Origin of the sequence: Arthrobacter sp. B2a2-09 (assembly GCF_027587375.1) — a bacterium.
Taxonomy (GTDB): Bacteria; Actinomycetota; Actinomycetes; order Actinomycetales; family Micrococcaceae; genus Arthrobacter.
Window position 1 is genome coordinate 1 of record NZ_JAMXIC010000034.1, and the last position, 42,554, is coordinate 42,554.

General features: G+C 61.4%; 42 protein-coding genes and 1 pseudogene. 28 read left to right on the forward strand and 15 right to left on the reverse strand.

Going from position 1 to position 42,554, the window contains the following annotated elements; genetic code table 11:
* The first annotated feature begins 143 nt into the window (after window positions 1-143).
* On the forward strand, window positions 144-269 hold the full coding sequence (locus tag NFJ07_RS23345) for a hypothetical protein (protein WP_269998257.1): 126 nt from the start codon (window positions 144-146) through the stop codon (window positions 267-269).
* A gap of 37 nt (window positions 270-306) precedes the next feature.
* Here the strand turns inward: NFJ07_RS23345 and NFJ07_RS23350 are convergent.
* From NFJ07_RS23350 to NFJ07_RS23370, 5 genes and pseudogenes are all read right to left on the reverse strand, one after another.
* Window positions 307-593: pseudogene (locus NFJ07_RS23350) on the reverse strand (glucose-6-phosphate dehydrogenase); the annotation flags it as partial.
* A gap of 142 nt (window positions 594-735) precedes the next feature.
* Complete coding sequence (locus NFJ07_RS23355; RefSeq protein ID WP_269998259.1) at window positions 736-981, reverse strand: hypothetical protein; 246 nt, start codon at window positions 979-981, stop codon at window positions 736-738.
* 137 nt (window positions 982-1,118) lie between these two features.
* Window positions 1,119-1,886 (reverse strand): SDR family NAD(P)-dependent oxidoreductase, encoded by a 768-nt coding sequence (locus tag NFJ07_RS23360; protein WP_269998261.1) that lies wholly within the window; start codon window positions 1,884-1,886, stop codon window positions 1,119-1,121.
* Complete coding sequence (locus NFJ07_RS23365) at window positions 1,883-3,670, reverse strand: oxidoreductase (protein ID WP_269998264.1); 1,788 nt, start codon at window positions 3,668-3,670, stop codon at window positions 1,883-1,885. Before NFJ07_RS23365 ends, NFJ07_RS23360 begins: the two co-directional genes overlap by 4 nt.
* Window positions 3,663-4,601 (reverse strand): dihydrodipicolinate synthase family protein, encoded by a 939-nt coding sequence (locus NFJ07_RS23370; RefSeq protein ID WP_269998266.1) that lies wholly within the window; start codon window positions 4,599-4,601, stop codon window positions 3,663-3,665. The genes NFJ07_RS23365 and NFJ07_RS23370 overlap by 8 nt, the downstream gene beginning before the upstream one ends.
* A gap of 109 nt (window positions 4,602-4,710) precedes the next feature.
* On the opposite strand from NFJ07_RS23370, the gene NFJ07_RS23375 reads away from it, so the two are divergent.
* A complete protein-coding gene (locus NFJ07_RS23375) occupies window positions 4,711-5,589 on the forward strand; it encodes a LysR family transcriptional regulator (protein WP_269998268.1) in 879 nt (292 codons plus the stop codon).
* Between the two features lie 33 nt (window positions 5,590-5,622).
* On the opposite strand, the gene NFJ07_RS23380 is transcribed toward NFJ07_RS23375, so the two are convergent.
* Window positions 5,623-5,922 (reverse strand): YciI family protein, encoded by a 300-nt coding sequence (locus tag NFJ07_RS23380; protein ID WP_269998270.1) that lies wholly within the window; start codon window positions 5,920-5,922, stop codon window positions 5,623-5,625.
* A 47-nt stretch (window positions 5,923-5,969) separates the two neighbouring features.
* Entirely contained in the window at window positions 5,970-7,640 is a 1,671-nt protein-coding gene (locus tag NFJ07_RS23385) for a sigma-54-dependent Fis family transcriptional regulator (protein ID WP_269998272.1), read from the reverse strand.
* 269 nt (window positions 7,641-7,909) lie between these two features.
* Here NFJ07_RS23385 and NFJ07_RS23390 point away from each other — a divergent pair, with 269 nt between their 5' ends.
* From NFJ07_RS23390 to NFJ07_RS23440, 11 genes are all read left to right on the forward strand, one after another.
* The gene (locus NFJ07_RS23390; RefSeq protein WP_269998275.1) at window positions 7,910-9,373 is read left to right on the forward strand and encodes an aldehyde dehydrogenase family protein; all 1,464 of its coding nucleotides are present in this window, start codon (window positions 7,910-7,912) and stop codon (window positions 9,371-9,373) included.
* A gap of 89 nt (window positions 9,374-9,462) precedes the next feature.
* Complete coding sequence (locus tag NFJ07_RS23395; protein WP_269998277.1) at window positions 9,463-9,810, forward strand: cupin domain-containing protein; 348 nt, start codon at window positions 9,463-9,465, stop codon at window positions 9,808-9,810.
* 16 nt (window positions 9,811-9,826) lie between these two features.
* The gene (locus tag NFJ07_RS23400) at window positions 9,827-11,206 is read left to right on the forward strand and encodes a flavin monoamine oxidase family protein (protein WP_269998279.1); all 1,380 of its coding nucleotides are present in this window, start codon (window positions 9,827-9,829) and stop codon (window positions 11,204-11,206) included.
* Window positions 11,203-12,720, forward strand: a complete 1,518-nt coding sequence (locus tag NFJ07_RS23405; RefSeq protein WP_269998281.1) for an APC family permease — start codon at window positions 11,203-11,205, stop codon at window positions 12,718-12,720. The genes NFJ07_RS23400 and NFJ07_RS23405 overlap by 4 nt, the downstream gene beginning before the upstream one ends.
* Window positions 12,721-13,363: 643 nt before the next feature.
* Window positions 13,364-14,134, forward strand: coding sequence for an SDR family NAD(P)-dependent oxidoreductase (locus NFJ07_RS23410; protein WP_269998284.1), 771 nt, complete (start codon window positions 13,364-13,366; stop codon window positions 14,132-14,134).
* 481 nt (window positions 14,135-14,615) lie between these two features.
* Window positions 14,616-15,770 (forward strand): PucR family transcriptional regulator, encoded by a 1,155-nt coding sequence (locus tag NFJ07_RS23415; RefSeq protein WP_269998286.1) that lies wholly within the window; start codon window positions 14,616-14,618, stop codon window positions 15,768-15,770.
* A gap of 304 nt (window positions 15,771-16,074) precedes the next feature.
* Window positions 16,075-16,518 carry a VOC family protein gene (locus NFJ07_RS23420; RefSeq protein WP_269998288.1) on the forward strand — a complete coding sequence of 148 codons (444 nt, stop codon included), beginning with the start codon at window positions 16,075-16,077 and terminating at the stop codon, window positions 16,516-16,518.
* Between the two features lie 647 nt (window positions 16,519-17,165).
* On the forward strand, window positions 17,166-18,983 hold the full coding sequence (locus NFJ07_RS23425) for a glycoside hydrolase family 15 protein (protein WP_269998290.1): 1,818 nt from the start codon (window positions 17,166-17,168) through the stop codon (window positions 18,981-18,983).
* Between the two features lie 141 nt (window positions 18,984-19,124).
* Window positions 19,125-19,325: a hypothetical protein gene (locus NFJ07_RS23430; protein WP_269998291.1), complete on the forward strand. Its 201-nt coding sequence runs from the start codon at window positions 19,125-19,127 to the stop codon at window positions 19,323-19,325.
* Between the two features lie 115 nt (window positions 19,326-19,440).
* Window positions 19,441-20,643 (forward strand): aromatic ring-hydroxylating oxygenase subunit alpha, encoded by a 1,203-nt coding sequence (locus NFJ07_RS23435; protein ID WP_269998294.1) that lies wholly within the window; start codon window positions 19,441-19,443, stop codon window positions 20,641-20,643.
* On the forward strand, window positions 20,633-21,595 hold the full coding sequence (locus NFJ07_RS23440) for a PDR/VanB family oxidoreductase (RefSeq protein ID WP_269998296.1): 963 nt from the start codon (window positions 20,633-20,635) through the stop codon (window positions 21,593-21,595). Before NFJ07_RS23435 ends, NFJ07_RS23440 begins: the two co-directional genes overlap by 11 nt.
* A gap of 43 nt (window positions 21,596-21,638) precedes the next feature.
* On the opposite strand, the gene NFJ07_RS23445 is transcribed toward NFJ07_RS23440, so the two are convergent.
* On the reverse strand, window positions 21,639-23,249 hold the full coding sequence (locus NFJ07_RS23445) for a phospholipase D family protein (protein WP_269998298.1): 1,611 nt from the start codon (window positions 23,247-23,249) through the stop codon (window positions 21,639-21,641).
* 92 nt (window positions 23,250-23,341) lie between these two features.
* Between NFJ07_RS23445 and NFJ07_RS23450 the strand changes: the two genes are divergently transcribed.
* The 3 genes from NFJ07_RS23450 (at window position 23,342) to NFJ07_RS23460 (ending at window position 24,716) form a co-directional block, all read left to right on the forward strand.
* The gene (locus NFJ07_RS23450) at window positions 23,342-23,683 is read left to right on the forward strand and encodes a hypothetical protein (RefSeq protein ID WP_269998300.1); all 342 of its coding nucleotides are present in this window, start codon (window positions 23,342-23,344) and stop codon (window positions 23,681-23,683) included.
* Between the two features lie 135 nt (window positions 23,684-23,818).
* On the forward strand, window positions 23,819-24,307 hold the full coding sequence (locus tag NFJ07_RS23455) for a hypothetical protein (protein ID WP_269998302.1): 489 nt from the start codon (window positions 23,819-23,821) through the stop codon (window positions 24,305-24,307).
* A gap of 280 nt (window positions 24,308-24,587) precedes the next feature.
* Window positions 24,588-24,716 (forward strand): hypothetical protein, encoded by a 129-nt coding sequence (locus tag NFJ07_RS23460; protein WP_269998304.1) that lies wholly within the window; start codon window positions 24,588-24,590, stop codon window positions 24,714-24,716.
* Window positions 24,717-24,980: 264 nt separating this feature from the next.
* Here NFJ07_RS23460 and NFJ07_RS23465 read toward each other — a convergent pair whose 3' ends face one another.
* On the reverse strand, window positions 24,981-25,652 hold the full coding sequence (locus NFJ07_RS23465) for a hypothetical protein (RefSeq protein ID WP_269998306.1): 672 nt from the start codon (window positions 25,650-25,652) through the stop codon (window positions 24,981-24,983).
* A gap of 582 nt (window positions 25,653-26,234) precedes the next feature.
* Between NFJ07_RS23465 and NFJ07_RS23470 the strand changes: the two genes are divergently transcribed.
* A complete protein-coding gene (locus NFJ07_RS23470) occupies window positions 26,235-26,453 on the forward strand; it encodes a DUF4192 family protein (RefSeq protein ID WP_269998334.1) in 219 nt (72 codons plus the stop codon).
* Between the two features lie 300 nt (window positions 26,454-26,753).
* Here the strand turns inward: NFJ07_RS23470 and NFJ07_RS23475 are convergent, their stop codons facing one another.
* Complete coding sequence (locus NFJ07_RS23475; protein WP_269998308.1) at window positions 26,754-27,143, reverse strand: hypothetical protein; 390 nt, start codon at window positions 27,141-27,143, stop codon at window positions 26,754-26,756.
* A gap of 41 nt (window positions 27,144-27,184) precedes the next feature.
* Between NFJ07_RS23475 and NFJ07_RS23480 the strand changes: the two genes are divergently transcribed.
* The gene (locus NFJ07_RS23480; protein ID WP_269998310.1) at window positions 27,185-27,529 is read left to right on the forward strand and encodes a hypothetical protein; all 345 of its coding nucleotides are present in this window, start codon (window positions 27,185-27,187) and stop codon (window positions 27,527-27,529) included.
* 22 nt (window positions 27,530-27,551) lie between these two features.
* Here NFJ07_RS23480 and NFJ07_RS23485 read toward each other — a convergent pair whose 3' ends face one another.
* Complete coding sequence (locus NFJ07_RS23485; protein ID WP_269998312.1) at window positions 27,552-27,995, reverse strand: hypothetical protein; 444 nt, start codon at window positions 27,993-27,995, stop codon at window positions 27,552-27,554.
* A 579-nt stretch (window positions 27,996-28,574) separates the two neighbouring features.
* Between NFJ07_RS23485 and NFJ07_RS23490 the strand changes: the two genes are divergently transcribed.
* The 6 genes from NFJ07_RS23490 to NFJ07_RS23515 all read left to right on the forward strand — a co-directional run bounded on the left by NFJ07_RS23490 (window position 28,575) and on the right by NFJ07_RS23515 (window position 34,392).
* Window positions 28,575-30,176, forward strand: coding sequence for a Mu transposase C-terminal domain-containing protein (locus NFJ07_RS23490; protein ID WP_269998313.1), 1,602 nt, complete (start codon window positions 28,575-28,577; stop codon window positions 30,174-30,176).
* Window positions 30,170-31,087 (forward strand): TniB family NTP-binding protein, encoded by a 918-nt coding sequence (locus tag NFJ07_RS23495; RefSeq protein ID WP_442865388.1) that lies wholly within the window; start codon window positions 30,170-30,172, stop codon window positions 31,085-31,087. The genes NFJ07_RS23490 and NFJ07_RS23495 overlap by 7 nt, the downstream gene beginning before the upstream one ends.
* Entirely contained in the window at window positions 31,084-32,277 is a 1,194-nt protein-coding gene (locus NFJ07_RS23500) for a TniQ family protein (protein ID WP_269998315.1), read from the forward strand. Before NFJ07_RS23495 ends, NFJ07_RS23500 begins: the two co-directional genes overlap by 4 nt.
* A gap of 101 nt (window positions 32,278-32,378) precedes the next feature.
* Complete coding sequence (locus NFJ07_RS23505; RefSeq protein WP_269998316.1) at window positions 32,379-32,993, forward strand: recombinase family protein; 615 nt, start codon at window positions 32,379-32,381, stop codon at window positions 32,991-32,993.
* A 186-nt stretch (window positions 32,994-33,179) separates the two neighbouring features.
* Window positions 33,180-33,590 carry a hypothetical protein gene (locus tag NFJ07_RS23510; RefSeq protein ID WP_269998317.1) on the forward strand — a complete coding sequence of 137 codons (411 nt, stop codon included), beginning with the start codon at window positions 33,180-33,182 and terminating at the stop codon, window positions 33,588-33,590.
* Between the two features lie 205 nt (window positions 33,591-33,795).
* Window positions 33,796-34,392 carry a recombinase family protein gene (locus NFJ07_RS23515; protein WP_269998319.1) on the forward strand — a complete coding sequence of 199 codons (597 nt, stop codon included), beginning with the start codon at window positions 33,796-33,798 and terminating at the stop codon, window positions 34,390-34,392.
* Between the two features lie 403 nt (window positions 34,393-34,795).
* Here NFJ07_RS23515 and NFJ07_RS23520 read toward each other — a convergent pair whose 3' ends face one another.
* The gene (locus NFJ07_RS23520; RefSeq protein WP_269998321.1) at window positions 34,796-35,608 is read right to left on the reverse strand and encodes a helix-turn-helix transcriptional regulator; all 813 of its coding nucleotides are present in this window, start codon (window positions 35,606-35,608) and stop codon (window positions 34,796-34,798) included.
* A 73-nt stretch (window positions 35,609-35,681) separates the two neighbouring features.
* On the opposite strand from NFJ07_RS23520, the gene NFJ07_RS23525 reads away from it, so the two are divergent.
* On the forward strand, window positions 35,682-36,194 hold the full coding sequence (locus tag NFJ07_RS23525) for a VOC family protein (protein ID WP_269998323.1): 513 nt from the start codon (window positions 35,682-35,684) through the stop codon (window positions 36,192-36,194).
* Window positions 36,195-36,723: 529 nt separating this feature from the next.
* Here NFJ07_RS23525 and NFJ07_RS23530 read toward each other — a convergent pair.
* On the reverse strand, window positions 36,724-37,269 hold the full coding sequence (locus tag NFJ07_RS23530) for a hypothetical protein (protein WP_269998324.1): 546 nt from the start codon (window positions 37,267-37,269) through the stop codon (window positions 36,724-36,726).
* Between the two features lie 641 nt (window positions 37,270-37,910).
* Between NFJ07_RS23530 and mauJ the strand changes: the two genes are divergently transcribed.
* The 3 genes from mauJ (at window position 37,911) to NFJ07_RS23545 (ending at window position 40,541) form a co-directional block, all read left to right on the forward strand.
* On the forward strand, window positions 37,911-38,780 hold the full coding sequence (mauJ, locus tag NFJ07_RS23535; protein WP_269998325.1) for a methylamine utilization protein MauJ: 870 nt from the start codon (window positions 37,911-37,913) through the stop codon (window positions 38,778-38,780).
* An 18-nt stretch (window positions 38,781-38,798) separates the two neighbouring features.
* Window positions 38,799-38,969, forward strand: a complete 171-nt coding sequence (locus NFJ07_RS23540; protein ID WP_269998328.1) for a hypothetical protein — start codon at window positions 38,799-38,801, stop codon at window positions 38,967-38,969.
* Window positions 38,970-39,146: 177 nt separating this feature from the next.
* Window positions 39,147-40,541 carry a GIY-YIG nuclease family protein gene (locus tag NFJ07_RS23545; protein ID WP_269998330.1) on the forward strand — a complete coding sequence of 465 codons (1,395 nt, stop codon included), beginning with the start codon at window positions 39,147-39,149 and terminating at the stop codon, window positions 40,539-40,541.
* A 461-nt stretch (window positions 40,542-41,002) separates the two neighbouring features.
* Here NFJ07_RS23545 and NFJ07_RS23550 read toward each other — a convergent pair whose 3' ends face one another.
* Together NFJ07_RS23550 and NFJ07_RS23555 are read right to left on the reverse strand one after the other, a co-directional pair.
* On the reverse strand, window positions 41,003-41,578 hold the full coding sequence (locus NFJ07_RS23550) for a helix-turn-helix domain-containing protein (RefSeq protein WP_269998331.1): 576 nt from the start codon (window positions 41,576-41,578) through the stop codon (window positions 41,003-41,005).
* Window positions 41,579-41,970: 392 nt separating this feature from the next.
* Entirely contained in the window at window positions 41,971-42,198 is a 228-nt protein-coding gene (locus tag NFJ07_RS23555) for a hypothetical protein (RefSeq protein ID WP_269998332.1), read from the reverse strand.
* Window positions 42,199-42,554: the final 356 nt, after the last annotated feature.

Consider the following 42,554-nt stretch of genomic DNA (forward strand, 5'->3'; position numbering starts at 1 on the left):
CATCCGCGCTGAACACGGACTCGAAGCCCTCGGCGCAGCCGTCATGGCCCTGATGTTCGCCACCATGTCCACATAACCCCTACCACACACCCGCATCCCGAGGACTAATCAAACTCCCGGCAAAGCCGGGAAAGGCCTGGTCTGTGGCCGAAGCAGGCGTCCTGCCGCTGCTCGGCTGGAGCCTGCTGGCCTTCCTCGTCCTGGACACTGGCATTGGAGGCTTCAAACGACGCAGCCACCGTCCCGCTGTCCACCAGAAGGCTGAATGATGGCATCCTGAGCTGATAGACATCACGACCGTCAGCGATAGAAGACGGAGCCGCGGGTGCCGCGCTGCTCGTCCAGCTCTTCCAGCCTGGCGGCAAGACGCCCAAACGCGGCGTCGTCGTCGAACTCGCCCTGCACGAAGCAGTTTGCCCCCGGAAAGCTGCTCCCACACCGCCCATCAAAAGGCGTCCGCGAATACGCCTTGACGGCCTCTCTAATTCCGGCGGCGAAATCCTCGTTATCCCACTCGCACTGGCGAAGCCCACCAATGCAAAGCTCGGCGGCAGGAGTCCCCCGTTCGCGAGGTCATAGACCTCCGGCATGAGTGGATGGGCTCAGACCGACGGATGCTTTCCTCCGCACCGGAACCCGCTCAAGTGTCCGGTGCCTCGTCACTACGTAGGTTGGATCTTAAGCGGTTCCAAAGCAGATGAGCCGACCGGAGGAAGGCTGCGCCCACGCGTTCTTCTACAGGGTCGAGAGACTTACCGGAGATTTTTCGGGCTTTTCCCATTTGTAGTCGATCCAGATCTCATAGCCATCCCACCTTTGCACCATGGTGCGCGGATTCACGCCATCCACGGCAAGCCACAGAATCGAATTGTCGTTGGTGACGGCATCGACAATGCCGTGCCGGACGACCTCGTTATGCAGGCGCACTTCGACGACTTCACCTACTAAAGGCAGCCAATCAGGCTGGATATGAAAGCTCACATGTCTCCCTCGGGCGCATTTGCTGTTTAATGTACGGCGGCAGGGCAGCCCTGCGGGCCACCCTGCCGGCTGGCTCACGCCAATGGTGTGCAGCGCTAAATAGCGATCTCCGCGCCGCGATCGCACGTAACTTCGGATTAGATAGTTTGGCCGCCGTCGATGTACCAAGACTGGCCAGTCACGAAGCTGGTTGCGTCGGACGCCAGGAAAGCCACGGTATTGGCGATGTCCTGCGGTTGGGCAAGCCTGCCCAACGGAATCCCGGTGCGGAAGGCGCTGAGATCCCCCTCGATCTGGCGTTCGGGTCCTACTCCCAGCCGTGCCCACTGTTCGCGCTGCATTTCAGTTTCGCAGGATCCGGGGTTCACCGTGTTCACTCTGACGCCGTGTCCCGCTACTTCCAACGCTAGACACTGGGCCATCATCTGTGTGGCCGCTTTGGACGCGCAGTAGGCGGCAAGATCCAATCTAGGTTTGCTTGCGCAGTTAGACGTGATGATCACGATCGAGCCACGGTTTTCGTGGGCGATCATTTTTCGGGCAGCAGCGACGCTACAGAGGTAGGCAGCTCGTGTGTTCACGGCGAACTGCTTGTCCCAGAGGTCAATATCTCCGGACAGAAGTTCACCAGGGTTGCAGACTCCGGCGTTGTTGACGAAGATGTCCAGTCCTCCCAGTTGGTGTGAAGCATCGTCGATAGCCTGTTGCACAGAGGCGGGATCCGTGAGGTCAGCGGCGACACTGTATCCTCCCAGTTCAGCGGCAGTGTCAGCCGCCGTCGCAGAGTCGATGTCGATGATTGCGACTTTCGCGCCCTGGGCAACGAGATGGGCGGCGATTGCCTTGCCAATGCCGCGACCGGCACCTGTGATGATGGCAGTTTTTCCTTTAAGCGAGGTACTCATTTTTGCACTCCGATGTTTCGTTCGAACTGTAGAGAATCAATATTTGCGGCCGGGACCGGCCTTAGTGCTGCGTCGAACGCGCTGGTAATCGCCTCGCGCGCCTTACCTGCTTTGGCAGCGTCACCGATGATTACGAGTCTGTCGCTCGGGAGACCCTCCAGGCCGAGTGCACGGACGAGGGAATTTCCCCTCCCGACGCGAAGCCTGTAGTAAAAGAAATCGCGAACTTTCTGGTTGCTGAACACCTTCTTCACGGCTCCTGACTTCATGAACGCCGTGTTCAGGATTTTCTCCACCAAAGGACCAAGTCCGGCCCGGTATCGAGCTCCGGCCGCGATGACGACGAGATCGGCTTCCTGCAGAAGTTCGAGTCTGGCTTGGGCAGCTTTACCAAGATGGAACCTGACGCCGGCCCGTCTGCATTCGTTTTCCAGATTGGAGATGTAGGCGGCGAAACTCGGCTCCGCGGCCTTAACGTCATTGAAGATGGGCGCTTTCCCAGTCAGTAGAAAATTGCCTCCCACCTGGTCTCGCTTGTCGATAACGCTGACCGTGTTACCAGGGGCGGTTAGAGATGCGTATGACAGGCCAGCCGGTCCGGCACCGATTACGACGATTTTCTTGCCGGTCGCTGGCCCACCGGCCGCGAACTCCAGCTCCCGGCCAGTGGTCGGGTTGACGACGCAGGACAGGTTGTTCCCACCGCGCATGTTGTTCACACAGTGATTGCACGACAGGCAGCTCCGCACAGATTTACCGGCCATGGTTTTGTTGACCCATTCCGCGTCTGCCAGAAGCGGACGGCCGATGGCCGTCATGTCCAGCTTCCCTTCGGTTATCGCCCTGCCGGCCACCTCTGGGTCGCCCAGTCTTCCGACGCCGATGACAGGGACCTTGACCCGTGCCTTGACCGCGGCCGCCAGATCCAGGAAGATCCCTTCCTTGTACGCCATCGGAGGGATCATCACTTCAGCGCCCGGCTGAGACCTGTAGTGTCCCGCCGTGACACTGATTGCGTCGGCTCCGGATTCGACCGCCCATTCTGCGACAGCATAGGCGTCTTCAGCGTGCAAGCCTTCGGCGTAGAAGTCTTCGGCACCAAGCCGATAAATTACCGGCAGCCCTGGAACTGCGGCCTTGATGCCTTCGATGATTCGAAGGCCGAAACGCGCCCGGTTTCGCAGCGATCCGCCGAATTCATCCGTGCGAACATTCTCCGAGGGAGAGAGGAACTGGGAGATCAGGTAACCGTGCGCTCCGTGAAGCTCCACCATGTCGAAGCCCGCCCTTTTGGCGCGTGCAGCGGCGGAGACGAACGCTCCGATTGTTTCCTCGATTCGTTCCTTTGTCATCGCTTCGGGATGGGCTAATTCCTGTTCGATTTCAAAGACGGGAGTCGGTATGGCGGAGGGTGCGATGGGCTGCACCTGCGAGACCGCACGGCGAGCCCTGCTGCCACCGTGACCTAGCTGGATCGACGCACGGGCACCTTCATCGTGGATTGCCTTTACTATCGTTTCCAATCCCGGCAGAAACTTGTCATCATAGATGCCCAGCTCATGGTACCGGTGACGTCCGGCAACCTCGGGTGCTGCCATTTCGACGGTGATCAGCCCTACGCCTCCGCGGGCGCGCGCTTGATAATAGGCAACGGTGGCAGAGGTAGCAAAGCCAGCATTCGTGGAGTATCTGGTCGTCATGGGGGGCATAACCACCCTGTTCCTGATCTCGACGCCGCCGATAAAGATCGGGGCAAACAATGCCGAAGTCTGCACGTCAGGCATGGAGGAGTCCGGACTCCGCAATAGCCGCGCGCAAGCCCGCCCGTTCTTCGTCGCTGAGCGGCTGCAACGGAGAGCGCACGTAAGCCTCATCGATGCCGCCCGTCAATGCCAGGATGTTCTTCATTCGGTTGTGTCCGTCCAGAAGAGGTTCCTTGTAGCATTCTTCGGCGAGCGGCCAGATCTGGTCCCATACCCTCCGGGCTTCGGCAAGGTCCAGCTTGTTGACAGCTTCCCAAAGCCGGACGTGAAGGCTGGCCACTATGCTGCCATGACCTGAGAGAATGCCATCGGCCCCAACGCACAGGGAACTGAACAGGGAACGGCTGAAACTAGACAAGACCGCAACGTCCCTGTCGAGTGATTTCAGCGCCCTCCACGTCCGCTCGTAGATGACAATGTCATTGGACCATTCCTTCACGGCAGCGATTGTGTCGATTTCCGCACAAAGCTGCGTTATGCCGTCCACGGTGAACCGCAAGGCCGAAAAGTTGGGATAGATGAAGGCAATCAGCGGCAGATCCGTTACTGAGGCGATTTCGCTAAAGTGCCCGCGCGCCATGTCCGGGCGCTGATAGCCGCCGCCGTCCAGTACCGCGGACGGGAAGACCAGCAGGCCATCAGCACCGGCCTGCTGTGCCCGAGCCGCGGCTGCTGCGGCTTTGGCTGATCCGTCTTCATAGATGCCGGCGATGACAGGCACACGCCCGTTCGTTTCTTCGAGCACGATATCCAGCTGACGGGCGCGTTCATCCTGTGTCAGCGTTGCCGTCTCCGAAGCATGGGCGTTGGTTGTTATCCCAGAGATCCCGGGAACATCCAAGAGCGCACGTAGGTGCTTCCTCAGGTTTGCCTCGTCCAAGCGGCCATCGGCCGTGAACGGCTGCAAATGGGCAGGTATGACGCCTGAAATCGAAAGGGGTGAACGTGTCATGGAAGTACTCCTCTGCATCGGATGAGTTCTGAGGTGACTCACGTTACGGTTCGATCAATTTGCTGTGAAATGCCGATTTCACATCCCTTATGCGTGGTACGTATAAGGGATGGATCTCGAAAATCGGCTTCTCAACATTGAGTTCCGTCATCTCCGGGCTTTGGTCGCGGTCGCAGAAGACCTGAACTTCACCCGTGCGGCAGAACGGCTTCGGACCACCCAGCCGTCCCTGAGCCGGACCATTGCCAGCCTCGAACAGATTCTGGGAACCGTTCTAGTGCGCCGTGACCGCCGTTCCGTTAGCCTCACCCCGGCAGGGACGCGCCTCCTCGCCTATGCTCAGCTCTCCCTAAAAGCCCTGCAAGAAGGAGCGGAAGCGGCTACTGGCAGCCCCTTGGTTTTGCGCATTTGTTTCGCTGGTCCTCTTGCCGAGATAACAGGACCGGCCGTCAGGACTTTTGAAAACATGCATCCGGGCATTCAGGTGGACATTCGCCGGTACGACGATCCGATGGCGAGGCTATCCGAGGGACGCTGCCATCTGGCTTTTCTCCTCGGCGCCCCAAACAACCCGGCGCTGGAAACACTTGTGCTGACTGAGGAAGCCAGGATGGTGGCACTTCCGGCTGGTCATCGACTCACTGGACAAAGCGCCATCGGCCTCAAGGATCTGTCACGCGAGACGTTGGTGATGAACGTCCTCGCGGGTACCACCAGTGTCACTCTGTGGGATGAGGCAGACATGCCCACCAAGATCGTGCGCGTCCGCAACATTGACGAGTGGATGGAAGCGATTGCGCTGGGTCGGGGTATCGGTATCACTCCAGCGTCGACCGCACGCTTTTACACTCATCCGCAAATTGATTTCCGCACCCTATCGGATGCCCCGCGAGTGCCCGTTGTTCTGGCTTGGCGAAAAGGAGACCCGCATCCAAACATCCCCGATTTCACCGAAGCCGTGAGGTTGTCGCTGATCAGCAAATCATGAGATCCGACGCCGACGGAAGCGGCGGTCAGATCGTCATGCCGGTTGACGATACATTTCAAGTTCGGGTGAGGTCTTCGTCGGCACAAACTCAGTGATCGAGTATTCGGCTACATGGTGCTTCTTGAACGGGTCATCTTCTAGGGCATCCGCGATCGCAGAACGGGTCCCTGATGCCAAAATGACACCGCCGGTGCGCGGTTCTTTGCGACCCGATGCTAGGAAGATCCCTGCTTTGTACTGACGCTCGAGGAAGTCACGGTGCTCGTCCAGATAACGCTCGACCTCGACGATGTCTGCAAGGTACGTCAGATCAATGACGAATAGGCTGCTCACCCGGTAGACCGTATCAGAGGTCTCAGGCTCTCAGCGCTCTCCGCGAGTTACTGGAGTCCGAGTGCTTTCATCCGCGAATACAGGGTGGAGCGGCTGATGCCAAGCAGCCCAGCAGCCTGAACTTTGTTGCCCATCACCTGCACCAAAACTTTGCGAATAGTGTCGAATTCAGCCTGCTCCAAGAGCCCCAGATTCCGGCGGCGGCCAGGCGTTCGATATCGCTCCGGAATGTCGCTGAGGGTCACATCGCCGGCAGACCGGGCGGCAAGAACTTCGTCCAACACACCCTGTAACTCTTTGTAGTTGCCAGGCCAGTCGTGGGCGGACAGCGCCGCCAGAGCCGGGGGTGTGAACCTGACGTTCTTTACGCCGCGATCTGACAGCATCGCCCCCATTATCGAAGCCAGCTCGGGTCGCCGTTGCCGCAGCGTTGGTAGCTCGATAACCGAACGGCAGTGCGTCGCGGCCGCGGCGAGTGAGTCTATGCCAGTGTCGCTCGTCAGCACGACCCGTGTGCTCGTTTGCTCCATAGCGTCTGACAGCACCCGGAGCAGCGGCGCGTCAAGAAGGTGGACCGACTCGACGACGAGGCTGGCCCGCGATTGCTCTGCCAAGCTCTGAAGACTGGCTGCCCACTTCTTTGCGCCGCTGACGACAGCTTCGCCGGCGTCAATCACTTGGACGAAATCGTCACCTGTCACGCTGTGAGCTGCGGTGGTGCGGCCCGATCCTGGCTCACCGGAGATGAGCACATGGCCAGAGGCAGCGCGCGCGCGTATGAGCATCTCGGTGAGTTGGTCGCCGACGGTTCGGTAGCGAACTGAAGCGCGGGGCACGGCAAGGGTACTTTGTTCGTCTCGCAGAACGCGGAACACTGCACCCTGATCCGAGACCCTCTCTACGAGGACCGTTCGCTGTCCAACGCTCAAGTCCATCCGCACTCGGTCACCGAAGACAACGCCGCGTTGCGCGGCGAATTCTTTTAGTACGGCGAGGTCGCTGCTTTGTAACTCCGTGGCCGCCGCACCGTTGGTGAAAGTCTCGCTTGGCTCGACCGCCACCACCGGCATTCGGCGGTGGCTTTCACATGCAGCGCGAAAGGCGAGCAGGAGCGCCACCTGCGCGTCCGAGTACGTGTTTAGGAGCCTCTGCTGGATTTCCCGGACCGCAGAGGTGAGCACGGGCTTCATGAGGGACGGGCTTTCACGTCCCGGACCCATTATGTTGATCACGCCTTCCAAACGCCTCGTGCCGAGCTGAAAGATCGGGAGGCCGAAGCAAATCTGGTCGCGCAAGCATTCTAGAAAGTGCTGTTCGCCCAGCACAAAAACACCGCGCCTGGTCTCAATTGGTGTCGAGATCGCGTTGGTGCCGCTTGTCTGTTCTGTGAATTGGGCGCCAACCACCACCCCCAGACGATCCGACGCGGCGGCCAATTGCCGTGTGCCGAAGGTGCGGTGCAGGATATAGCCCTCGTTGTCCGCAAGCAACAGCCCGAAATTGGAGTCGTGTAGCTGATTCTCGAGACCTTCGAGAATCGGCGTGGCTGCCCTCATGAGTCGGGACCCGAGATTCATCTCGACGAGCCGGTCAATGACGATCTGACTGCCCGGGTTCAGTCCAGCTAAGGTCGACCGATACCACGACTGCCGGATGTCCGGATCTATGGGCGAGTCGCCTTCTGGCATGGGACTTCCGGCGAATTCACGGATGGGCATATGGCTTTCTTTCCGAGCAGGGGTACATCAATGCTCGCACGGGCCGTCAATCCTCCACCAGAGTCGGTTCTCCGGACGAAGGCCTTAGCAGGGGCCTGACCGGACGGCGCCGGCGGCTCAGCCCAGATCTCCGTGGTGGAACGCCGCAAGAACACCAGGTGTCCGGTTCCCGAACAGTTACTCACCTGCGTGTTGGAGGACGATATCGCTATCGCCGATCAGCGTGATCGACTTCAAGCAAATCAGTACTCAATGGAGAGGGAGCCCAGATGACGCTCCAGATGGATCCCGTACGGACCAGTATCGACCTGTCCGACAGGTCGTTCAAGCAACTCATCGACGGGCGGCTGCTCGACGGCGCATCCAGCCAGCCTGTCATCGACCCGGCGACCGGCGAAGCGTTCGCCGTAGCTCCGGTCGCGAACGAGAGCCAGGCAAACGAAGCTTGCCTCGCGGCCGCCCGAGCGTTCGTGGGCTGGCAAAAGACCACGCATGGTGACCGGACCCATATCCTGGAACAGATCGCGGTGCGGATCGAAGATCGCCGCCCGGAGATCGCGCAGATCATCACCCTCGAGAACGGCAAGCCGATTGCTGAAGCTGAGGGTGATGTCGACGCGGCCGTGACATGGCTGCGGTACTTCAACAGCCTCCGCTTGGACCCGGAGGTCCTGCGCGAGGATGACGAGTCGCGCATCGAGGTCCACCGCACGCCGCTAGGTGTGGTTCTTGCGATCATTCCGTGGAACTTTCCGTTCTTCCAGACCATCTACAAGCTCGCGCCGGCACTGCTTGCGGGCAACACGATCGTTATCAAGCCTGCGCCGACCACCCCGCTCAACGCGATGGTTGTAGCCGAAATCGTCCACGATCTGGTGCCAGCGGGTGTGGTCAACGTGGTGGGCGACGGCGGCGAAATCGGGCCATTCCTTAGCGCGCATCCAGCGATCGCAAAGGTCTCCTTCACTGGCTCAACCGCTGTCGGTCGGAAAGTCATGGCGAGTGGTGACACCGTCAAGCGAGTAGTCCTCGAACTTGGCGGCAACGACGCGGCTGTGGTTCTCGACGATGCAGACATCCCCGCCGTCGCCCAGCGGATCTTTGAGAAGGCGTTCTGGAACACGGGTCAAGTATGCATCAACATTAAGCGAATCTACGTGCACGCTTCGCAGTACGACGAGTTCTGCACTGAGCTCGCCCGTCTCGCTAAGAAGGCCAAGATCGGCCCCGGGCTCAACCGGGATAACGAATTCGGGCCGCTGCAGAATGCCCGCCAATTCCAGACCGCTAAGAACGCTCTCGGCATCGCTGCCCGCGACGGCAAAATCATCGCGGGCGGAAACGTGATCGACAGGCCCGGTTACTTCGTCGAACTCACCGTGGTGCGCGACATCGAGGAGACCAGTCCGCTTGTCGCCGAAGAGACCTTCGCCCCGATACGCAGTGTCCTGAAGTACGACGACGTCGATGAGGTCATCGAACGGGCCAACCGGACCGACTACGGCCTCGGAAACTCCGTTTGGGGCAGCGACGTGGGACGTGCCACAACCGTCGCGCGGCAACTTGAGAGCGGGACAGTTTGGGTGAACACGCACTCCGCAGTTGCGCCCGATGTGCCGTTCGGCGGCCGCAAACAGTCCGGCTTGGGTGTCGAATTCGGGATCGATGGACTTCTGGAGTTCACGGACAGCTCCGTCATTCACATCGCCAAGAAGGCGTACTCAGATAACTGAACCATTCAGGAACCACACTGCTTTTTCGCGGCCGGTCTGGCCACGCAAAGCAGAGCGAATCAGAATGATTAGGAAGGCAAGAAACGCAAATGATTGAACTATCGGTCTCAACAGAACACCTCAGTCCTCCCGAGGACTACCCCCTGGAGAACGTTCTCTACGGAACACCCGCCGCCAAGGTTCAGTGGCTCCGGACGTCCACAGACGGTGAAGGTCAACTCTACGTCGGCCTCTTCACCTGCGAGCCGTGCGGGGTCGAAGACGAGCTCCTCGGCGACGAATCAGTCTACATGTTAGAGGGTCGCATGACCGTCGAGGTCATAGGTGGCGAGTCGGTCTCCCTGAAAGCAGGCGACGTTGCATCGTTTCCGAAGGGAACGAAGACCGTTGTTCACGTTCACGAGCCGATCAAAAAGTTCTTTGTAATCAGCGGATAAAGGTAGTAGAAGAAAAATGAGCAATAAATCATACGATGTCATTGTCATCGGCGGCGGATTCGCCGGCGTCACTGCTGCACGCGAACTCGGCCGCCAAGGCTACAAGGTCGCGCTGCTCGAAGGTCGCGACCGTCTCGGTGGACGCACTTGGTACAAGGATGATGCACTTCCGGGTTACTCGCTGGAGCTTGGTGGCACCTGGGTGCACTGGTTCCAACCGCACGTGTACTCGGAAATCACCCGCTACGGCCTCGAGTTGGTCGAGACCGTCGGCGTCTCGGCACCGGAACTTGCAGCCACGGTAACCGGCGGGAAGCAGAGCATCCGAAAGTACGACGAGGTTGCCGACGCAATCAACTCCGTCATGGAAAAGGTCGTCGAAGGTGCCCGCGAAGTCTTCGACAGGCCGTTCGAGCCCTTCCTGCACCCGGAAGCCCTCGCAGAGGTCGACAAGCTGTCCATCCAGGACCGCATTGACTCCCTGGACATCTCCCAGGAGGAAAAAGACCTTGCTAACGGGCTTTGGGGTGCCATGGGTTCCGCTCCGTGCAATGAGGTCGGCATCGTCGCCGCCATGCGCTGGTACGCGCTCAGCGACTTCAGCATCCAGACCATGTTTGACGCCGTGGGCCGGTACAAGTTCAAGAACGGTACCCGGTCTTTGATCGAGGCGATCGCTGACGACTCCCTTGCAGAGATCCGCCTGAGCACCCCGGTTGCTTTAGTCGAACAGAACGAGGAAGGCGTCCGCGTCATCACCCGTGACGGCGAGGTTCTGCAAGCGTCCGGTGTCGTCATGGCCGTTCCGATCAACACCCTCGGGTCCATCAAGTTCACTCCGGAGCTCTCGTCCGGAAAGCGGACGGTCAGCGCTGAGCGGCAAGCCGGCCGCGGTTCGAAAGTCTGGGTGCGGGTCCGCGGTAACCTGCCCAAGCCTTTCTTCGCGGTCGCCCCCGACAACCATCTGATCAACTATGTCGTAACGGACAAGATCTTCGACGACGGCCAGATACTGATTGCGTTCGGTCCTGATGGGGCCAACACAGACGCCGGCAATGCCGAGATGGTGCGTGAGGAACTTGGCAAGATCTTCGGAGACCTCGAGATCGTGGAAACCACCGGGCACAACTGGGCAAATGACGAGTTTTCCCAGGGCACCTGGTCCATGTTCCGGCCCGGCCAGACGGTCGGGTACCTTTCCGAACTCCAACAGGCCGAAGGTCGCGTGTTCTTCGCCGGATCGGATATCGCTAACGGGTGGAACGGCTTCATAGACGGTGCCATCGAGTCGGGCATCCGCGCCGGCCGTGAGGTCCACACGCAGTTGCTCGGCACCACATCTAACAGCGCTCCTGCCTCAGAAATAGCACATTCACACAGAAAGTCTTCAATATGACCGAGACCGAGATCGTTACCGAGGTCGTTACCGAGCGTCGCCGGCTCGCCAAGACCCTGACCTGGCGTGACGGAATTGCGCTTGCATTGACCTTGCCCACGGGTCTGTTCGTAACCTTCGGATACCTCTTGGGTGTCGTTGGCGCTTGGACCGCGATCACCGTGTGGTTGGTGGGAGCCGTCATCGCCCTGCTCCAGTGCTTCGTGTTCTCCGAGATGGCGGCGATGTTCCCTCGGGACTCGGGTGGCGTAGCCCGCTATGCGATCGAGGGCTGGAAGCGGTACTTCGCTCCGCTGGGAGCCATGGCGGCTTTCGGTTACTGGATTGGCTGGTCTCTGTCGATCTCGATGGCTTCAGTTGTCTTTGGGCAACTCGTAAAGGCCACTTGGTTCCCGAGCAATGACCTGAGCTTCAGCATCCTCGGAAACCACCTCGGCCTCGAGCACATCATTGCTCTCGGCGCCATGTTGTTCGCTTGGGCGTTCAACTACTTCGGCCTCAAGTTCGGCGCGACCGTGAACAAGTTTCTGGGGGTCTTCGTCATCGTGGGCCTCGGTGTGGTGACGGTCGCGTGCCTTGTTAGCCCATCGCTGCACTGGTCTGCCGGCAACATGACCTGGTATGTCAACGGAGACTGGCGCACGGTCGCAGTCGTTTTGTACGTGACCGCTTGGGCGGTTTACGCCAGCGAGATCGTCGCGTCCTTCGCTCCAGAGTACAAGAACACGTCGAGCGACACCTCCAAGGCCATGACTCGCGTCTCGATGTTCATGATCGTGTTGTTCTGCGTGGTCCCGACCGTGCTCGCGGGCACCATCGGCGAGGGAGCGGTGCGCGATAACCCTGTTACTTATGTATCGGTGGCGTTCGGCGAAGCCTTCGGCGGTGCCAGCTGGATCGGTACCATCGTGATCGGAGCCTCTTTGCTTGTCGCGATCATCTCCACGACGGCCGACGGCGGCAGGGCACTCTACGGCCTAGCTGAAGAAGGTATGACCATCAAGCAGCTCCACTGGGTGAACCGCTGGGGCGTGCCCGGACGGTCCCTCACATTGGACGTGCTCCTGAACGCGACCGTCATGGTACTTGTCGGAGCACCCGTGAGCATCCTGCTCGCCAGCAACCTCGGCTACCTGCTGTCGATAATCCTGGGCCTGTCTGCCTTCCTCCTGCTGCGCAAGGACCGCCCGAACTGGCCGCGTCCGATCCGCCGCGGTCGTGGCTGGATCCCGGTAGTCGTCATCTTGGTGGTATTCAACACCGTCATCACCGTCGTCGGCGTCACCAATCCCGAGCTCCTCGGCTACGGCGACTTCCGCGACACCCTCGTCGCGGTCGCTATCCTGCTGCTGTCCGTCGTGCTCTACATCTACCGACGCGTGGTCCAGGACAAGAAACCGATGGCCTGGCGCCTTCCTGCGCCCGCCTTGCCAGAAGGCGAAGACGCTATCGCCCTGGAAGAGGAGATGCGCCAAGTCCGGGCGGAGCGTGCGGGTCGGCCTCAAGCACGATGAGCTCAGTCGGCACGGATGTAGAGATCATGTGAGCTCAATCGAAAACCCTATGAAGGGCGGTCTGGCCGGCATCGGATGCGAAACCGCATCTGCCTGCGCGCAATCGTTGCTTTTGCCGCTGCCGGGCCGCTCTTCTTGTCCACCCTTCAGATCTAAAGATGAAGATGGACGGCGCTCATAACGAGATGAAGGCCGAACATGGCACTACAAAAGCATCTTCAATGGGATTGTCTCATTGGGGCATACGTGGAGATCCGCAGAAACGGCCAAGCTGTCAGGTCGGGGGTGGTAGAAGACGTAATGCGAGACTCCTCCGCCCTTTGGCTCGCGGCCGACGGCGCGTACGAGCGGGCCATTTTTGAGGCCGCAGACGGCCATGAGGTCTGGATAGACGCTCGACAACGGGCCCACCGGGATTGCGGGAGTTTCAATCCCATCATTCTTTATCCACTGCCTTGATTCATTTGCGTCACTGGCTGCTCGGGGGAACTCTGTTGTCCGCAGTCCTTTGGGGCTCGTTCGCTCAGCGCAGTTCGCGCGTTGAACGAACTCTGAACAGTTAGCGGGCGGTGGTCCGTCGCATCATAGTCTCAGCCCGGCGCCTCGCCGAGGCACAAACAAATCGACTCGAAAGGAAGTAGACGTGGCCGACACCGAAAACCACGCAATCCGGCGCGTAATCATCACCGGAGGGACTAGAGGAATTGGTCGTGCGTGCGCAGAGCACTTCGCCCGACGCGGTGACCGCGTCCTGGTCTGTTCGCGTAGCGCTTCAGAAGCGGAGGCCGTAGCTGCAGAGCTCCAGCAGGTCGGCGGCACTGTTGAAGGAATGGCAGCCGACCTTGCCGACCCTGAAGTGGGCTCCAAAGTGGTCGGGCGGTGTGTCGATCTCTTCGGTGGGGTCGATGCCCTGGTGAACAACGCCGGGATCTTCGAGTCAACGGCGCTTGTCGATGTAACGGCCGATGACTGGGATTCGACGATGCACACGAACCTGCGTGGGCCGGCACTGACTTCCGCCGCTGCTGCGCGGGTGATGAGGGCCGCGGGCCATGGCTCTATCGTCAACATCGCTTCTATCAACGGTTTGGCACCGGAGGCGAACTTCGCGGCCTATAACGCCTCAAAAGCGGGGTTGATTTCACTCACAAGGACAACCGCTATCGAGCTCGCGGATGCAGGCATCCGGGTCAACTGCGTTGCTCCTGGACTGATCCGAACGCCGATGGCTGAACCATGGATCACGGGCCTGTCTGATGAGGTGGTTGCGCGTTGGGCACCGATGCGCCGGTTCGGCCTGCCCGAAGAGATCGCGTCGGTTGTCGACTTCCTGATATCCGACGCCTCCGCATACATGACCGGCGAGACGCTCAGGGTTGATGGCGGTACGCTGGCCCGTCAGCCTGTCCTTTGAGTTGAGGTTCATCCCAACGGCTGCATCACGAATACCAGACAACAGGCATGGAGAGCACTGAATGACGCAAGAGCCCAAGCACCGCGATGCTGCTTCGGCACAACAGTGGTACCTGACTGCGCAGTACCGTCAGATCAATCGAAGGCCCCAGTCAACGGAAAGATCGTCCGTTTTCAAAGACGAACCGCTGGAGCTGCCGTTTGGAGTTGCCCACGTGCGACGACGCGGCGCTGCGTTCACGGCGTGTGGAATGCCAGCGCAAACTTGGCCAATCTTTTGGCTTCTTGATATCTCGGAGGCCGACACAATCTGCCCGGAATGTGCGGACGCGGTTCAATGACTTCCGGCGTCGAGGCGGGCAAGGTTAGGCATCGAAGTGCTGTCTTAGGCCACACTTACTCCGCGGCACGGTATTGCGGATCCCTTTGGTAACCGAATTGTCGTCGGGTTCTGTTGCCGTCCAGAAGGTATGATTCGAGTCATGACGGCGGCCGATTCAGATTTCGCCGACCACCGGGCATTGGCCGACGCGCTCACTGCCGAACGGCCGCTGCACGCGCTGGTGAGGGCCCTGCACCGTATTTCTTCTGCGCCCGTGGCTGTGATCGATCTGCATGGCGGCGTACTGGTGAGTGTGCCTGAGCGGGCGGAATGGATGGCGGAAGAACTCGTCGCCGTGTCGCCTCCTGCGGACGGTCCCGTCGCCGGATGCGTCCTCCGGTCGGTGGAGTTGGAAGGCGAGCCAGTCGCCGTGCTGGCCATGCGTGGGCAAGGCGCGTCGACGAAGCTCCTCTCGTTTGCCGCAACCCTGGCCGGTATCGAACTGTCACGACGGCACGCCATCTTGAGCGGGCGAAGAGAGCTGCTGGGCCAGGTCCTTGAAGACGTGATTTCCGGCTACCTCGGCGAACAAGAAGGAGCACGACGGCTCCTTGACCACGGCCTGGACGTCGGCAAGCCGCATGAGGTCGTCGTCGGCTCCGCTGAAGGTTCGCCTCGCCGGCTCCGGTCGTACCCTTGGAACCTGCACACGCTGCTGACCCAGCAGAACGATCCGCACCTGCGCACGATCGTCGACGACAGAGTGGTACTAGTCGTTCCAGAACAAGCTGGCCTGTTCGTGGCGCGGCTCTGCCACGAACATTTGGCCAGCATCGGGTCCAACGCACGAGTCGGAGTCAGCAAGCCGCGCGCTGGGGTGCGGGGCCTGAGGCTCGGCTACTTCGAGGCGCGCAACGCGCTGGCTGAAGGGTACGGTGTTCATGTGCATCGGACCCAAGATCTTCCGACGGCCCTCCTGATAGCTAGTCTGGAGGCAGGGGTACCGCTTCGCGACCTGTCGGCCGAAGCTCTGGCTCCGCTGGTGGAGTACGACCGAAAGAACGACACCCTGCTGGTGGACACGCTCCGCCGCTACCTCGCAGAAGACGGCGACGTGGGCGCGACGGCAGCTCGGCTCTTCGTACACAGAAACACCCTGCGCAACCGCCTGCGGCTAATCGAAGAACTCACTGGACGCGACGTGTCATCGCCAAGCAACTACGCTCACTTCTGGCTGGCGACGTCAGGTCTGGATCTTCACTCCAGCGCCAATCTCTCCTCCCTGTTCGAACGAGGTACAGTTCAGGATGACTAACAGCGTCCGGGTCGCCATAGAGAGCGTCCTCTTCCTAGGCGGAGACACGGACGCAACACGCGCGTTTTTCAACTTGGTAATGGACCGATTGCACGAAGGTTCAGACTCCGGCCAAACGGTGTCCTTCGTACCTTCAGTCGACGCGCCGACACCCCCATCAGGTTGCTGGGTTCCGTGCTTCGGGAGCACTGACAAGAACGCATCGGCTGGCCGGGCCCTAGAATTCGGCGCCGACCTAGTGGCCAATTTGGCTTTAGGCGGGCGGGACCTGAGCATGTACTCGGCGCCCGATGGAGCGCTTTTCGTGCTCGCTGACCTTATCGACCCGAAGCCGCAACCGCAGACGCTGGGCCAGGTGGCGTTCGTCGATCTCTACACGCCACGGGCAAAGGAAGCCGCGGACTATTACGCTAACGCCTTGTCGTGCCGTGTGATTCATGAGCTGAAGCCAACCCCGGGCGATTACCGATTCCTGGCCTGGGGCGATGAGCCAGTCGCGGGTGTGGTCGACATGTTGGATGTTCTCCCAGAATCGGTCCCACCGCACTGGATTCCGTACTGGCGGGTGCTTGATCTGGAAGGGGAGGTTGCGCGCCTGAGTGACTTCGGGGCCAGGGTTCGTGTGCCGGTCACGGAGTCTGCCCTAGGTCCCTTCGCGCTGCTCGCAGATCCTTTCGGCGTCACCTTCGGACTACAGACGCCACTCTCAGACAACCTACTCGTCGAGCACGCGAAGTCCCGGTCGTGAATGTGGTCGTGAATGTGGGCGCGCACAGTTAGGGCGGCTTGAACGGTGCGCATGCCTATGTTGCTGTGCAGCCCGCCTGAATAGCGTTAGGCCCTATCAGCTTGACTATCGACGATGGAGACGACACGTGACCACTTCACTGCCACCGGCACCCCTGACCAAATCCGACCTGGACATTGTGCTTGAGGAACGGCTTTGGAGCTCTCTCTCAAGATCACGGCGATTTCCCTCGTGGCCGCCGGCGTGCGGTCGCTGCGCCTCGAGCGCAGCGACCATGCACCCCTCCCTGTTCGAACGCTAGATGAAGGGAACACTAAGATGACTCGCGAAGAAGCCCTTGCACAGTGCCCATCCGACTCCTACGTGGAGTTCTACGGCAACCAATGGCTCATAATTCCGTTTGCAAGCGTTGCACAGCCTCCGTTCTTCGACTGCACCCCAGGACTCCGGCTTACCCATCCCTGACATGGCCCGACGTATGAGGACTATGCTTCCCTTCGCCACGGCCACCGCAGCTGACCCGTGAAGTACTGTTCCTGCACGCGGATGCTTGGCACGAACACGGCGGCGCAGGCGGTCGGCGCAAATCAATCACTGGGGGAAGGCGGAGCCTGTTGAGATTCTGTCCAGTCGTGATTGAGTGAATTATGGCCGAACTCATAGAGGATTATGCGCTGCTTTCCGATCTTCACACCGGACCTCTTGTTTCCCGACGGGGCAGTGTGGATTGGCTGTGTTTCCCCCGCTTCGACTCGCCCTCTGTCTTTGCTGCCTTACTCGGGAGTGAGGAGCACGGCCGGTGGCTGTTGGCGCCTAGCCCGCCGGAGGCTGTCGTTGTTGACCGCCGTTATATGGACTCGACGTTTGTACTTCAGACGACATGGCAGACCGACACCGGGCATGTCTTGGTTACCGAATTCATGCCCGTGGGTGAGAGCCGCTCGAGTCTTGTCCGTCGCGTCACAGGACTAAGCGGAACAGTCCTCATGCGGCAGGAGATCAGGATCCGACCCCAATACGCCACTGTGCTGCCTTGGGTCAGTCGCGTCCGTGACAGCGCGGAGGCTCGAGGTGTGGAGGTACTGCTGGCCATGTCGGGTCCGGACGCCCTGTCTCTTCGGGGAGATTACCTTCCGATGGCTGAACGTCATCGGCATGTTGGAGAATTTACAGTTGAACAGGGGCAGATCGTTGACTTCGAACTGACGTGGTTTCCCTCGCACGAGGACGTACCACCCGCTATCAACGTCGATGAGTCCCTTCAACTGGCGGTGGACTATTGGACCACCTGGGCAGGGAATTGCCGCGCTGACGGCAAATACGCCGATGCAGTAAAGCGTTCGCTACTGGTGCTGCGTGCGCTCACCCACTATGAGACGGGCGGCATTGTCGCAGCACCCACTACTTCACTGCCAGAGGATTTTGGTGGGGCGCGCAATTGGGACTACCGCTACTGTTGGCTGCGCGACGCGTCGTTGACGTTGGAGGCCATGTTGACGCACGGCTACGGATCCGAGGCGCTGAGGTGGCGTAACTGGCTCTTGCGTGCACTCGCCGGCGATCCCGAAGACCTGCAAATAATGTACGGCATTGGGGGCGAACGGGATCTCACGGAAATGGAGCTCCCCCACCTTCCCGGATACCAGAACGCCAGGCCGGTGCGAATCGGCAACGCTGCCGTGTCCCAGTACCAAGCTGATGTAGTTGGCGAGGTAATGGTGGCGCTCGAAAGGCTTCGTCTCGCCGGAGGTAAAGAGGACAATTTTTCCTGGGCGCTCCAGCGGGCGATGCTGGGTTCCGTGGAAAACCACCTCGAGGACAAAGACTTCGGTCTTTGGGAAATGCGTGGGACTGCCCAGTACTTTACCCACTCCAGAGTCATGATGTGGGCCGCGTTTGACAGCGGGGTGAGGGCTGTCCGGGACCACGGACTGCCTGGGCCCATCCAACATTGGGAGCAAATCCGCGATCGATTAGCTGCCGAAATAATGGATCTCGGCTTCAACCGGGACCTGAACTCGTTCACACAAGCCTACGGCGGTCAGCAGACGGACGCCGCCCTTCTGGCATTGCCGCAGGTTGGCTTCCTTGCCTATGACGACGAACGCATGCTCGGTACCGTCGCCCGGTTGGAAAAGGAGTTGCTCACCTCTGGGGGCCTGCTTCTGCGCTACCGCACCGAGACGGGGGTCGATGGATTGGAACCGGGAGAACATCCATTCCTCGCATGCTCCTTCTGGCTAGTGGAACAGTACGCGCGCTCGGGCCGACGCACAGACGCCACGAACCTGATGGACATACTGGTGGGACTCTCCAATGATGTCGGCCTGCTCAGCGAAGAATATTCAATGAGGGAAGATCGGATGGCGGGAAACTTTCCACAAGCATTCTCCCATCTGACGCTCGTGCGGGCCGCAGACGCCATGCACGGCGAGGACGGTCTCAGCCTGCAATTGAAACATTGAAAGACTAGGCACGCTACACGCTTCCCTGGTGGCTGTCGTCGATCAACATCATCGACCCCTTGCGCGGACAAACGACGTATCCGGTGCGAAGGAGTTTGATCACATGTCTAGTCGCCCGAAGGTCGCCCGGGAAGAGGTCTCATGAAGTTTGACAGAGAAGTCATGGTTCTGGAAGGGGAGGTTGCGCGCCTGAGTGACTTTGGGGCCGGGGTTCGTGTGCCGGTCACGGGGTCTGCCCTAGGTCCCTTCGCGCTGCTCGCAGATCCCTTCGGCGTCACCTTCGGACTACAGACGCCACTCTCAGACAACCTGCTCGTCGAGCACGCGAAGTCCCGGTCGTGAATGTGGGCGCGCACAGTTAGGGCGGCTTGAACGGTGCGCATGCCTATGTTGCTGTGCAGCGCGCCTGAATAGCGTTAGTCCCTATCAGCTTGACTTTCGACGATGGAGACGACACGTGACCACTTCACTGCCACCGGCACCCCTTACCAAATCCGACCTGGACATTGTGCTTGAGGAACGGCTTTCGGATGCCCGGACGCTGCCTGCAAACGCCTACCTGTCGCAGGACATTCTTGACTGGGAGCGCAAGCACCTCCTCGAGGCCGCGTGGGTCTGCGTCGGCCGCAGCAGCGACGTCGCCAAGGCTGGTGACCAGCGTGCCGTCCGAGTCGGCACCCAGGGCATCCTGCTCACCCGCGACGATTCCGGCGCCCTCCATGCCTTTTACAACGCGTGTCGCCACCGCGGCCACGAATTGCTTCCCGTGGGCGCGTGCACGAACAAAAAGCTGGTGCAGTGCCCGTACCACGCCTGGGTTTTCGGCCTCAATGGCGAGCTTCGGTCGGCGACCCAGTTCATGGACACCGAGAACTTCAACAAGGAGGAGTGGCCGCTGCTCGAGGTCCGATCCGTCGAGTGGTTCGGCTGGATCTTCATCAACGCCTCCGGTGACGCCCCTGAGTTCAGCGAGTGGGTCGGCAATCTGACCGGGGTGGTGGCTCCATGGGACCCCACGGATATGGTTGTCGGTGAGTCGCATAACTACACTCTCAAGACCAACTGGAAGACGGTCATCGAGAACTACCTCGAGTGCTACCACTGCCCGTCAATTCACCCCGAGCTCTGCCGCGTCGCCCCGCCGGAATCCGCGATGGGCCTGCATCAGACAGGCATGTGGCTGGGCGGCGGCCTGGAGTTTCGTGACGACGCGGACACGAACAGCCTCGACGGCCGCAGCGGCGGCGACCGCATCGTCGGAATTGACGACGAGCAGGCCCGCTGGACGCTCTACTTCATGCTCGCGCCCAACCTGCTACTGACGCTGCAGCCGGACTACGTGATGACCCACCGGCTCGTGCCCCTGTCGCCCGGCGAGACGTGGGTGGAGTGCACGTGGTACTTCCCTCGCGAGGTGGCCGAGCGGCCGGGTTTTGACCCGTCGTTCGCCGCGGACTTCTGGGACATCACCAACAAGCAGGACTTCGGCGCCTGTGAGTCCGTTTACCAGGGGATGCTCACTGACGGTTACCGCCCGGGTCCGTTCGATGAGCGCGAGGACGGCGTCCGTGCCTTCCAAGCGCAACTCGCCACGGCCTATCTGACAGGTCGTTGGGAAAAGCCACTACAGATCAGCCTGGGCGCCTCCCATGTCGTCTGATCTGGAGCTCTCTCTCGAGATCACGGCGGCTTCCCTTGTGGCCGCCGGAGTGCGGTCGCTGCGCCTCGAGCGCAGCGACCGTGCCCCCCTCCCCCACTGGGAACCGGGTGCACATCTCGAATTCGAGCTGCCTAACGGGCTGATCCGCCATTACTCGCTATGTAACGACACCAATGAAACCGACTCGTATGAAGTAGCCGTACTCTTGGCTCCCGAAAGTCGCGGAGGGTCAGAATACATGCATAACGATCTCCAGGTGGGCGACGCAATGACGGTTCGAGGACCGCGGAACAACTTCCCCTTCGCAGTCGGCAGCGGTGAGAGGGCGCTCTTCATTGCAGGCGGTATCGGCATAACCCCAATCTTGCCCATGATCAGGAGAGCCAACGAAGAAGGCATCGAATGGAGCCTCGTCTACGGCGGCCGGTCTCGCGAGTCGATGGCCTACCTTGACGAACTCCAGCGTTACGGGTCACGGGTCCAAATAGTGCCCGAAGATGAACTCGGGCGAATGGACCTTCGGACACTCCTAGGCGTGCCTCAGCTCGACACGAAAGTCTTTTGCTGCGGACCTACGGGACTTCTGGACGCCGTCCAGCAACTCTGTGGGACATGGCCGACTGGGACGCTGCATCTGGAGAGATTTGCTGCCGGAAGCCTCGACGAGGACTTGGAAGCGGACTCGAGGGTGTTCACCGTCGTCGCCGAACGCAGTGGCGTGACCTGTGAAGTGGCTGTTGGTGAGTCGATCACAGATGCTTTGGGGCGGGCCGGAATCGTCGTGCCTACCTCGTGCAGGGAAGGCATTTGCGGTACATGCGAAACAAAGGTGATCGCCGGCGTTCCTGACCACCGCGACTTCCTGCTTGGCGACGCCGACCGCGAATCGGGGGCGACGATGCTGATCTGCGTGTCGCGTGCAAATACACCGGAACTCGTCCTCGACGTTTAGCCGGTTGATGATCGGGGTTGCGCTGTGCACCACAGTTGCTTGCCTAGAACCGGGTGGTGCGGCGCAACCGGCGGGGACGGCCGTCCGGGTCCACGACGAAGCGGCTGAGCGGATCCGCCCAGAGACGTTGGAGAGGCGACACGGGTTCCGGAGTGTGGTGGCGGACGCGTCCGGTGGGGCGGAGCGAGCGGCGGCCGGTTTCGTGCCAGTGGTCGAGAGCCTCGGCGGCGGTGTTCCAAAGCTTGAGCCCGGCCGCCGGGTCGTCGAGTTGAGGATCGTCCTGGTCCAAGCCCAGGTGTTCTGCCCAGAGTTGGAGCCGGAGCCTGCGGGCCAGCGAGCGGGAAGCCTCGTGGCTGTCGACGTCGCGGGGTTCACGGTTGTCTGCAGTGGTGTCGAGTACGGCGCAGGTGATCTCACTGTCGGTGGTCCAGGATCGGCGGTTGAAATTGTCTGAGCCGCACGTAAACCAAGTGTCGTCGATGATGCAGATCTTGGCGTGGACGTAGATCGGAGTTCCGGAGCTGTTCTCCAGGTCGAACACGCCGACCCTGTCCGGTGCCACCCGGCGCAGCAGTCTGAGGGCGCGCAGTTGCCCGATCCGGCTAGGCGGCCCTGCTAGCGGGCCGTCGGAGTCGGGGTAGCGGGGCACGACGGCGATCACGTTCAAGTCGGGGTTCCGTTCGAGGGCCGCTGCGATTCCGGTTGCGACCTCTGTCGACCAGAGGTACTGGTCCTCGATGTAGATCAGCGAGCGGGCGCGGGCGAAGGCTTTCGCGTAGCCGCGGGCAATGCTGCGTTCTCCTTCGGGCGCGAACGGGAACGGGGGACGTTTCACGCCGTAGGTGCGCAGTAGCTGCACGGCATGGGGGCCGGCCGGTGGTGGCGGCGGTGCAGTGGCCGGGAGCGGTTCGGGGTGCCTGGGCATACGGGCCAGGCGTTGCAGCAGCATCCGGTACGGGGTGCGTCGGTCCAGGGGATGGGGGTCGTTCCACCGTTCAGCGAACACTGCCAGCACATCCGCGACCACGGGGCCGCGCAGTTCGAGCGCGGCGTCGTGCCACGGCGGACGATTCCCATACCGCGAATCCATGGTCACCGCCTGCGGATCTCCCGCATGGTCGGCGTCGTCCCGTCGGCTGTGGGAAAGGTCGAGCCCGCCAACGAACGCGACATCCCGCGACGGATCGTCACGACGGCGGATGACGAACATTTTCTGGTGATGGCATCCGAAAAGGCGTACACGCTGATCCAACAGCACCTCTCCCCCGGCGTCGTTGATCTTACGACTCAGGAGCTCGTTGGATCGGCCGCTCATCGGGGCCGATACCCGCTCTCCGTGGGATCTCCAGACAAGGCCCCGCACTTCCACCCCTGCGCGGGCCAACCCCGCGAGCAAGTCCCCGATCGACGGTCCATCCGCCAGCAGCCGCTCGTCGGCGTCGCCACGCCAGTCGGTGAACCACACCCGGTCTCCCGCTTGCAGAGCAGTCAGCTCCTCATACAGCCGGGCAAAGTAGCTCGCTCCATGAATCAGGGGCCGCACGAGGTTGCCCTCCGACCACGACGGAGACCCGGCCCCACCCGCGTGCACGTCCGTGGCCAGATTCCCCCGCTCAGCGCGACTCAGGAACCACGTGCCAGCATCACTGTCCACTCAGTGCTCCTTTCGGGGCCTGTGTCAATCCTCTAGTGTCCGGTCATCAAACAGCCTAGAAGGCAACCTTACTGATCAAAACCATGCGGAATGTGAGGCGGACAAGTCGCGGCCCTTACGGCGCGCTGATTCTGCCCCTCGCTGCCGGGGCCGTAATCGCATCACTGCTGGCCTTCACTACGGGCTTGGTGTACGACCACTGGCTCACGGATGTCCTGGCAGCCTGGACCCTCGGCGCCGCTTGGCTGGTCCTGGTCATCACCGCACACCGCCTTAACGAGCTTGGTCGGTCCGCCGCGACCAAAGCCGTGATCATCCGTTCCATCCGGTCGCCACCGGCAAAGCGGCCGGCGTCTACGGTGACTAGCGGCGGGCTAATCGTTTCTCCGGGGGCTGTGGAGACACAGAGGTTTCGAAACACCAAGTCGGATTAGGAGAAGGGGTCGGCTGGCCGCAAGCGGATCGTTGAACTTTCCAAGGCCCACGACCGGCGTGGAGCCGGTCGGCGCCGAGAACTTCGTCCGCCACGCACCGAGAGTGAGTCAAAGTCCGCCGCATGGTCATGGCCGGTGATCGGACGGGCAGCGGCTGGCCTCTGCGCGGTGGCCAATCTGTCCATTCTTGGTGTGATCATCGCCGACGCCGAGACCAGCAGCACTGCGGCGGTGCTCGACGCCATGGCTCCACCCTCGGGGCGCCTCGGGCTGCTGGCTTTCGGGGTACATGCCTTGATCATCCTCGGCGCTGCCGTTGCGGTGAACTCCCTGCCGGGCCCCGGTTACGGGAAGAGTATCTTCAGGCGGAACGACCTCTCCGGGCTGACCAAAGCTGCCCATGCCTTTCCGCTCTTGGCCGTTTCGTTCCTGCTCTACTGGTGTGTCTACATTGGGATCACGGAGTTCGCATGGAGACGCAACCAGCCCGGGTCGGACATTGCAGCCGTCAGCGCAGACGCCACAGTCCTCGGGGCTGCCGCCTTCGCCCTTTGGTTGATCTCGGTCGCGCTCGGCATGAGATCACCGCATTCTGCGGGAAACGCCTCTTCGGAGCAGCCCTAGCTTCGCCCGTTGCGAGCACGACCACAGCGATAACTCGGATTAGGGTGACTTAAGAAGAGTCGAGACTCGAAGAGGGGAATTCCGGCCTCCCCGATACTAAAACCGCAACTCAAAGCCAAAATCGGAGCCCCTGTCGGATTCGAACCGACGACCCCCGCTTTAGGACCAAGGGCCTCTGTGCGACTTGAATCCCAGGGTTTTCTCCCGGATTCTCGGGGTTTTGGAGGCAACGATGGGTGATGAATTGTCGTTGGTTGCCGCTGATTAAGGTGAGTTAAAGGTGAGTCGGTTGCAATGGGATCCCGCAGTAATGCCCGTCCTGCCCGTGTCCGTCACCGTGGCCCGCCACTACTTCCTCCTGTCCGTCGGGAGGACTTCCGCAGCACCCCAGTTGATCCTCCATGGCTGACGATCTCCGGTACCGTATGACTTAGGCTGAGCCTCAGGATCACGCGGGAAGCGCGGGACGAAGAGACGCGGAATAGTCACCGCGGGAAAAATCCTTCGCATGCTTCTCTGAGCTGCGTTTCTAATCGCTAGAGGTTCAGGCCAGGGGGCCTTTGCAGGCTGTACTTCTCGTCCAGCGAGTTGTATTCATTTCATTCTCCTAAGCCACTAGAGGTGGGTTGAGAAAAGCCCAGTCGTGTCAGTCCGAGCGTGGTCACGGAGAACGTCATCCCTGTCGGGCGGAAAGGACTTCCTTCACGCGCTTCAGATAGGTGCGGGCGCGGGCCTCCCACCACTGCACGGGGTCTTGGGCAAATTTGAAGCCTGCCGGCAGTTCCATGACGATTCCCATTGTCATGGTGCATCCTGTTGGCGTCGGTTCAAGCGTGTAGGTGGAGCGGCTGTTTGTCTTGTCGGGTGTGACAGACCTTGTCGCGGCCCACCTCGGGGTCTCCTCACCAATGACTTCGATGATGGACACGGTCCCGTCGCGTCCGATGATGCATTGCTGCTCTCCTACACCGGTTGGTGTTCCGGGGACCCTGAAGGCACGCTGGGCGTCTGAGAGCAGGACGGCGCTCTCGGCGGGCCGAATAAGCGCCCAGACCGTTTCGGGGTCGTGATCAAATGTCTCTGTCGTTTGCGCGCTGTACGTGGTAGCGGGAGTGGAAGCGCGGGCGGCCTGAGCCTTTTGCGCTGCTTTGACGGCCCGCTTATGGCGCGTGTTCACGATGCCTGTAGCGCCCGCCAGCATCAAAGCCAGGGCCGAGGCAACGATTAGGACACTTAGTCCCAGCTCCGGCTTGCCGAAAGCGCTGATCACTGCAGCGAGAACACAGATGGCGATAAAGCCGCCAACAAAGAGGATGTTCTGGAGGACTTTCACGAACATGATCACGTCGTCATTATGACTGCCATAAGTTCTTGCGACCGTGAGGTTCGGCATGCGCGTCTGGCAAAAAGTCATAGTCGTTAGCCGGTCGATCAGGGGGATGCGGCGCTCCCGTGTTCACGCAGCAAAGCGCTGGAGTGGCGCGAGACCGGGGCGGGTTCGCACCCGCCAACTGGCGTCGACCCTACATCGATCGAGGTCCCGCCGTCCCAGTCGAGCGCGGAACATTGTCTTTTCGCCGAACTCGCCCTCGATAGGCGCTCCGGCACTCATCTCGGACATTAGTGTCCCCGCAGAGAGCGCAGGACCCCGGCGTCGTGCCGGGCCGCACGCCGTTCACCACGGACAGCCAGAAGAATCTTCGCTTTTTGTCGTACTGATGCTCGATCATCGCTGGGCGGGTCCTACGCGCAACCAGGGCGCCTTGCGCCGGCCCCAATCCAAAACTTCGCTCGGCGCTCCGCTTATTTCCTCGCGAACTTTTGGACCGTTCCCGGTTCCCCAAGTTGCGCTCCGGCCCCTCATGCCCAGCAGCGGTCCCCGTATCAGAACGACGCCGAAAACTAACGCCCACGGCCGACGCCGCATCTGAAAGAGAAGGGCCATGGAAACGCTCACCATCAAAACCCCGCCGTTTTCCTCAGTTTCATCGGCCACACCCTGGCCTTCTGGCCCCAGGAAAGCCTCGTGTACAACACCCTAGACACCAACCACATTGGAGTCACCCTCCGTGTGGATCTCCCCAAGCACGACGGAAGAGCTTTGTCGAAGAGTGCGTCTGCTATCCAGATCTCGACCCGGCCATGAGTATCCGCGCGCTCCGTAAGTGAATTCAGGGCTGCGATTCCGGGGCACTCTTGAAGACATTTGTGTCAAGGGCGATCGCCCTGACGAAGGTGTAGTCGGGCGAGCACGTGGCAGGCGTTGTCCATGCTCCGATCGTGACCTGTGCAGACCCGGACGACCAAGCTGCACCCAGCGTTCCGCAAAACACGAAGTCGGACTTCTTCTGGCTCGTTGGGTTGGAAGCGGACCCACCGGTGCATGTGTGCACACCAATGGGTTGTCCACAGAACCGGCATGGTTCCGGGCTGATCCTGCCTACATCTATTCGAAGGTTGTGATGCTGGTTAGCTGGATATTGCCGGTGGCTTCGTCGACGTCGAAACGGCGAAGTGTTCCGCGGCCTAAAGCGTCGGCCGCCATCCGGGCGAGGCTGAGCGCGTTAGCAGCGCATTGGGATTCGGTGCCAACGCCGTAGCAATGGTCGACGACGGCGTCGGGAACGAACCTTCCGCCCATTGCGGCATCGTTTTGCCGACCCGACCACCAGCGCTGCCGGGCCCGTTCGATGGCGCTCGTCAGCGTAGTTTCGACGTCGACAACTTCGACATCCTCGTAGCGAGACATGAAGAGCTCGTCGATGTATTGGGCCGGCAGCTTTTCCCAGGACAAGGTGCCATCGATGACGACGTTCTCCCCTGCCGCCAGGGCCATTGGCGGACGAGGTTCGTTGTTCTCGTAGAGATCCTGTGAATGTGGGACGCGAGTTCCCGGACACCTACGGGCCCGCCATCCGGCAGCGTGTGGTCGTACCGGTAGCTGAGAAGGCCGTGCCGTTCAGCATCGTCAAGGATCATGTCTTTTGCATCATCGGGGTCGATGAGGCGGTAACCCCGGAGGTCCAGCGTTTTCAGCGCTTCGGTCTTGCCTGCGCCGGGCGGGCCTGCGGCGACGACCACGGCCCGGCCCGCGCTGGTGATGTCCTGCTGCCGGCCCATATACGCTTTGGCCAACCGGACCACCGCCGCGTCATCGAAGTAGGCGACGAGCAATTCCGGAGCCTTCTCCAAGTCTCCGCCGGGCGCGTAGAGATTGGTTAGGGCGGCGTGGACGTCGTCCCTTTCAGCGGCCAATGGCCGCCCTGACCTCATTGAATTCGGCCTCGTCCAGTAGTCCCTGTGCGAACGCGCTGACTACCTGATCCCACGTGCCCGGGATCCGGCCCTCCTCCGGGTAGGGCGCGTCCTCCCCGTCGGTAAACGTCATGGACTTCAGCGTTGCAAGTAGCTCTGGCCGCGACGTGTCGTAAGCAAAGGCGCGAAGAATGATTTCCTCGGGCTCCTGTGAAGCGAGGACGGACGGCCGACGTTCAATGGCTTTGAGCATTCGATGTACTTTGGCTTGGCTGGTAACGAGAATCTCGGCAATCTGGCGCTGGTTCCTTCCGCGCGAGGACGCGTTGTGGACAGCGCGGAGCTCATCCAACAGATCAACGCGCTGGCGCGCTTGGCGCTGCAGCGCCCCCCGGTGCAAAGCAGCAAGGTCACTGTTGTTCATGACGATCATGGGCACTCCCCTCTCTTCACCTGGAATTGTACTCCTTTGATTCAGAATGAATCAAAGCGGGGCGAGAGGGCCGAGCCGTCGAAGCAAGCCGGGCGACGGCAGCCGTTAGCCGCACCTTGAAGATCCTATGCCCGAAAAGTCCGGCGAATTTCATCCGGCACGATGCGGTCCTTGATTTTTTGATTTAGCTTGCGATGGAGCCGGCGGACCGCCGACGGCAGTCTTCCCCGAGGACATGTCAACGATGATCCGAAGCCAGAAGTGCTTGTGTCGAAAACCTACAGCTTTACAAGACACCACCTGGCATGCCGCCACAAATGATCAATGCCCCGGAATCTGTCATTTTCAGCACCGGCCTGCACGACCGCCCGCGCGTTTTCGGGGTTGTGCAGGCGAGTGTTGAGCACTGGTTTTTCAGTACCCCTCTGCACTAACCTCGTTTCTGCTTGATACTCCTCTGCACAACAGGGAGGTGGCGGAGTGGACGCAGAATCGGTGCGCATTGGTGAGTCACGCACGTTGACCATGTCGGACGTTGTGTGGGATCGCACGAAGGCAGTTTCGGCAGTGATCGCACCGTTGGCAGCGAAGGCGATCGTCGGCAGGGCAGCGGTTGATGCGGCCGCATCGGTGTTGGGGACATCGCGCCGCCAGATCTACGTGTTGATCAAGCGGTACCGTGACGGGTCCGGTCTGCTGACTGATTTGGCCCCGCGGCGTTCCTCTGGTGGGAAAGGAACCCTGCGCCTGTCGGATGCGGTCGAGGACCTCGTCGGCGAGCTGGTGCGGAAGCAGTTCCTGACCCGGCAGAAACGGACGTTAGCGGCGGTGTACCGCGACATCGTGGCAGCATGCCGGACACGGGGGCTTCCGGTTCCGGCCAGGAATACTGTGGAGCGGCGGATCCGGGCGTTGAATCCGGTGGAAGTGGGCCGCCGTCGGGGCGGACCGGATGCGGTGCGGGGCTTGCAGTCCGCCGGTGGTGAGGTTCCGGTGATCGGGGACATTTTGGAGCAGGTGCAGATCGATCACACGGTGATTGACGTGATCGTCGTCGACGAACGGGAACGGCAACCGATCGGCCGGCCATACCTGACCGCGGCGGTCGATGTGTGCAGCCGATCCCTTGTGGGCATGGTCGTCACGTTGGAGGCGCCGTCGGCAGTGTCGGTAGGCCTGTGCTTGGCGCATGCCGGCACCGATAAACGGCCTTGGCTTGAGAATTTGGGTGTTGAGGCGCAATGGCCGATGAGCGGAAAACCGAGGCAGTTGTATCTGGACAACGCCAGTGAATTCAAGAGTGAGGCGTTGCGGCGCGGGTGTGAGCAGCACGGTATCGAGCTGGCTTATCGGCCGCTGGGCCGGCCGCACTATGGCGGGATCGTGGAACGGGTGATCGGCACCGCGATGCAGCAGGTCCACGAACTTCCCGGGACCACATTCTCCAATCCCGTCGAACGCGGCCGGTATGACTCGGACCGGATGGCGATGTTGACCCTTCGCGAGCTGGAGAAATGGCTGACCCTTGCCGTGGCCGGCTACCACGGCACCGTTCACAGGACCTTGGGACAAACACCGGCCGGCCGCTGGGCCGAAGGAGTCGCGGCCACGGGGGTGCCGGCCGTGGCGTCGAACCCGACGGCGTTTCTGGTCGACTTCCTCCCGGTCATACGGCGCACCCTGACCCGGACGGGATTCGTCGTCGACCACGTCCACTATTTCTCGAACGCGCTGAAACCGTGGATCAGCCGACGCGACACGCTTGGCCGGTTCCTGATCCGCCGTGACCCGCGGGACATCAGCCGGATCTGGGTACTGGAACCGGACGGACACGCCTATCTAGAGGTGCCGTATCGGACGATGGCGAACCCGGCCGTGAGCCTGTGGGAGCACCGGCGCGCCCTGGCGCGGCTACACGATCGCGGCATCGCGCAGGTAGATGAGGAGGCCCTGTTCCGGATGATCGAACAGATGAGAGAGATCGCGGGCACTGCGACGAAGACAACCAAACGGATGCGCCGCGACACCGAGCGGCGCAAGATGGCGGCTGCCGCAACGGAGAAGCGCGCCAAGAGCCCGGGCCCTCCAATACCGCCCCAACCGCCTGGGGATCAGCTGCCGGACGCGGGGCCGCCGGCAGCTGCCCAGGTGTCCCGGTTCGATCAGATTGAGCAGTGGTGAGAGTGCCCGACGGCGTCGCGCCTGATCTGTCCCACCTGCATCCGGCGGTACGGGACGCGGCACGGTTGCCCGCAAAAGAGCGGGTGGAACTGATCCGGGCGGACCGGTGGATCGGTTACCCGCGGGCGGTGGAAACGGTGGCACGGTTGGAGACGTTGCTGCGCTGGCCAGACAAGGAGCGGATGCCGAACCTGTTGCTGGTCGGGCCGACGAACAACGGCAAGTCGATGATCGTGGAGAAGTTCCGCCGCGGGCACCTGCCAAGGACCGAGGCGGACAGGGAACACATTCCCGTGTTGTGCGTGCAGATGCCGTCCGAGCCTTCCGTGCTGCGCTTCTACACCGCGCTCCTCGCCGCCCTCGGCGCGCCTCTTCAGCCCCGGCGGCGTCTGGCCGAGGTGGAGCAGGTGTCGCTGAGCCTGCTGCGTGCCACGGGAGTTCGCATGCTCGTCATCGACGAACTGCATAACGTCCTCGCCGGGCAGGGCAACAGCCGCCGGGAGTTCCTGAACCTGCTCCGATTCCTCGGCAACGAGCTGCGCATTCCGATCATCGGGGTCGGAACACGGGAGGCGTATCTTGCGGTCCGATCCGATGACCAGTTGGAGAACAGATTCGAACCCGTCGTCCTTCCCCTGTGGAGTACCGGCGCCGCCACCCTGTCGTTGCTAGCCAGCTTCGCCGCCGCGCTGCCGCTGCAGCGACAGTCCCGGATCGCCACCGAGGACATGGCCCGGTATTTGCTGGCCCGAAGCGAGGGAACCATCGGGGAACTCACCCGGCTTTTGACCACTGCGGCGATCGCTGCAGTTAATAGCGGTGAAGAGAGCATCACCCACCGCGCCCTGGCCATGGCCGAGTACGCCGGACCCACCGAACGGCGGCGATTGTTCGAACGGGAACTGCTGTGAGCGGACCCCTGCGGTGGCCGGTGCATCCCGCGCCGAACGACGGTGAAGCGCTCTCCTCCTGGCTGCGCCGGATCGCCGGCTGCTACGGCACCGACATCGAACACCTGGGCGATGACATCGGCTACAAGCTCGGTGCGGGCGACCTTGATGACATCGACCTGGCGCCTCCGCCCGGAATGATCGAGGTCCTGGCGGAGCGCACCGGGGTCGCCCCTGCCCGGCTACGGCACATGAGTGTGGCCGGCTCGGTTCCGTGGTTGCTCGATGACATGGAGCCCGGCCCGGACGGCTTCGCCACCTATACCCGGCAGCTGTCGGTGCTGCGGCCGGCCGGGAAGCAGAAAGCGCGGTCGGTCCCGTCGTGGCGGCCGTGGCTGCCGGACCGGCTGCCGGCGAGAGGGTGTCCGGAATGTGTGGCAGAGAGCCCATCCCCTCATCCATACCGGTTACTGTGGGCAATCCCCATCGTCTCCAGCTGCCCGGCCCACGGCTGCTGGCTTGAGGCAACCCTCGCCGCGCGCAGCTACTTCGGGATGTGGGATTTCGACCGGCCGGCACCCAGTCCGGCACCGCAACACGTCCTGACGTTGGATCAACGAACCCAGCACGCGTTCGCCATCGGACATGTCGAGCTTCCGCGCCGGCGAGTCCATGCCGGGATCTGGTTCCGGCTTCTTCGCACCGTGGTCGATGAGCTCAGCTGCCCCCTCTCCGAGAACCGGCCAGCCGATACCGACACCATCCGGCAAATATGGAAAGAAGCCGGCTATCCCGCCCGCGACGGACAGGGACTCTGGCGCCCGTTCGAACAGCAACCGGAAACGGTGCAACGGCACACCATGGAGGCTGCGGCCGTCACCATCGCCCTCCTCGAGGCAGGGACAATCACCGGGCGTGGCTCGGGCGCGCACCTCTTCCTTCCGGAACCTGATCTCGACCTCGGTGACGGCCGAACACCGGCTGAATTTTCGAAGAGTCAAGCCGACAACCTAAAGGCGCTCGGGCAGGCCCTGGAAGAAGCGATCCAGGCGGCCCGGGAAGACCCTGCCGAGGCGCAAGCCCTCTACGCCTTCGCCCTCATCGGATGCAGAACACCGGAGTCCGTGACCCGTCTGAGAGCCGACTTCGCCGAACTCGGCATACCCCTGGAAAGCTTGTCACATACGGGCGGTCAGGTATCCTTTGCATGACTTAGAATAAATAACTGGTTAAGTGACAATTTTAGACTGCGTGCCTTTTTCGATTCCGGCTGTCACTTAAACGTACATATAAATGACGGAAGGAAATGGCTGTGCTGGTCGGATACATGCGTGTCTCCAAGGCCGACGGGTCCCAGACGACGGACCTGCAGCGCGACGCTCTGGCCGGGGCGGGCGTCGGATCGAACCAACTGTATGAGGACAAGGCCTCGGGGAAGAAGGAGGACCGCCCGGAACTGGCCGCCTGCCTGAAAGCCCTGCGCGACCACGAGGACACGCTGGTGGTCTGGAAACTGGACCGACTCGGCCGGGACCTGCGCCATCTGGTCAACATCGTCCACGACCTCACCGAGCGCGGAATAGGTTTGAAGGTCCTCACCGGACAGGGGGCCGCCATCGATACGACCACGGCTTCCGGGAAGCTCGTCTTCGGGATCTTTGCCGCCCTGGCAGAATTCGAGCGCGAACTCATCTCTGAACGCACGATCGCCGGCCTCGCCTCCGCCCGCGCCCGCGGCCGCAAAGGCGGACGCCCCTTCAAGATGACGCCGGCGAAACTCCGTCTCGCCATGGCATCCATGGGCCGGCCCGGCACCAAAGTCAGCGACCTGTGCACCGAGCTCGGCATCACCCGACAAACCCTCTACCGCCACGTCTCACCCACCGGGGAACTGCGCCCCGACGGCGAAAAGCTCATGTCCCGGTAAGCTCCGGGTGACGCCTCGGGGAGTTAGAACGAAGACCGCAGATGCGCGGCAACGGCGAAGTACACCCGCTTTGATCGCACCCAGACTGCCCCGGTGACAGCTCTTCGGAACGCACGGAGTGACAGACTATGAACCAGCGAAGGAGAAACAACCGCTTCGGTGCACCGCCAGACCCAGGAGAGCCTCATGGATGACGCCCATCACGCCTTCACCGTCACTTTGCCCGAACTGAGGAAATACAAAACGGCGGGCAACATTTCGGGTCCGTTCTTCTTGTTGTTCTGGATCCTTTTGGGCTTCACCGAGTTCGGAACGACAGGCATTCCCTCTTGGCTCGGATTTACCGTCACGGGTATCGTTCTTGCCCTCTCGACCGGGTTTTCCATTTATGGGAGCCGGAAACGCAAACAGCTTGCACCGGTCATCAACCGCAGATTCGCAGAAGAGTTCACCGCCCGCACCGGGTACGAGTATCCCCAGGACGTAGACATCCTAAGCGTCAAACGAACCATAGCGGTGCGAAGCCTTGACGGCTCCGTGTTCCTATGGGGCATCAGACGTGCGAAGGATGCCGTCAACGTATTTCCCACCACCTGAGACAGCCAACTCACGCGCAACCCCTCCAGCAGCTACGACCGCGAATCAGGCCTAGTGAAGAGGACTTCTGACATTCCGTGCAGACGACTTCTGAAACCGACAGAATCACGCGGGTCCCGCGAGACGGCGGGTGTCTTGCAAAGTCGTCTCACTGCCCGTCGTGTCTCGCGGCGTGTTTTGGGTGTTTCCAAGACAGTATGGTGCAGTGAGACAACTCGGGTACACCAGAATCAGCACCGCCAGCCAGGACGCCCAACTCCAACTCGATGCGCTCCTGGCCGCCGGCGTGCAAAAGCGGGATGTGTTCGCCGATGTCACCTCCGGAAGCAGAACGGCGATCGAGCGGCCCGGGATGAAGAAGCTGCTGGAGTACGCCGAAGACGGCGACACCGTCGTCGTGTGGCGGGTCGACCGCCTCGGCCGGTCCCTGATCGACGTCCTGAACACCGTCAACCTGCTGCGCGAACACGGTGTGCACCTCCGATCCATCTCGGACGGAATCGACCCGGCCACCTCAACCGGGCGGATGATGCTGAACATGCTTGCCACCCTGGCCGAGTACGAGCGTGAGCTGATCGTCGAACGCGTCAACGCCGGAATCGCCGCAGCCAGGCAAAGCGGCACCCGCTTCGGCCGTCCGCCCGTCAGCCTGGAGGTCATCGCGGAAAAGCTCGCAATCGTCGCCGATGCCCGCAAACGCGGACGCACCGCGGCCGACGCCGCGGCTCTCGTCGGTTGGAGCCGCGCGACGCTCTACCGCCACCAGACGGCCAGTAGCTCCGCCGGAACCCAGGCCACATAGCGATGCAATTTCTACGCCATTTATCACTGCGATCCACAGCGAATGGTGGTCTCGTAACTGACGGTATATACACCGCCTGGTGGGCAGCTGCATGGCCCATGGCCAACGTCATGGCAGCAGCCACCGCGACCGCCGCCTGACCGCTCAGGCCCTACCCAGAAACCGTCGCCGGAAAGCCCAGCGAGATCCTCAGGGAAGCACTGGCCCCGTAAAAACCGCCATTCCGAACTAACAGTCACAATTTGGACCCTGCCGTCGTCGCGATCGTTCAGTCGGTGAGACGTCTCTTATCCCTAGTTTTGAGGCACAAAGGTTTCGAGTCACCGAATCGGATTAAGAGAACGAGTCGGCTCAGAGGGAACGTCTAGTGGAAGCTTCTCGCCTAAGGGCGGCGCACGTGGACCTAATCCTCGTCCTGATACCCGGCTTGGTCCTGGAGGACTGACCGCCGGTACGTGCTCGGTGTGAATCCCAGGGTCTTTTGGAAGTCGTTCGTCAGGTGGGCATGGTCGGTGTAGCCGAGTTCGGCAGCTATCGCCGCGAGGTCTGCAGCCTGGTCGGTCCGTGACCGATCGGCGGCCTCCTGCAGGCGGCGCCGTCGGATGAGCGCGGACGGGCTCAGGCCGATGTACTTCCTCGCCACCCGTTGAAGGGTTCTCGGCGAAACGAACAGACGAGCCGCAACGTCCTCAATGCGGAGCACGTCGCTGCACGTTCCGATAATGTCCATCATCGCGTTGGCAAGAATGCCCTCCTCGGACACCTCCGGACGCTGCGCTACCAGCCAACCAGCGAAAGCCTCCACAGCGTGTTGCCGACGCTCCCGTGTATCGGTTCCGCCCATAGCCTCCGACACTGAGGCATGCAGATCCGCAAGCAGCAGTGGCAGCTGGGAATCCCGCAGGCTCCCTGGATCGTGCGTGAAACGCGGAACCAGCGCGGGACGCAGGAGGGCCCCAACCGCCCAGCCCCGGCCTGTGAGATCGCGATGTGATCGATAGGTTGTCGGGCCTGCGAACTCAACAAGATCCTTCTGGACCACAAGGTTGGATGCCGGGAATGCGATCAGATGCTGGCGTGACGTGTGCCCCGGCGCAATGTCCCATTCGGGGATCCAAAACCACTGCACCAGGTTCGACACGGACTCAGGCGCGGGCACACGGTGAAACGTGGGAAGCCGGGCAGGGTAGAGGATTCCCTTGAATGAACCCACCATGGGCGGACACTCCTTATCCAGGCTGTCGCTATTCTCCAAGCCGCTGGGCGGACGCGTGCCTACCATGAGATCTATGACTGATACTACAAGCCCCGAACTGACGGCAGCCGCCGACGGCAAGCACACAAGATCCGGCATCCCACACGGCTTCACCAGCCTCACCCCATTCCTTGCGATCCCCTCGGCGAAGGAGGCGATCACGTTCTACCAGGACGTTTTCGGCGCCCGCACCGTCAATGCGACCGAAATCGGGGGAATCGTGGTCCACGCCGAGCTGGACTTCGGTCAGGGACGGCTCCAAATCGGTGAGCCCAACCCGGACTACCACCTCGTCCCGGCGCCGAACGGCGACGATGATTGCTACTCCGTCGGCTTCTACTGCGCGGAAACGGACGCCCTCGTCGCGCGCGCCGAGCGGGCAGGAGCTACCGTCCGGGAGCCGGTGTCCACCTTTGTGTCAGGAGACCGATTCGCCAGCATCCGCGACCCCTACGGTGTGCGCTGGTCAATCATGACTCGGGTCGAGGACCTCTCCGAGGAGGAAAGCACACAGCGCGTTGCCGACTGGGCCGCCAAGCAAGGCTGAAAGCATCTCTGCATGTTGCCTTGGTTTCGGCATAGTCCGTCATGTTTGATCCGTACCGGGCAATGGACCCGCTTTGTCCGCCGGGCCCGGGAGGTTCGCGCTTGGGGTGGCTGCTTACGGCCGCCTGGAACGCAGCTGGTGCCAGCCGCTCCCCCGTTGCGCTGCACACTGCTCGCTCCGGTCCTGTCCACGATTGGGGGCAATTCGGGTTATCCACGGCTTGATTTTCGGGAGCCATAGGTGAAGCTCCCTTCGGCAGTCGTAGCGGTGGATAACCTGGACAGAATTGTCCCCGGTTGTGGGCAGCGTCGCCTCTCCCCCGGGCTGCGCCGGAAACCCTGGGACTCCGGCCGCACGAGTGGGCCCGGTGGGTCTGTCAAAGGCTGGCGCCTTCGGGGAGCCGAACAGGACGCATACGCCTTTCCCTGACTTTCCCTCGTGGGGTAACATCGATGTTGCAAGGGGCAGTAGCCCTGAGAAGTGGGCCTGGCAGTCTTCCGGATGGTATGACGAGCCGGGCCTGCGTTGTTTAACGGGAGCAGTCGACGATTTCCTGAACCAGCGGGGCAGCCTTGCGGATCCAATCTCCGCCTTTCTGATGGCACCACGCTACGGCGTTACTGACCCACAGAAGAGGCTCCTCGTGGGGTTTACAGTGCATGTATTGCAAACCCTCACCATCGTGAGATTTCAGGTGCTGCGCGATGATCCGCCGGTCTGCCTGCTCCAGAGATTCGTCGCTTTCGAGCACGAGCTTTGTTGCCCCGGCTGCCAACAGATCATCGAGCAGACCCTCCAAGCACAGAGGCCTGGCAACCTTGTCAGGCAGGTTCCTGGCAACATACAGCCTGGTACGGAGCCCGGATTGGATGGCTCCGTTAAGGAACGCGTTCCTGGAACTGTCGCTTTCGCTTTTAAAGTGCACCCGGCGTTGCCCTGCCCGACGCAGGAGGGCGATCGCACGCCTGGCACTTGCGACGTCACCGGGCGCAACCACCGAGGCCGCCACGTAGTAGGCCTTCGACTTCGATTCGTCGACGAAGACGTGCGCACCGGACGGGATCAGCGAATTCACTCACTGAACTCTAATCGAGGACCTGGACAACCTGCTTCCAAGGGGCACGCTCCTTGCATTGGCTGCTGGAGGAACCGGCCTTACCGGCCCTTTCCGCCGATCGTCTCGGTGCAGGCACTAACCCGGTGTTGCAGTAACGGGGCCTTCAGCGGGCATTTAGTCGGGCAGGGTAAACGGGCATGTCGAGGCCAGCAACGGCGCGGGCGTCCGAGAGCATGTTTGGCTGTGCACTGGACGACCGGCTTACGGGCGCAGCTTATTCCCGGCCTTCAGCGATCTGCTCAGGTGCCGCGAGGTTCAAAATGTCGGACCTGAATCGCAGAATTATCGCGACGTTGGAGATCGCCGTTATAGAGTCCGGTGATCGGCGTTGAGTCCCAGAGGAGGATGTCTTGGCAAACAGAAGGAGAACGAGGACCAACAACCGGTCGGTCCGGTCGCTGACATCACGCTCAAGGAAGAAGGACGAAACTGCGAGCAGCGCCCCCCTCGGACAGCCAGCGCTTACCGCGCGCCCGATCGTGACGCAGGAAATGAGATACACGGTCGTTCCGGAGTTTCCTGAACCTGATCCTCGCTCGAAGTTGGGTAACGGCCCCACAGGGTCTGCCGGTGACTACATCGTGGTCTATCGTCTCGGTGTGCCAGGGGTTCAAACGGTCAGCTCCGAGTTCAACTTCGGAACCCTTGAGTCAACCGGTGACAGCCTGATCGAGGCGCCTTCGGACGCAGCTCAGCTTGTGGTTGAGCTCATGGCGGCCCCAGACGCCCCAACATCGCAGACGCTCACGCTTGGCGTCAATCGCGAACATCGACTCTCCTCTGTCACAGTCCGGTGCAACGCTAAGAACTTCGAAGGCGCCGCAGCTCTGGCACATGACCTCGTGATGCCCATTCTTAGCCAACTGGCATTCAACCACGAGGTCGCCATCACGACCACAGGTCGTGAGATTCTCGAAATCGCCACTGAGGCCAGGCAGCTCTCGCAGATCGCAGTCGGTGCCGTCAAGGGCATGACCTCTGGCCTTTGGGCGTCGACGCCGGAGCAACGCAGGCTTCTTAGCAGCTACCGAGAAGGTCTGAGTTCGTCTGAGCCGCTCTACCAAGCACTGTCGTTCTACAAGGTCATCGAAGGCGTGCTGACAATGCGAACAATCGAAGACGCAGACCTGCGCGCACGAGGGGAGACGCCGAATCGTGAGTCCGAGCGAATCCCCCAGGACATCACCGCGGTTCTGCACCCGTACGACTCTGTGCTCCTAAGTGAAGCTTTCGCACCCTACTTGGGCCGAAAGTTCGCTGACGTGAGGGATGATCTCCGCGAAAGCCTGCGGAATAACATTTCGCATATGGACTTCAGTGCCGCGCCATTCGGCGCCGATTCGTATGGCGATGTCATGGCCGTCCTCAGGTCCCTGCCCGTGTTGCGGTATATGGCCCGCACTCTACTCTCATCAGTAGTGCCAGCGGGGAACAACGACATCGAGAACCGTGAGATGGACGACGAGTAAGTGTTGGAGGGAGGGCAAATGAGCGGGCACCACCACCATCACTCTGGCCGCACACGCTACCGCCGTCGCGCCACTCTTGAGGAGATGGAACAAGCGCGCAAGGAACGGCGGCAGGAAATGGGGTGTGTCATGTTCGCCATATTCCTGCTGTCGCTGCTTGTGCTCATCGTGAACGTGCTGCATCACTAGACGGCCAACCAACTGTGAGGGGGCTTGCCGGCTCTCAAGCCATGCGTCAGCGTGCGAGATGTCAACGGGGGAATGATGGAACGTAACGATCAGCCGAATCAGTCGACTCGGCTGTGGATGAAGATCCGACACGTTATGCCTTGGGTCGCCCGGGCGAAGCGAGCGACAGGAGCATAGATGACACATCTTTCGCCTGGATGGCATTCCTATCCATTGCCCAACACGGAGAACATCGTCCGGTGGTGGGACGGCGAACATTGGTCGGACGTGTACGGTTCTGTCCTCCGGGCCGACGGCAGTGAGCCGGTTTCAGTCATCGGACAGATTCGAGACCTGAAGGTCGAAAACATCCAGCAGCGATTCCAGCTCGAGTGGAAGATACGCGAGCTCGAGGGTGAGGTGTCCCGCCTGCAGGCCGAACGCGCAAAGCCGGCTACTGACGTTGAGGAACGCGTCGCGGCTGCGGAAACAGAGCTCGAGCGGATCAACGGTCGGGTCGATAGCGCGCGCCGACTGCTCGAAGTTGCCCGCAACGAAGCAGAACACGAGCTCGAGCTTAACCAGAGCTCGCACCCCGGATTTCCGGAGTACACGACGATCGCGGATTCTTCCGATGAAGCGATGGCCAAAGTCAAGGATCTTAGGAACGCCGCGAGGGGCCTGATTCGATCAGGGTCCGCGTACACGCTGACGCCAAAAACGTTTATGAGCGAGGAAGGTATTGAAGTCTCGTTCCCGGACTGGATGAAGCTGCAGGTGGCGAACGAATTGGTTGCGGTATTTAACAGGCAAGTTGAGATTGAGGCATCCCGGAAGTCCGGTGAGTACGACTACGGGGCTGTGCTCAAGACGTGGTACGTCCTTCGGCCACTTGCGTATGGTTTGGGGATCGACCTGTCAGAAGAATTCTTTAGGCAGCGGGCGGACGAGATTCTGGCACTCTCTGCACACAGATTCCGTAGAGCGGAGGAACGGGAAGAGGCTCGGTACGCGCGTGCCGAGGCGCGGGAGGAGGCAAGAGTCCAAGCTGAGCTCGAGCGAGAGAAGGCGAAGCTCGAAAGGGATCTCGAGCATCACTTCAACGCCATGGTCGCCTTGGAGAAGAAGGGCGACCAGGACGGAATAGATCGCATGTGGGCTGCGATCGCTGTCCTTGAAAAGAAGATCGCAGACGTGGATCTGCGCGCGCTCAATATTCGAACAGGATACGTTTACGTGATTTCCAACCTCGGGGCGTTCGGCCCCGAGGTGGTGAAGATCGGCCTCACCAGGAGGCTCGATCCGCTAGACCGAATCTCTGAGCTCAGCTCCGCTTCAGTGCCTTACCGATTCGATGTCCACGCCCTGTTCTTCTCCGAGGATGCCGTCGGAATCGAAAAGATGCTCCATCATCATTTTGACGACCGCCGCGTCAATCGCGTGAATAAGCGGAAGGAGTTCTTTCGGGCAACACCGTCAGAGGTGTTGAACGTCTTGCGCGAGCATAAAGTGGAGCTAGTCGACTGGACTGACGAGCCGTACGCATTTGAGTACCGACTCGGACTTCAGCAGGTCAAATCCGACAGCCCGTAACTCCGCTGCGACGTGGATGACGGCCGCGTTGATCTTCCTCAAGCGATCTCGCCCGCCGGGTAAAGGATCGGCTCACGGACTTCTCGATCGCTGGTGGGTTCGGCCTGGGCGTCGATCTGTTCGGATACCCAATTGGAATGCCCCTCAATCAGGACAACAGTTGACCTATTTGACACATAGGGTGGACGAAGCAATGCGGATTCCAATGAACGCAACGTAGCGGCCGACCGTGCGGCGGCAGCCTACGACACCGGTGAACACCGTGCAGCACTGGAACAGCAGCTCGTGACCGCAGGGGTTACCGACCCGGCGGTCACGGCACGCACGCAGGGCGAGAAAATCCAGACCGATCACTCACCCCGCCGCCAGCAAGGGAGCGAAGGCCGGCAAAACCCGTGGCGCGTCCGCCGGCTCCAAAGCGCATAACTCCGCGACAGCCCGCCGCATGGCGGCTGCAAGGTTCAACGCGAGGCTGCCGGCACCAAAATCCAGAGCACGACGGTCTCCTCGTCGGTGGTATTGGCCCAGCTGTGCGGCTCACGGCCGGGAAGGGACATTGCGTCTCCAGCTGCCAGTTCGATCTGACCGTTCGCGAGAATAAAGATGAGCCGGCCCCGAGCGATGTAGAGCACCTCGACCTCGCAGTCCACGGCGTACAGAGCAGACTCTCCGCTGCCGTGCGGTTCGATGACCGACTGGATGACCTGCACCCGCTGTTCCGGACGGGCGGTCAGCAGTCGTTCCACGATGCCCTCACCTCCCATGGAAATGCGCGGGCCCTGGCCGGATCTCGTCAGGTGGGCCTCCGGGAGACGAAACAGGTCCCCTATGGAAACCGAAAGGATCTGGCATAGGGCCACCAATGTCGTTACGCTCGGTGAGCCCAGGTCCCGCTCAAGCCTGCTGAGGAATCCCTTCGTCAGCCCGACCGCTTCTGCCACCTCACCGATCGTCATGCGCTGTGCCTGGCGGGCCGCACGGATCCGGGAACCGATGGCCAGGGGCGTGTTGCTCGGTTCGACAGGCAGTGCTTTCATGACGTCATCCTTTCTGTGGTCAGGCAACCGGTCGGTCTCATTCGTGGGCCGCCTCGCGGTCCGAAGCACCTAACGGATGCGACGAAGGATTCCTTCGGGCTTTTCCCGCACACCGTGGACGCCGGGAACCGTCCTGACCGCCTGCACACAATCGCCAGGTCACCGGCTTCTCACCGCACCCCGGGACCGGCGACCGTGCACAGCCTGGGGGAATCTGGCCGCGTTGGTCGTTTGCGGAGGAGGTTTCGTCCGAATAGCCCTGCCATCGTTCCTAGGTCCTCCGTTTGAGTCTCCCGTCTTGGGTGGACCGTGGGGGCGAGGGTCACGGGAAAGCGAGGAACTGGTGAGGGTTCGGAGAGGGTCCCCGGCCCGAGCCGAAAAGGGTGGGGATCCTAGTTGGAGCAGAATTCATCCTGCTCCATGGTCCATCCGTAGGCGACGTCCGGGCTCACGGCAACCGTGAACGCTGTGGGGCTGTGGCGGGTGACCTTGACCCCGTGGTGGCCTTCCTGCAGGGCACGGTTCTGGGCGGAATCCACTGCCTGGTTGATCTTCTGCTCGATGCTCTGGGGCGTGAAGGCCCTGATGTGGGCCATGTGCCCGTTGTCGGCTGACGTCATGGTCGACATTCCTCGCTGGGGGTGTTGGGCCCCGGGTCAATGACGTTTTCGTCGTCCGGGGCGGGATCAAACGGATGTGATGGCAACGGCGCGGCCGGCTCTCCGACGGTCGATACGCTCCGGGACTGGGGTGGAAGGACCGGAGTTGGTCTTCTGGGGTCTCCGGCAAAGCGGCCGTGCCGCAGCATGCCTCAGTGATCCCGGCCTGAACAGGGTTCGACCGGGCAGGGATCACTGAGGCGTGCGTTGCAGTGCGGTGCTGGGTTTTGGCGGGGGCGTAATCAGCGCATCGCGACGAAATACTTGCGGGACGGAGTGACGGTTGTCCAGGTTCCCCGGAAGCCCTTCGGGACGAT

Excerpts from the sequence above, each read along its gene's own strand:
- NFJ07_RS23395 (WP_269998277.1), top strand. The coding sequence starts at position 9,463 with ATGATTGAACTATCGGTCTCAACAGAACACCTCAGTCCTCCCGAGGAC.
- NFJ07_RS23415 (WP_269998286.1), top strand. The coding sequence starts at position 14,616 with ATGACGGCGGCCGATTCAGATTTCGCCGACCACCGGGCATTGGCCGAC.
- NFJ07_RS23520 (WP_269998321.1), bottom strand. The coding sequence starts at position 35,608 with ATGGTGGGTTCATTCAAGGGAATCCTCTACCCTGCCCGGCTTCCCACG.
- NFJ07_RS23540 (WP_269998328.1), top strand. The coding sequence starts at position 38,799 with ATGAGCGGGCACCACCACCATCACTCTGGCCGCACACGCTACCGCCGT.
- NFJ07_RS23390 (WP_269998275.1), top strand. The coding sequence starts at position 7,910 with ATGACGCTCCAGATGGATCCCGTACGGACCAGTATCGACCTGTCCGAC.
- NFJ07_RS23370 (WP_269998266.1), bottom strand. The coding sequence starts at position 4,601 with ATGACACGTTCACCCCTTTCGATTTCAGGCGTCATACCTGCCCATTTG.
- NFJ07_RS23400 (WP_269998279.1), top strand. The coding sequence starts at position 9,827 with ATGAGCAATAAATCATACGATGTCATTGTCATCGGCGGCGGATTCGCC.
- NFJ07_RS23425 (WP_269998290.1), top strand. The coding sequence starts at position 17,166 with ATGGCCGAACTCATAGAGGATTATGCGCTGCTTTCCGATCTTCACACC.
- NFJ07_RS23385 (WP_269998272.1), bottom strand. The coding sequence starts at position 7,640 with ATGCCCATCCGTGAATTCGCCGGAAGTCCCATGCCAGAAGGCGACTCG.
- NFJ07_RS23550 (WP_269998331.1), bottom strand. The coding sequence starts at position 41,578 with ATGAAAGCACTGCCTGTCGAACCGAGCAACACGCCCCTGGCCATCGGT.
- NFJ07_RS23430 (WP_269998291.1), top strand. The coding sequence starts at position 19,125 with ATGAAGTTTGACAGAGAAGTCATGGTTCTGGAAGGGGAGGTTGCGCGC.
- NFJ07_RS23365 (WP_269998264.1), bottom strand. The coding sequence starts at position 3,670 with ATGCCTGACGTGCAGACTTCGGCATTGTTTGCCCCGATCTTTATCGGC.
- NFJ07_RS23405 (WP_269998281.1), top strand. The coding sequence starts at position 11,203 with ATGACCGAGACCGAGATCGTTACCGAGGTCGTTACCGAGCGTCGCCGG.
- NFJ07_RS23525 (WP_269998323.1), top strand. The coding sequence starts at position 35,682 with ATGACTGATACTACAAGCCCCGAACTGACGGCAGCCGCCGACGGCAAG.
- NFJ07_RS23360 (WP_269998261.1), bottom strand. The coding sequence starts at position 1,886 with ATGAGTACCTCGCTTAAAGGAAAAACTGCCATCATCACAGGTGCCGGT.
- NFJ07_RS23485 (WP_269998312.1), bottom strand. The coding sequence starts at position 27,995 with ATGATCGTCATGAACAACAGTGACCTTGCTGCTTTGCACCGGGGGGCG.
- NFJ07_RS23440 (WP_269998296.1), top strand. The coding sequence starts at position 20,633 with ATGTCGTCTGATCTGGAGCTCTCTCTCGAGATCACGGCGGCTTCCCTT.
- NFJ07_RS23475 (WP_269998308.1), bottom strand. The coding sequence starts at position 27,143 with ATGGCCCTGGCGGCAGGGGAGAACGTCGTCATCGATGGCACCTTGTCC.
- NFJ07_RS23375 (WP_269998268.1), top strand. The coding sequence starts at position 4,711 with ATGGATCTCGAAAATCGGCTTCTCAACATTGAGTTCCGTCATCTCCGG.
- NFJ07_RS23555 (WP_269998332.1), bottom strand. The coding sequence starts at position 42,198 with ATGACGTCAGCCGACAACGGGCACATGGCCCACATCAGGGCCTTCACG.
- NFJ07_RS23510 (WP_269998317.1), top strand. The coding sequence starts at position 33,180 with ATGGATGACGCCCATCACGCCTTCACCGTCACTTTGCCCGAACTGAGG.
- NFJ07_RS23545 (WP_269998330.1), top strand. The coding sequence starts at position 39,147 with ATGACACATCTTTCGCCTGGATGGCATTCCTATCCATTGCCCAACACG.